The organism is Hymenobacter psychrotolerans DSM 18569, from assembly GCF_900142395.1.
Lineage (GTDB): Bacteria > Bacteroidota > Bacteroidia > Cytophagales > Hymenobacteraceae > Hymenobacter > Hymenobacter psychrotolerans.
In genome coordinates this window covers 56123-111778 of record NZ_FRAS01000003.1, presented here as the reverse complement: position 1 = coordinate 111778, position 55656 = coordinate 56123, and the positions used below count along the sequence as shown (strand labels likewise).

The window sequence follows — 55656 nt, the reverse complement described above, 5'->3', positions numbered from 1 at the left end:
TCATCGGCGCGCAGAGCGGCGTTGTCGTGGCGCAGCAGCTCCGAGACGCGCTGGCGCACGGCCCGCCACGCCGGCCGGCCCAAGGCAATAAACTGGTTGAGCGAGCGGCGCCGGAACACCTTGGGCATCTTCGGGCCCAGCTCCAGATCCTCAAAAAAGCCGAACTGCGACACGGCGTACAAATCCAGCACGTACTCGCCAATGGCTACGCCCAGCCGTGGGCCCCGCTCCTCCGTCTCGAACACGCCAAACGGCAGGTTCTGAATGGGAAAGTCGCTGCCGGGGGCAATATCAATCCAGGAGTGCAGGGCGGGGTCATTGGGGTTAGCCATTCGGGGTGGAAGGTTGATGGTAGAAGCGGCAAAGGTAGCGGCAGCGGGCGGAATGCGGGTAAACGAGGCAGAATACTACAAAGCCACTATCTTGCGGCTGTACCTCCCGCCACGTATTGCCGCAACCGGTTCGGAAGAATATGTATTAACTATGGTGTTAATGGCAATCAATGCTTCTGGAAAACAGGTGGTATAAGTTAAATCTTAATAAGTGTAATAAAAATGCAGGTGTTTTTTGGGGTTGTAACAAAATATTTTTCCGAGAGGGGATTTGGATTTATTGTTAATCCTTTTCCTATTGGTTATGGCAAGGAAGTGTTTTTTCATATCGTGAAAATTGATAAATCAAATAAGGAAGTTTATGATAAGTTATTAAATTATGATAAAAATAGAAGTATATGCTTTTGGTGTGAATTAGAAATGACGGCAAAAGGGATGCAATTAAAACAAGTTATAAAGCCTGAAGATGCGTTTAAACTTGAAAAAGATAATATAATTAAATATATCAATTCAATATATTTAATGTATTTAGATATAGATGCATTAATTTCGTTTTGGTTGGGTGAATTTGCGGTTGGCCTTGTTGGTACGAAGGGAAAAGCGGAGCTAGAACAGGAGAGAAAATTTCTAATACAAAATAGAAATGATGAAATTGAGCTATTATGGTTGGAATCTCAAATGTTAAAAAAAGTTGAAGAGGAGGAGTTAGAGAAAGAGAGGGCGAAAAATGAAGAAGAAAGGCTACGAAACAAAGTAAGCGAAGAGCAGCGAAGTATTGTCGAAGAGGAAGAATTTGAGCAGCTTGTAGCTGAAATGAATGTTATGGGGTTCACAATGAGTCACCAAGTTTCAAGTTATATAGTGAACAATAGATTGGGTGATAAATATAAGCATATATCGGGTGTATTGGAAATGGAGAATCAGGGCGTGTTATGGAAATTCAATGGTGGATTTCCTCCGAAAATATATGCAAAATTGTGTGAAAGACTACAGCTTGTAAACAAGAAAACAGCATCTAGGGTAATTGGATTTACTTCATTTAATGATTTAAAGTGATGTTAATATGTGTTCGGTTATCTGTCTGTATATATTATTGGTTTTAATTAGGTATATTACATAGTGGTAGTATAACCAAATGATGGATGTGTTACACAGTGTTACAACGCAAACGCAAAGCCACAAAACCCACAGCGCCCCGCCCCAACCGGAAAACCGGCAGGAGCGGGGCACTGCTGTGTGTAACCTCAGAAACTTAGAACTGCGGGGTAGGTACCGGGGCGGGCGACTGGGGGTGGCCGGTCTGGCCAGCAGGTTGCTCCGACATAGGCGTGAGGTTGATGGCCTCCACGGCCCGGATTTCGGGTACCGCCTTCTTCACCGATTCCTCTACACCCGCTTTCAGCGTCATCGGCGACATGGGGCAGGTGCCGCAGGCACCGAGTAGCTCCAATTGGAGCACCATGTCGTCGGAAATGCCCAGCACGCGCACGTTGCCGCCATCGGCAGCCAGATACGGCCGGATGGTGTCCAGGGCCTGCTCAATGCGGGGCAGAAGCGGATGATCTTCTACAGCAGCGGAATGCGTCATGAAAGAATAAGTAACGCTGAAGGTATTGATTTGGCGGTGCTGCCACGGCAGACCGTATGCGAAGGTACTGCTTTTGGCAGGGATACACGAAACACGAATCGTTTCGGGAAAGTTGCCGGCGGCAGCGCCGAGCTTGCGGTTGCGCTCAGATACTGCTGCCGGCTACTGCCTTACGGCTGCATCTGCACTACCTGGGTGCGCGGTGCCACGGCGTTACGGATGCTGACCTGGCGGGCCAGCTCCTCAGCCAGCTGCCCGAAGACGGCAGCGGCCGGCGTGTTTTCCTGCAGAATAACCGGGGTGCCCAGGTCGCCGTTTTCGCGGATGCTTTGTACCAGCGGAATCTGGCCCAGCAGCGGCACCTGGTGCTTTTCGGCCAGGCCCACGCCGCCACCTTCGCCGAAGATGAAGTACTTGTTGTCGGGTAGCTCAGCCGGCGTAAACCAGGCCATGTTCTCCACGATGCCCAGCACCGGCACGTTGATCTGGGGCAGCTTGAACATCTGCAAACCTTTCTCCGCATCGGCCAGGGCTACTTTCTGGGGCGTGGTCACGATGAGCGAGCCGGTGACGGGCACCGTCTGCACCATGGTCAGGTGAATGTCGGAGGTTCCGGGAGGCATGTCGAGGAGCAGGTAGTCCAGCTCGCCCCAGTCCACTTCCGTGATGAACTGCTTGAGCGCCGACGACGCCATGGGGCCGCGCCACACAATAGCCGACTCGGCCGGGGCCAGGAAGCCGATGCTCATCAGCTTCACGCCGTGCGCTTCCACCGGCTGAATCAGGTTTTTGCCGTCGGGTCCCTGGAATACGTGCGGGCGGGCGTCCATCACGCCGAACATCAGCGGCATGCTGGGACCCGAAATATCGGCGTCCACGAGGCCTACTTTGGCACCGGTCTGGGCTAGGGCAATGGCCAGGTTGGCCGTCACGGTGCTTTTGCCCACGCCGCCTTTGCCCGAGGCAATGGCAATGATGTTCTTGACGCCGGGCAGAAGGTCGCGGTTCTGGCGCATGGTAGTCACGCGCGAGGTCATGACAATCACAACCTCCGCATCCTTATCTACCATGGTATGAATGGCCCGCTCGCAGGCATCGTGGATGAGCTGCTTGAGCGGACAGGCGGGCGTGGTGAGCACGACCGTAAATGACACGCGGTTGCCGTCAATTGCCACATCCTCAATCATGTTGAGCGTGACGAGGTCTTTGCCCAGGTCGGGCTCTTCCACGTAGCTCAGGGCCTTGAGAACGGCTTCTTTGGTGATGGTTGCCATAGGATAGTCAGTCGGGAAAATGCGGATGCAATCCGCAAAGATAACCCGGAAACCGGGGCGACGGTTGGCCCCGCCGGGAATCTGGCACAAAGCAGGGGAATACGCCTCGTAGGCACGGTGGCATACGGAGCAGTGCCCTTGTAAAAGGGCGAACAGCGGGCCTGCTGTTCGCCTGGAGCAGGTTACGGCCCGGGCGGGCGGCTCATTGGGGCGGGCAGGTACCTGGCAAAGGAATTTTCCGCGGCTTCATACAACCAATCGGCCACCGGACCTCTCTACCCGGAAGTTTGCCGCCGGGCTGTTGCCTCAACAGTGCGGAGCGCTATTTTGCAGCCTTCATCCTGGTTTTCCTATCACTGCTTATGTTCGTTTCTGCTCACTTACGAAGCTGCCTGTCGCGCAGGGCGGGTGCCCTACTGCTTACGGCCTCGGCGTTTTCGGCGGCGCTGGCCCAGGCACCGGCCGACACCACCTTTCAGCGTCTGCTGAAGAAAAACCAGCTCACTCTTACCCAAACCGGCCCCCAACTCAGCGGCGCGGGCTGGGACAAGCTGCAGCAGGATATTCAGAAAAGTACGCTGGTACTCATCGGCGAAGACCACGGCATGGCTCAGATTCCGGCCTTTGCGCAAGCTGTGGCGCAGGTGCTGAAACCCAAGGTGTACATAGCCGAAATCGACCGGTATCAGGCCCGCGACCTGAGCCGCCTGGCCGCGCAACCGGGCCTGCCCAGCGCGTTTCTGCAGCAGTATCCCATGGATCTGTCGTTTTATAGCTGGGCCGAGGAGTTTGAGCTGGCTCGCTTTCTGCGCAGCCAGAACACGGCGCTGGTGGGCATCGAGCAGCTGGGCTTTGCGGCAACCGGGCGCACGCTGGCGCTGATGGCCGAGCAAACCAGAAACCGGCAGACGCAGGCCTTCCTGCGCCAGCAGTCCGCCGCCATCCAGGCCCACGACCGGGCCGCGCTGGTGGCGGGCAACTACGGCAGCGTCACGATTACTACCATGCGCGCCTCGTTGCTCGACAGCCTGCGCGCCCTGACCCGCACCGAGCGGCCCGAAGTACGCCAGCTGCTGCAGGACCTGGAGGCCAGCGTAAACATCTTCAAAACCAATGCGGCCGGCAAGCCCGGCGGCCACTAGACGCGCATCAACCTGATGAAGCGCAACCTGCTGCAGGAACTGGCGCCGTACCAGCAGGCCGGGCAGCCGCTGCCGCCCATGTTGTTTAAGTTCGGGGCTTACCACGTGGGGCGGGGCCGCAGCATCTGGGGCGACATCTACGACGTGGGCAACGTGGCCGTGAACCTGGCCGACGCCCACGACCAGAAAACGCTGCACATCTTCGTGATAGGCAAGCAGGGCACTAAAGTAACCGGCCAGAACCCGGTGGATTTCAGCAAAAACGCCACCAGCTACTCCGCCGCTGATGAGGCCATGCTGAAGCCCTTTATGGCCGCCACGCCCGCCGGCCACGCCTGGCAGGTGTTTGATGTGCGGCCGCTGCGGCGGGCCATGCTCTACCGCGGCATGCCCGTGCCCGAACAGGAGCTGCAGGCCACCATTCTGGGCTACGACTACATCGTCATCATCCCCGAAACCACCGCCAGCCGAAATTTTTAACCCCCGTAAAGTAAAGCCCGTCATGCGGAGCCTGCCGAAGCAGCTGTACCGCTTCGTTGAAATGCTAGTGGTTAGTCAGCAGTAGAGCTACTTCGACAAGCTCCGTATGACGCGGGCTAACTGCTTGGGCAGTTGTTCCCGCGCTACCACAGAAACTTCGCCACACTTCCTGCCTACCTTTGCCGGCAGTATGGCCCGCATTCCCAAAGAACTAGTTGATCAGATAATTCACCACGCCGACATTGTGGAGGTGGTGGGCGACTTCGTGAGTCTGAAGCGCAAAGGCCAGAATATGTGGGCCTGCTGCCCGTTTCACCACGAAAAGTCGCCGAGCTTCTCGGTGGCGCCGGCCAAGGGGCTGTATAAGTGCTTTGGCTGCGGCAAGGCGGGCGGGGTGGTGCAGTTCATCATGGACATTGAGGGCACCAGCTATGTGGAGGCCCTGAAGTACCTGGCCAAAAAGTACGGCATCGAGGTCCAGGAAGAGGAAAAAACGCCGGAGCAGCAGCTCGCCCAAAACGAAAAGGATTCCCAGTTCATCGTGTCGAACTGGGCCAAGGACCACTACCACCGCCTGCTGCTGAGCACCGACGAGGGCCAGAGCATCGGGCTGAGCTACCTGCGCCAGCGCGGCCTCAACCAGGCCACCATCAAGACCTTCGAGCTGGGCTACTCGCTGGATCAGTGGGACGATCTGCTGAAATCAGCCACGGCAGCGGGCTACGAGCAGAAGTACCTGGAAAAAACCGGCCTCATCATCCGGCGCGAAGACGACCAGGGCCAGGACACCGGCCGCCGCTACGACCGGTTCCGGGGCCGCGTGATGTTCCCGATTCATAACGTGTCGGGCCGCGTGATTGGGTTTGGGGCGCGCACGCTCAAGCCCAACGACAAAACGGCCAAGTACCTGAACTCGCCGGAGTCGGAAATCTACCACAAGTCGGATGTGCTGTACGGGCTCTACCAGGGCCGGCAGGCTATCCGGACGGAGGAGCTGTGCTATTTGGTAGAAGGCTACCTCGATGTGCTTAGCCTGCACCAGGGCGACATCAGGAACGTGGTGGCTTCGTCGGGGACTTCGCTCACCGACGGGCAGATCCGTCTCATCAAGCGCTACACCGACAACGTAACGGTGCTCTACGATGGCGACGCGGCCGGCATCCGGGCCTCGCTGCGCGGCATCGATATGCTGCTGGAAGGCGGCCTGAACGTGCGCGTGGTACTGTTTCCGGACGGCGACGACCCCGACAGCTACATCCGCAAAGTCGGCGACCAGAAGTTCAAGGAGCATCTGGAAGGTGCCAGCCAGGACTTCATTCAGTTCAAAACCGAGCTGGTAAGCCGCGAAGCCGCCCAGGACCCGGTCAAGAAGGCCGAAGCCATCCGGGAAGTGCTGCAAAGCATTGCCAAAGTGCCCGACCCGATTAAGCGGCAGGTGTTTCTGCAGCAGACTTCGCAGGCCTTCGGGATTGATGAGCAGGTGCTTATCACGGAGTACAACAAGCTGGTTCGCAACGCTTCCGGCAAGGCGGCCGGCGGCAACAGCGGCGGTGGGAGCGGAGGCGGCACCTCGGCGGGCAGCAGCAACGTAAGCAGCGGCAGCGCCGGCGCAAGCCCCACGACGCGCCCGGCCCCGCGGCCCATGAGCCCCGAAGAGGAGGCCGAAGCCCTGATGTACGGGGCTTCGCCGGAAGACCTGATGGGCGGGGGCGGCGACCTGCAAACCCTCACCCGCGAAGACCTGGAGCCCGTGCCCGACGTGCTGGAGCAGTGCGAGCGGGAAGTGGTGCGGCTGCTGCTGCTGTACTCGGCGCAGCCGCTGGCCCCGGAAGTGGCCGTGGCGCAGTATCTGTTGCAGCAGCTGGATGATACGCCCTTTAAAACCGGTATCTACGCCGACCTGCTGCACCTGTGCCGGCAGGAGCTGGAGCAGGGCCGCTGGCCCGAAGTGCGCACCCTCATCCAGCACACCCGCTCCGATATCCGGAGCATGGTGGCGGAGCTGGCCACGGAAAAGTACGAGCTGAGCCCCAACTGGACCACCCACCAGATTCATGTGCCCCGGGAGCTGGACCTGCTGCAAACCGCCTGCGACAACGCCATTCTGCGCCTCAACAAGGTGAATGTGGAGCGCGAGCTGGCCGTCCGGCTGGAGGCGCTGCGCCACCCCCTCGACGATGATACCATGATGGAACACCTGCAAACCATCCGGCTGCTCAAGCAGATGGACAACCAGCTGGCCAGTCTGCTAGGCACGGTCATCCCTCGCGGCGCATAACCGGCTTGTTTTTGGCGGTTTGTTTGTGATTTTTGACTTATAAAACCCGAACTGCCCGACTGCCGCCCTACGCCCAACCGACTACCCAATTCCCCTTCAGTGCACATTCTGCAAATCTGTCCGCGCGTACCGTATCCGCCCACTGATGGCGGGGCCATTGCCATGTACGACGTGGCGGCGGGCCTCGTGCGGGCCGGCCACCGCGTCACGGTGCTGGCCCTCAACACGCCCAAGCACCACCAGCCCGCCACCGCCCTCGACCATCTGGGTCCCAACCTGCGTCTGGTAGCCGTAGATGTGGACACGCGGCTCTCCCCAGTGAAGGCGCTGCGTAATTTGGTGAACAGCAGCCTTCCTTACAACGTGGAGCGGTTTGTGAGCGAAGAAGCCGCCGCCCAGCTTACCGAGATTCTGCGCACGCAGGCTATTGATGTGGTACAGATGGAAGGCTCGTTCGTGGCCTGGTACGTGGATGTGGTGCGGCGTGTGGCTCCCAGGGTGCCGGTGGTGCTGCGGGCGCACAACGTGGAATACACCATCTGGCAGATGCTGGCCAGTCGCGAAAGAAACCCGCTGAAGCGCTTCTACCTGCGCCATCTGGCCGGCCGTGTGCAGCAGTTCGAGCACGACTACCTGCCGCGCTTCGATGCCGTAGCGGCCATCACGGAGCCCGACCAGCAGCGCCTGCGCCACATGGGCTGCAAAGAGCCGGTGGTGTTTGTGCCGGCCGGCGTGAACCTGGAGCGTTTCCAGCCCGATCCGGCTATCCGGCCCAAGCCCCGCACGCTGTTCATGATTGGCTCCTTCGACTGGCTGCCGAATCAGGAAGGGCTCGACTGGTTTCTGGCCGAAGTATGGCCGAAGTCGCACGCGCTGTATCCGGAGCTGGAGCTGCATCTGGCCGGCAAGCAGATGCCGGCCCGGTTCCGGGAGCTGCGGCAGCCCGGCATCACGGTGCACGGGTTCGTGGAGTCGGCGGCGGCCTTTATGCAGCAATACGATATCATGCTGGTGCCGCTGCTGAGCGGGGGCGGCATGCGCATCAAGATTATTGAGGGCATGGCCCTGGGCAAGTGTATCCTGAGCACCTCGCTCGGCGCCGAAGGCATCCATGTGCGCGACGGCCACGACATTGTGCTACGCGACGAGCCCGCCGCCTGGCTGGAAGTGCTGGGCCGCTACCACCAGGGCCATCTGCCCACCGCCCTCATCGGCCAGGAAGCCGCCCACACCATCCGCCGCCTCTACGACAACCGCCGCATCGTGGAAAGCCTGCTGGACCTGTATACCATCCTGACGCCCGTACGCGTATGACACTGACCGCGGCCCTTGCGGCCGGCGTCCTCTGGGGCAGTCTGCTGCTGGTGGCCCACACTTACGTGCTGTTTCCGCTGCTGCTGGCCCGGCTGGCCCGGTCGCGCCGCCAGAACCAGCAGGTGTTTGCGCCCGATGCCCCGGACCTGCCCGCCGTGGATATTCTGCTGGCCGTCTACAATGAGGAGCAGGTGATGGAGGAGAAAATCCGCTCCACTTTCGCCACCAGCTACCCGCTCCACAAGCTCACCTTCTACATCGGCTCCGACAACTCCCAGGACCGCACCAACGCGCTGGTAGCACGGCTGGCCGCCGAACACCCGCAGCTACAGTTTCGCCCGTTCGGGCAGCGGACCGGCAAGCCCGGCGTAATTGAGGCGCTGGCCCGCGAGGCTACCGCGCCGGTGCTGGTGCTCACAGATGCCAATGTGTTTTTCGCCCCCGATACGCTGTATCAGCTGGTGAAGCACTTTCGCAATCCGGCCATCGGGCAGGTGGGCGGCAACATCCTCAACCCTGACCACCGGCAGGAAGGCATATCGGGCCAGGAGAAGGCGTATCTGGAGCGCGAAAACCTCATCAAGTACCAAGAAGGCGTGGTGTGGGGCGCCATGATTGGCGCTTTCGGGGGCTGTTTCGCGGTGCGCCGCGCCTGCTACCATCCGGCCCCGGCTTCGTTTTTGGTCGATGACTTCTTTATTTCCATGGCCGTGCTGCAGGATGGTTACCAGGCCATCAACGAGCTGGACGCCGTGTGCTACGAGGATGTGTCGGATAGGCTGCCGGAGGAGTTCCGGCGCAAGGCGCGCATCTCGGCTGGCAACTTCCAGAACCTACTGGCTTTCCGGCGCCTGCTGTGGCCACCATGGCGCGGCGTGAGTTTTGCGTTCTGGTCGCATAAGGTGCTGCGCTGGCTTACGCCGCTGCTGCTGCTGCTCATGATGCTGGCCAACATAGTGCTGGTGCTGGCCGGAGGCGGCTGGTTCTACCAGCTGATGCTGGCCGGGCAAATAGGCGTGCCGCTGCTGCTGCTGCTCGATGCCGGTCTGCGCCGCCGGGGAACCCACTCACGGCTGCTGCGCTTTATCACGCATTTCTACAGCATGAATGCCGCGCTGCTGCTGGGACTGTGGCGTTTCCTGCGGGGTGTGCGCACCACCGTCTGGGAGCCCACGCAGCGGTTTCAGCAGAGCCGGTAGCGGCAGCGGCTGTTGTGGCAGCTTACATTACTGGGGCACTCAAGCGCATTATCGGTTATAGCAACTAAGCTCTTCTTGTACGATGACCTCCAACCTCCGAATTGCCATTCTGGGCTGCGGCAACATGGGAATGGCTTTTGCCAAATCCTTCCTGCACTATAACCTGGTAGAACGTGCTGATTTGCTACTGATTAGCCGTGGTGAAGCGCAGCGCCAGCAGTTGGCCGCCGCCTACCCGGGCCTGCCCGCAGGGCTGCTCAATACCCGCATCCGAACCTATGATGTAGTGATGCTGGCCGTGAAGCCACAGGATTTCAGTCAGATAGCTACTGGGCTACGTGCCCTGCTGGGAGCGGAGCAAGTGGTGGTTTCTATTATGGCGGGTATCCCGATAGCGCGGCTGCAGCGGGAGCTGGCTCACCAGCAGGTGATGCGCGCTATGCCCAACACACCGGCACTACTGGGCATGGGCATTACGGGGTTTTCGGCGGCGGTGGAAGTAGAGCGCACGCGCCTGCACCAGGTAGAAAACCTGCTGAATGCTACCGGACGCTCCATTTTTCTGGAAGACGAAAGCCTGCTGGATGCCGTAACGGCTGTGAGTGGCAGCGGCCCGGCTTATTTCTACTACATCGTGCAGGCCATGATGCAGGCCGGTAAGGAGTTAGGCTTCACCGACTCAGTAGCGGGTCTACTCGTGAAGCAAACCATGCTGGGCGCCTATCATCTGCTCAATTCCTCCGACAAAACTCCCGACGAGCTGATTGCCGCTGTAGCCTCTAAGGGTGGCACCACGGAAGCCGCTCTGCGCGAGTTTGGGGCTGGCGGCCTGGCCGAAACTCTCAAGGCCGGCATCAAGGCGGCCCAGCAGCGTGCCACCGAACTGGCCCAAGAATAAGCACGACAGAAGAAACGCCTAGCGGCCCCTGCCGCAAACTTGGAAACGGAGCCCTGCGCCAATCTGCCGTTGCGTAACTTCGCGGCACTGTTGCTGGTTGTAGCAGCAGCTTCGCGCCGGTTCCCGCCGGAACACTCAACTCCGCGAAGTCCCATTCATCTGTTTTAATCCGCTATGCTGGATTCAATTGAAGAGGCCATTGCCGATATCCGCGCCGGCAAGGTAGTGGTGGTCGTGGACGACGAAGACCGTGAAAACGAAGGCGACTTCATCTGCGCCGCCCGGTGCGCCACGCCCGAAGTCATCAACTTTATGGCCACGCACGGCCGCGGGCTGGTATGCGCGCCACTCATCGAGGACCGTTGCGAAGCGCTGGGTCTGGAGCTGATGGTGGGCCGCAACACGGCCCTGCACGCCACGCCGTTCACCGTCAGCATCGATTTGCTGAAAAACGGCGTAACCACCGGCATTTCGGCTTCCGACCGCAGCAAAACCATTCTGGCCCTCATCGACCCCGACACCAAGCCGGAGGAGCTGGGCAAGCCAGGCCACATTTTCCCGCTCAAAGCCCGCAAGGAAGGCGTACTGCGCCGCGCCGGCCACACCGAAGCCGCCATCGACCTGTCGCGCCTCGCGGGGTTCGAGCCGGCTGGGGTGCTGGTTGAGATTCTCAGGGAAGACGGCGAAATGGCCCGCCTGCCGGAGCTGCGCGAAATTGCCACGAAATGGGGCCTGAAGCTGATTTCGGTGCAGGACCTCATCAAATACCGTCTCGAAAAGGAAAGCCTCATCACCCGGGATATTTCGGTGCAGATGCCCACCCAGTGGGGTGATTTTGAGTTGTTTGCCTACACGCAGCGCACCAATGGCGCCCAGCACCTGGCCCTGGTAAAAGGCGACATCAGCGGATCTGAGCCGGTGCTGGCCCGCGTGCACAGCTCCTGCGTTACGGGCGACATTTTCGGGAGCTGCCGCTGCGACTGTGGCCCGCAGCTGCACCGCGCCATGGCGCAGATTGAGCGTGAAGGTCGCGGCGTTATCGTGTACATGAACCAGGAAGGCCGCGGCATTGGGCTGCTCAACAAGCTGCGTGCCTACAAGCTGCAGGAGCAGGGCCGCGACACCGTGGAAGCCAACCTGGAGCTGGGCTTTGGCATGGATGAGCGCGACTACGGCGTGGGCGCGCAGATTTTGCGCGACCTGGGCGTTTCGAAGATGCGCCTGCTCACCAACAACCCCCGCAAGCGCACCGGACTCATCGGCTACGGCCTCGAAATCGTGGACACCGTGCCCATCGAAATTGAGCCCAACCGGCACAACGAAACCTACCTGACCACCAAGCGCGACAAGCTGGGCCACACCATTCTGAGCAAAGACCGGGGCCCGCATCCGGCCCAGGCCGCTGCCGAAATGCTGCCCACACCGTAGCGCCGGCCGCACTGCCAACATCCTCAAGGAATGCCCGCCCCCAGCTTTGGGGGCGGGCATTTTGATGTTCCAGGATGCAGTAAGGCCGGTTTTGGCAGCAGTTGTCGTCTGAACGGGAAATGCAGCAGCGTGGCCGCTCAACTGCCTGAACTCAGCGGCTTTTTTCCAGGTTTGCGCATAGCAGGCCCTTAAGTTGGCCGGCCACAACGCACAGAAGCCGCTTTGCCGCCACTTTTGGTTACTTTTCCCTCGCTATGATTTCAATCCGCTTTCTGTTCCCGGCTTTTCTGGCGGCCCAGCTGCTGTCTGTTTCTGTAGCCAACGGCCAAAGCAAGCGCCCGTTGGTGCAGGAGTTTGCCGGCAGCACCATTCTGCTCACCAGCGGCGACACGCTGCGTGGCCCCGTGACGCTGCGCCGCGACCAGGATGTGCTGCTTATGGCCCAGCCCGACGGCACTATTACCACCCTGTCGGCCGTGTCCATCAATAGTTTTGCGGTGAAAGGGGAGGAAGTAGACAGCCGCCGCGGCAGCGGCTACTACGACAATTTCTACGACGCCCGCAACGGATACTTCTACGGCAACCCCATGTACGGCATGCCCCGCCAGCGGCCGGAAACCGAAGACCGGAACCGGGTGCGGGTGTTTCGCACGTTCCGCTGGAACCGCGGCAACGACTACAGCGACTTTAAGTCGCCGGCGTTTTTTGAGCAGCTCAGCAACGGCCCCCGGATGCTGCTGCGCCGCGAGTCTTTGGTGGAGCGCACCATGAACACCGGCCCGTATGGCTACGGCTACGGGGCCGGGCGCTACCTCAGCACCTACACGCAGGTGAAAGACGATTTCTATCTGGCCACGCCGGCCGGCGATATTATCCCGCTCCGCAACCCCAAAAAGGATTTGCTGGCCGTGTTTCAGGGCCAGTCGCGGCAGATTGAGCAATACGTCCGCGACAACAAGCTCAGTTTCACGGTGGCGCGGGAGCTGGCCTTCATCGTGAACTACGCCAACTCCCTGGTGAAGCAGTAAGCCGCAGTGGTGGAGTAGTGGGGTGGTGGATTCAGTATGCGCTAATCCGCCACCCCACCACCCCACTACTCCACCTACAAGTCCCGGCTGCGCAGCAGCAGGTAGCTCAGGGCCCAGAACAGGGCCATGTAAGCCAGCGCCAATGGCAGCGCCTGAGTGGGCAGTAGGGCCAGCGAAGGGCCGGCTACCGTGTCCAGCAGCTCCTGGCCAGGCATGGGGGTGAGGCTGTTGAATATTTTGGCGGGCAGGTAGCGGTCCAACTCATCGGGCAGCGAAAGGCGCAGCAGCGGCTCGGCCACCCACAGATACAGCAGAAACACCAGAATGGCGGCCCCGCTGCGGCGTACCAGCACGGCTACCAGTGCTGCCAGCGCCAGCAGCCCCAGCACCTGCGCGCCGTAGAACAGCACGGCCGGCAAGCCGGCTGCCGCTTGGTCAACGGTAGCCGCGGCGCGCGTCAGGCCAAAGTAGAACCCCACGCCCAGCACCACCAGCATCCCAAAACCGGCCAGCACCCCCGATGCGGCCAGCTTCCCCTGCACCAGCTCGCCCACGGAAGCTCCATCAATAACCTGCTGGCGAAAAGTGCGGAACTGAAATTCGTCGGTAATCAGAATGATGAGCAGTACGCCCAGCAGCATGGTGAAGTAGCTGGCTACGTAGGCCAGCTTGCTCCACAGCGCCGGAAACACATACAACGACTGCCCCAGCTGCTGCCCGTTCAAGGTTACGTTGCCGCCGGCTCCCACAAACAGCATGAGCAGCACCGCATACGCCAGCAGAATAATCCAGACGGTGCGATAAGGCAGGATCTTACGGAGTTCAGGACGGAAAAGCATGTACTTGAATCGAGGAGAAAAAGGGTAGGAAGGTTGCTCAGCAACCAGGGAGACTTTGGGGTTCCGGGTGCCTGGCGCTGGCTACTTGGTGAGCTCCAGGAACTGCGCTTCTAGGCTGCGGTGGCGGATTTCGAGGCCAGCCAGCACCAGGCCCTGCTCAAACAGCGCCCGGTTCACATCGGCGGGGCCGTGGCTGGCGGCAAGGGCCGCACTGAGGATGCCGCCGGTTTCTGCGCGCACATCCGTCACCCAGGGCAACACGGTGAGAGCCTGCTGTACCAGCGCGGCCGGAGTGTCGGGAGCCGGCCGGAGCAGCACCCGGTCGGCGGTGGCCAGAATGTTGCCGACCGGCCCGGCGGCCCGCAGCTCGCCGCGCTGCAGCACGGCTACGTGCGTGCACACTTTCTCAATCTCATCCAGCAGGTGGCTGGCCAGGATGATGGTTTTGCCCTCGGCGGCGAGGCGCTGCACCAGGCTGCGCACCTCGGCAATGCCCTGCGGGTCGAGGCCGTTGGTGGGCTCATCGAGCACCAGCACTTCGGGGTTGCCGAGCAGGGTAGAGGCCAGGGCCAGCCGCTGTTTCATGCCCAGCGAAAAGCCCCGAAATGCGTCGTGCTGGCGCGTGCCCAGCCCCACACTGTCCAGTGCCTGATCTACGCTGCGCGGGTCGGCCTGCTTGATGTCGGCGGCCAGCAGCAGGTTCTGGCGGGCCGAGAGGTAGGGGAAAAAGTTGGGCGTTTCGAGCAGCGCCCCGATGCGGCGGCGGTTGGCGGCCGTCGGTTCCTGCCCAAACCAGCGCACCGTGCCACCCGAAGCCCGCAACACGCCCAGCGCAATGCCCAGCGTAGTGGTTTTGCCGCTGCCATTGGGGCCCAGCAGGCCATATACGCTGCCCGGTTCCACCTGCAGCGTCAGGCCCTTGAGCGCCGTGGTGCCACCGTAGGTTTTGGAAAGATTATCGAGTTCGAGAATAGCCATGCGGGCAAGCTAGGGAAGGAAAAGGAGGCTGCAATATCAGCATGTCATTTCAGCACTTTAGAACGTCATTCCGAGCGGAGCGCAGCGGAGTCGAGTCGAGGAATCTCGCGTGCTACGGTTGGGGTAGTAATTATTACCACACTAGCGAGATTCCTCGGCTGCGGCTCCGCCTTCGCTCGGAATGACGGTCTACTACTCGGGATGACGTTCTGCGAGCCTTACTCCACCGTCGGCAGAGCGCCGCCCAGCCAGCGGGCCACGGGGTAGCGCAGGTGGGTCTGCTCGTAGTGCGGCGACTGGCGGTAGATCCAGTCGAGCTGGGCCGCGCCGCTGGCCGCGAAGGCCGGGTTCTGCTGCTTCAGCTTCTCCAGCCGCTCCCGCAACGCCGGGTCCTGGCGGAGCAGGGTGGCGGCCACATCCTCAAACACATAATCGGAGAAGTACTCCTTCTGCTGCAGAATACCGTCGAAAAAGCCCCAGGCAAAAAACGAGTCGGTGGCCTGCGGCTCCAGCGTTTCGATGAGGTAGCGGGCCGCGGGCTGGTCGAGCAGCGCTACGTAGTCGCCCTGGCGGAAGGCCAGCGGCTGCTGGGTGGGGCGCAGCTCCACAGCGCTGTGCAGGTAATGGCCTTCGTAGGGCCGCTGGCCGGTTTTGTAGTCCTGGATGTAGTAGACTTCAGCGGTGAGCGTGGTGTCGCGGCGCAGGCGGCGCAGCTGCACGCCCGACAGGCGCAGGCGGTCCACAACTTCGCCCCAGGCCTGCGGAATAAGGTAGGCCACCGGCCGCTGCACCTGCACGGTGGGCCGGAACGTGTTGTAATAGGGTATCTGCCGCGAGAAAGGCGCCTTCCGGTCGTAGTAGAGGCGGGGCTGGCCGCTCACGTCGCTGGGTTTCAGGCGGCCTTCGTAGCCCAGAAACGCGGTTTTTTCGGCGGCGGTAGTATCCAGCTTCCAGGCCAGCGGGAAGGTGGTCTGGGTCTGGAGCTGCTGCTGCGCCTCGGTGCGGGCCTGGGCCAGCGCGTCTTTCTGCTGCCCCACGGCCTGCACCAGCAGCTCCAGAAAGTCGTACTGCGCCTTCACGCGGGGCGCATAGGCCTTCAGCATATGCGTTTCCGTCACGAAGCCGATGGTATTGAACAGCGTGGTGTAGCCGGTGGAGTAGCGGGGCGTTTCCAGGAAGCCCCTGAGCCCGCGCGCATCGGGCGTGCGGCCCTCGAAGTCCACGTAGGGCGTCATTGGGGTGTTGCGCTTGGCCATACCGCTATACAAAGCCGGCAGCAGCTGGCGCTGCATGTACTGGCTCAGGGCCGGATGCAGCTTGTCCTTCTGCGTAGCAATCAGCGTCATGACGTGTTGGTAGTCGGCGCCGTTGGAGGTGTGCGTGTCCACGAACACATCGGGCTGCCAGCGCTGAAACAGCTGCGCAAACGAGCGGGCATTGCGCGAATCCTGCTTGATGTAGTCCCGGTTCAGGTCGAGGTTGCGGGGGTTGCCGCGGAAGCCATACGATTCGGGGCCGTTCTGGTTGGTGCGGGTCGTGGAGTTGCGGTTCAGCGAGCCATCCACGTTATACACCGGAATAATGACCAGTGTAACGTGCGTGAGCTGCTGCCGGAGCTTTTTCTGCTGCACATAGTCGCGGGCCAGCATCATGGCGGCGTCAATGCCTTCCGGCTCGCCGGGATGAATGCCGTTCTGGATGAACACCACGCGGCGGCCCTTGGCCCGCACCGAGGCCGGGTCGGCGTCGCCATCGAGGCTGACCACTACTTCATGCAGCGGCAGGCCGTTGTCGGAGAAGCCGGCCGCGCGCATCGTTATTTCGGGGTAGGCCGCATCCAGCTGCTGATAGTAGCGGATGCACTCGGCGTAGGTGGTCGTGGTGTTGCCGTTGCCTCGCTCGTAGGGCGTGCGCCAGTCGGTTTTGGGGGGCGCGGAAGTCAGCAGCAGGGTGGAAAGCAGGAAAGAAAGCATGCGGCAAAGGAAGGAAAACCAAACGGCTTCCCGGCTATGCCGCTACCGGCCCCGCCAAAACCCGCGCCGCCTAATACAACCGCCGCAGCGTACGGGTCGGAAACAGCATCTGGTCGAGGCTGTAGCGGCCGGGACCGGTGAAGAGCAGCCCCAGAAACAGAAAAGCCGCTTCCAACGCGTGCGAATACGCCCCGAAAGCGTCGCCGCTGCTGATATGCATCACCGTAGCCATTACCATCGTGCCCAGCAGCAGGGCGCAGGCAATCCGGAAAAACAACCCCAGCGCCAGCAGCTGCCCGCCCACGGCTTCGGCCACGGCCGCCATGAATCCCCAAAACACCGGCGCGAAATCCAGGCCCACTACCTTCATTGCCCCGCCCACCTGTGCCCACATTTCGGGGCCGCCTGTCAGCTTCGGATACCCATGAATCGTGAACATGACCCCGATACCAACACGCAGCAGCAACAAACCCAAATCGTGGGTACGGTAGCGGTTTTCAAACAGAACCATAACGAAAAGCAGAAGGCCGGGATAGAGGGTAGGGCAGCGCCCCGGCTCCCGGAGCGGCTTGCGTTGCCAAAGTACAATATTTACCAAGCACTACAAGCCCTATCCTGCCTTTCTACTGGTAAAGTAATACCCCTGTGATGCGCGCGGCCGGCGGAATATCGGCCGAACTCATCTCGGCCGGATGCTTGTCCGGCAAGGAGTTCGGGTCAATCACCCAGGCTATTTTTACTTCGCCCGAAACCGCCGCAAAACCGGCCGGCGTGTCGCGCACCTTGGTCAGGCCCAGGTTCTGGCGCGCCGCCCCAAACGGCGAACCCACCCCAATGCCCTCGGCCGTGCGGTATTGCGGATCATAGATGCGAATGCGCCGCAGCCGGTAGCCACTGGCCGCATCCCCGATGAGGTGCAGCACGCTGGGCGGCGCACTGGGCTGCTGGGCATCGCGCAGCTCGTAGGCGGGCAGCTCCCGGCCCTTGTCCAGGTAGGTAGTAGGGCGGAGCAAACCCGGCGAAATCAGCCGCTTGATCTGGTCTTCGCGCATGCCCAGGCGCAGACGCCCCGCCTGGCCCGGACTAATCAGATGCAGCGAGTCGGGCAGGCGCGCCCCGGCCGAGGTGGCCGCGCCCGGCTGCGCCGCCACAGACGTAGAACCCGGCTCCAGCGTGGCCGGATCGGTGGCCCCGGCGGCGGGCACGAAGGGCGGCCCGGCCGGGTCGGTAGCCTGCCGCGACTCACAGGCCCCCAGGCCCGCCGACAGCACAGCCGAAGCCAGCGCCGTAATCAAAAAAGAAAAACAAGTTGCCATAGCCTGCATACGCTCCCCGCAAAGCACTTGTTGAGCTGTTCTGGCCGCCCGGGCAGCGCCCAGTGCGGCGCGCGGGCCCACCGCCGCCGCCCGGGCTGCGTACCTTTACCTTCCTTTCCGTTCACTACATCGTTTTTGCCCGTGACTGCCCCCGACCCAAAGCCCCTGATTCTGATTTCCAACGACGACGGCATCACCGCGCCCGGCATTGCCGCGCTGGTACGCGTTATGCGCCGCATCGGCGAGGTAGTGGTAGTGGCGCCCAACTCCCCGCAGTCGGGCATGGGCCACGCCATCACCATCGGCACCTCCCTGCGCCTCGACCCCAGCACCATTTTCGAGGGCATTGAGGCCTATGAGTGCAGCGGCACCCCCGCCGACTGCGTGAAACTCGCCAAGCACCACGTCCTGAAAGACCGTCAGCCCGATTTAGTGGTTTCGGGCATCAATCATGGCTCCAATTCGTCGGTGAATGTGCTGTATTCCGGCACCATGTCGGCCGCCATTGAGGCGGCTATCGAAGGGCTGCCCGCCATCGGCTTCTCGCTCTGCGAATACGGCCACAACGCCCATTTCGAGCACACCGAAGCCTGGATTGAGCACATTGTGCGGCAGGCGCTGCAACACGGCATCCCGGCCGGCACCGCCCTGAACGTGAACATCCCCAAAAAGTCCGACGAGCCGATTGCCGGTATCCGGGTGTGCCGCCAGGCCCGCGCCCGCTGGCAGGAAGAGTTCGACCTGCGCCACGACCCGCACAACCGTCCTTACTACTGGCTGATCGGGGAGTTCGTGAACCTCGACCAGGGCACCGACACCGACGAATGGGCCCTCGCCAACAATTTCATCTCGCTCGTGCCCTGTCAGTTTGATTTGACGGCGCATCATGCCATCAGCGGCCTGAATGCAAGCTGGCACTTAGGCCCCAGCTTCCCCACCGAAGAGAAGCCGGCCCCGCACGTAGGCAGCGCCACCCCCGCCCCCGGCGAATCGGCCGAAGGCCTGGGCTAACACACCCACAAGCCAGCCACAGCCCGCCTGATCTAGCGTCAGGCGGGCTGTTTCGTGTAGAACGCACCCTGTTATTCCGCCGGTCCGACGCCACCAGGCGTCCGACCGGTCTGCTTCATGCTGACACCCGTGCGGCCAGAACCCGGCCCAACCGCTCACAAGCACGCAGGCGTGCAGTTGGCACCGGTCGGACGCCTGGTGGCGTCGGACCGGAACCAGTTCTAGCAGCCTTCATACTGCTTCTACCACTCTTCTCACCGCTTCTAGCACCTTTCACATCGGTTCTAGCAGTTCTCACACCGCTTCTAGCACCTTTCACATCGGTTCTAGCAGTTCTCACACCGCTTCTAGCACCTTTCACACCTCTTCTAGCACTCTTCACATCGGTTCTAGCAGTTCTCACACCTCTTCTAGCAGTCTTCACACCGCTTCTAGCACTTTTCACACCGCTGCGACGCGTGGTAGAAGCGTAGAGGGGCGTGGCCGGGGCGGGTGGCTCAGGCGTCGGCAGGAGTGGAGCGGGCCGGCCCGAACTCCAGCACGAAGCAGCTGCCCTTGCCGATTTCCGAGGTGGCCGTGAGTGTGGCTTCGTGGAAGGCCGCAATGGTGCGGGCAATGGGCAGGCCCAGCCCGTAGCCCTCTGGGGCCGCCGCCCCGCCCGCATGAAACCGCCGAAACCGGTCGAAGAGGTGGGGCAGGTGCTCGGGCGCGATGCCGGGGCCGGTATCGGCCACGCGGAGGCGGTAGCCGCCCCCGGGCAGGGGCTGGCCGCTCACGACGATGTCGCCGCCCGGGCGGTTGTATTTGATGGCGTTGCTGAGCAGGTTGAGCAGCAGCGTGAAAAGCAGCGAGTGGTTGGCGCGGGTCACCAGGTAGTCGGGGGCCAGCTGCATGCGCAGGTGCAGCTCACGCTGGGCCAGCCGGTCGTCGAGCTCGTTCAGCACCTCGGCCAGCACCGCCAGCAGGCTCACGGTTTCCTCGCGCAAAAACTGCTCGTTTTCGATGTTGGCGATGAGCAGCAGCGTGCGCACGGTGTTGCGCAGGCGGTAGAGCGTCTTCTGCGACTCCACAATCTGGAGCGAGTGGGCGTGGCTGAGGTCGGGGTCCTGGAGCAGGTTTTCGAACCGGGATTGTAGGATGCTCACCGGCGTCAGGAGCTCGTGTGACACGTTGCTCATAAACTCGCGCTCCTTCTCAAAGGCCGACTGCATCTGGTGCATCATTTCGTTGAGGCTGTCGTCGAGGCGGCGGAAATCAGTGGTAGACGTGGGAATGGGGGCGAAGGGGAAAGCCGAGGGGTGGCGCACGTTGCGCAGCTTGCGCGTAATCAGCTCGCCCAGGGGCCGGAGCAGAAAGCGGGCAAAAGCCGCATCGGTGAGAATGGTCAGCAGCGCGCCCACTACCAGCACCCACAGCGCCAGCCGCCGCAGCGTGGCTTCCAGCAGTTCCACCGTCGCCAAGGACGACCCGATTTCGAGGTGATAGGGCCGTTGCTGCGCCTGGAAGTGGTAGCTCAGAATCCGGAAGTCTTCGGTGGCCTGCTCCAGCTGCCGGGGCTCATTGAAGAGCGTTTCGCGGGGCAAGACTCGGGGCGGGCCGGGGTCGGGGGTGAGCGTAATGAACTCCTGCCGCAGAATGTTGTAGTCGGCGTAGGCCTGGTTTTGCTCCTGCCGGATAAAGGCCGCCAACCCGTCGCGGGCAATCAGGTCCAGCACTTGCTGCTTTTTCTCGTGCAGGCGCTGGTCGGTGTGGTCGACGGCTATGCGGCTCACCACCGGCGGAATCACGACGACGCCCAGCAGCACCAGCAGCAGCTTGGAAAGGGCATTGAACAGGGCCAGCTTGGTTTCTAAGCGCATGCCTCGGGGGGAGAGTAACTGAGTAGCGGAGTAACTGAGTAAAAGCAGGTGTGGAGGTATAGCGTAGCGGAGTGAAGATGGTATCTTCCCTGCGGGTTATACTGTAATGATGCATGATGGATATAGACGATAAGGCGGCGCGGAACGAGGCGTTTCGGAACCGGACCAAGGTGGCGGCCCTGCGCATTATTCAGGTAGTAGAACAGCTGCCGCGCACCCCGGCCGCCGATGTGCTGGGTAAACAAATTCTGCGCTCGGCTACCTCCGTTGCCGCTAACTACCGGGCCGCTTGCCGTGGCCGCTCCGCCGCCGAGTTCTTTGCCAAGCTCAGTATCTGCGTGGAAGAAGCCGACGAAACTCAACTGTGGCTGGAGCTGCTCGGCGACGCAAACCTGGTGCCCAAAGCCCGGCTGTCGGCCCTGGAACTGGAATACGCCCAAATCACCGCCATTCTCACCAAAGCCCGAAAAACAGCCTCGGGAGAGTAGCGGAGTAACTGAGTAGGTTGGGGAGGATGGGGGGCAAGTAGCAGCTTTACTCAGTTACTCCGCTACTCCGCTACTCTCTACTCAGTTACTCGATAGCCAATGCCGCGCACGGTTTCCAGGAAGTCGGCGGGGGCGAAGAGGGTGAGTTTTTTGCGGATGTTCTTGATGTGGACGTCGATGTAGTTGGAGTCGGAGTCGTCTTCGAGGATGTTGCCCCACAGATGCTCGCCCAGCTGCAGGCGCGTGAGCACGCGGTTTTTGTGGAGCACGAGGTAGTGCAGCAAGTCGAACTCCTTTTTGGTGAGCGGCACTTCCTGCTCGCCGTGGCGCAGCACGCGGCTCGTCACGTCCATCTGAAAGCCACTTCCAAAGCTGATTTCCTGGCGCTTCAGCCCAAACTTGCGCCGCGTAATGGCCTGCATCCGGCTCTGCAGCTCCAGCAGCGAAAAAGGTTTGGGCAGGTAGTCGTCGGCGCCCAGGTCGAGGCCTTTGATTCGGTCGTGCAGGTCGCCGCGGGCCGTCAGGATGATGAAGGAAGCCTCCTGCCGATCGTTCTGGTGGCTTTCGCGCAGCAGATTCAGGCCGTCGCCGTCGGGCAGGCCCAGGTCCAGCAGCACAAAATCGTAGCTGTTGACAAAGAGCTTTTCCGAGGCTTCGGCAAACGTGAAGGCCGAATCGACGAGATACTGGGAGTGCAGCAGAAACTGCCGGATTTCCTGCTGCAGGCTTTTTTCGTCTTCAACAATCAGAACGTGCATGAGAAAAGGCTTGATGAGGCTGCAACATACGCGCTGCCGCCGTGAAGAACGTATGAAGCCGCTCCTTTGGCTGCGGCGCCGCCCGGCATGAGGCGCCGGACGCCTATCTTTCGCGCCGAAACCGGCCGGTAGTGGCCGGCCGGCCATTGTTTAAGCACTTGCCCTATGACTTTCGCTGTTCTGCGTCGTTCTGCTTTTTTGTTTCTGCTGCCGGGAGTATGGCTGCTGGCCGGCAGCTGCAGCCAACCGGCCCAGCGGGCAGGCCTGGGGCAAACGGTTGTATACGTAGTGCGCCACGGCGAAAAAGACCTCACGCCCGGCCTCACCGACCCGCCCCTGACCCCGGCCGGACAGCAGCGGGCCATAGCATTGCGCACCAAAATTCTGGCTCAGGCGCGGCCTACGGTTATTTTCAGCACCGCCACCACGCGCACCCGCGCCACCGTGCAGCCCCTCGCCGATGAGCGCAAGCTGCCCCTGCAGACCTACGACGCCAAGCAGCCGGCCGCGCTGGCCGCCCGTATCCGCCGCGACTACCAGGGGCAGACGGCGGTGGTAGTGGGGCACTCCAATACCATTCTGGAAGCCGTGGAAGCGCTAGGCGCCAAGCGCCCGGTAGCTACCGTGCCGGATGAGCAGTATGGCTACCTGTTCCGGGTGACGCTCCCGCAGGATTCCACGCAGGCGGCCACCGTCGAGACGCAGATGTACTAAGCCCGGCCGGCGGCGCTCTGCTGCAACCTGCCGCTTTTTTCGGCTACTTTACCCGGCCGCCGCTCCTGCAAAAGGGCTTGCGGCTCGTTTTCTCCCTGATTCTTCCTTATGCGCACTTCTTTCCGCTCTCTGGCGCTGGCCGGCCTGCTACTAGCCGGCGCCGGCTCTGCCACCGCTCAGTCTACGGCTGCTTCCGCGACCAAAACCGACTCGCTCAACATCCGCAAAATCTATGATGAGGCGCTGCTGCGGGGCCGGAGCTACGAGGCGCTACGCGACCTGTGCACCCGCATCGGGGGGCGCCTGAGTGGCTCGCCGCAGGCAGAGCAGGCCGTGCAGTGGGGCAAGATGGAAATGGAAAAGATGGGCCTGGACCGGGTGTATCTGCAGGAAGTGATGGTGCCGCACTGGGTGCGGGGCGCGCAGGAAAAGGCCCGCGCTACCGGCGCCAAAGGCCGTGGCATCGACTTCAACGTGTGCGCGCTCGGAGGCTCAGTGGGCACCAAAGGCAAGCTGAAAGCGCAGGTAGTAGAAGTGAAAAGCATGGCCGAACTGGCGGCGCTACCCGCTGAGAAAGTGCGCGGCAAGTTCGTGTTCTTCAACCGGCCTATGAACCCGACCTACATGGAAACCGGCCATGCCTACGGCGAGGCTGGCGACCAGCGCCGCATTGGGGCAGTGGAGGCGGCCAAGCGCGGGGCCATCGGTGCTTTGGTGCGCAGCCTCACCCTCGCCCACGACGACTTCCCGCACACGGGCACCATGCGCTACGAAGACGGCGTGGCGCAGGTGCCGGCCGCGGCCCTCAGCACCAACGGCGCCGACCAGCTCAGCCAGCTCCTGAAAGCCGACCCCGACCTGAACTTCGAGCTGGAAATGGCCTGCCAGACCCTGCCTGAAGCGAAGAGCTACAACGTCATCGGCGAAATCAAGGGCTCGAAATACCCCGATGAAATCATTACGGTGGGCGGCCACCTCGACTCCTGGGACCTGGGCCAGGGCGCCCACGACGACGGCACCGGCTGCGTGCAAAGCATGGAAGTGCTGCGCCTGCTGAAAGCCACCGGCCTCAAACCGGAGCGCACCGTGCGGGCCGTGCTCTTCATGAATGAGGAAAACGGCGTGCGGGGCGGCAACAAGTACGCCGAAGTAGCCAAGGCGTCGCAGGAGAAGCATCTGGCGGCTATGGAGTCGGATGGGGGAGGCTTTACGCCGCGCGGCTTCAATCTGGAGGCTGATGCGGCCACCGTGCGCAAGGTGCAGCGCTGGCAGCCCTTGCTGCGCCCCTACGGTAGCGCTGAGTTCAACCCGGGCCATTCCGGCACCGACATTGGCCCGCTGAAAGGCCAAGCCAAGCTCCTCATCGGCTTCGACTGCGACTCGCAACGCTACTTCGACATCCACCACACCGCTGCCGATACCTTCGATAAGGTAAACCGCCGGGAACTGGAGCTGGGTGGTGCCAGCATGGCCGCATTGGTGTATCTGCTGAGCAAGTATGGGTTGTAGGCTGGTGATTCTAGCTTCCTAAGCGAATGAATCTTTACCTCGTGGCGCTGCTGCCGCCGGAGCCGGTGCGGCAGCAGGTCTGGGAACTGAAACAGGAGGTGCACCACCGCACCGGCAGCCGCAACGCCGTCCGGCTGCCGCCGCATATCACGCTGGTGCCGCCCACGCGCCAGCCGGCAGCATTTGCCGCCGAAGCCGGGGTTGTACTGCGGGATTTCGCGGCGACGCAGCCGCCGTTTTCCGTTGGGTTGCAGGATTTCAACTGGTTCGGGAACCGCACGTTGTTTGTGGAGGTGGTGCAGACGGAGGCGCTCCAGGCTTTTCACACAGAACTGACAGCGTGGTGCGCCCGGCAGTTACCAGCCGTGCCCCGGGAGGCGCGGCCCTTCCGGCCCCACATGACCCTGGCCACCCGCGACCTGCCCGCCGCTCAGGTACCGGAGTTACGCCAGGACTTTGCCGCCCGCCGCTACGAGGCCACATTTGCCGTGACGGCCTTTGAGCTGTTCCGCCACGATGGACAGCGTTGGGTGGGAATAGAGACGTTTCATCTCGTTGGGTAGCTATAAAAAAGCGGCTGCCTCCTCAGGAAGCAGCCGCTTTTTTATGGAAAACTATTGATCAGGCCGAAGGGCTAGTTGGCTTCCAGAATCTGGAAAAGCTCATCAAGCTTGGGCGTGAGGATGATTTCGGTGCGGCGGTTCAGGGCCTTGTTGGCGGGCGAGTCGTTTTGAGCGACGGGTACATACATAGCTCGGCCCGAGGGCGTCACCTGGCCCGCCGGCAAGCCCGCTTCGGTCAGGATACGCGTGATTTCGGTGGCGCGCAGCACGCTCAGGTCCCAGTTGTCTTTGGCGCCGCTCACCACACCTTTCAGCGGTACGTTGTCGGTGTGGCCTTCCACCAGCACGTTCACGTCCTGGTTGCCTTTCAGGGCCGTGGCCAGCTTTTTCAGCGCGTCCTGGCCTTTGGGGTCTACTTTCGTGGAGCCCGACTTGAACAGCAGCTGCTCCGACAGCGACACATAAACTTTGCCGTTTTTCACGTTTACCTGCAGGTCCTGGGCATTGAAGCCCAGCAGCGCGTCGCCTACTTTCTGGCGCAGGGCCTTCACGGCGGCATCTTTCTGCTCCAGAATCCGCTGCATTTCGGCAATGCGCTGTTCTTTGGAGCGCAGGTCGGCGGAGAGGGCCGAGTTGGCCTGCTGCGCGCCGCTGAGGTTGTCGTTGAGCTGATTTACCTGCTGGCTCTTGTTGAGCAGGCTGGAGCGCATGGCCTCTTCGTTGCGGGATTTTTCCTGCTCCAGGGCCGTTTTCTGGGCCTGAAGCTGGTCGCGGGAAGAAGTGAGGGCGGAATTTTGCTGCTGCAGGGCCGCAATTTCTTTGGCGTTGCAGCCGCCAAGCAGCAGCGAGCCAACACCACATAACATGACCAATGAAGCACGCATGGGGAACCTATTCATGAGCATAAAGCGGAAAAGTGAAACGTAGCGCGGAGAGTGCGCTGTCGGGCTTCAAACGGACGGGCCAGGGCCGGAGTTGCCATTCGGAGCAGACTGTCGGGTTTCTGGCTATCTTGCCCTTCTCCCCAGGCTGCCGGGCAGAAGTAGTCTGCTGCGCCTGGCAGGCTACCCGCTATTTACGTACTACCTCTCCCAGGCCCGGGCCGCTGCTCACGTAACCGGAAGCCGGCCCGCTCCACGAGTTGTTCTTATCTATTGCTCTCCTTTGCCCGCTATTTCCGTGCTGCGTCGGTTTCCTGTTTTCCTGTTTTTGCTGCTGAGCTGGCCCGCTCTAAGTCAGGCTGCTATTCCGCCGCCGGCTGCGGCCCGCTACTGGGTAGAGCTGCGCGACAAAAAGGGCGTCCGGTTTGATGCCGGCACGTATTTCGTGCCGGCTGCGCAAGTCCGGCGCCTGCGCCAGCACCTGCCCGCCGCCGACAGTACCGACTTTCCTGTGCGCCCCGACTATCTGTGCGCCGTGCGCCTGCATTCCGATTCGGTTTTGCTGGTCAGCCGCTGGTTTAATGCCGTAGCCTGCCGCGCCACGCCGGCCCAGGCCGCAGAGCTGGCGCAGTTGCCCGGTGTGCGCCGCGTGCTGCCCCTTCCCGAAACGCCGCTGCTGCCTGCAGCCCGGCCTGCTGCTTCGGCGTGGAAAGGAGAGGGGCGCAAAACCATCAGTGCCGCCGACCGGCTGCTGGCCCGCCGCCAGGTGCGCACGCTGGGTGCCGACGAATTCCGTAAAGCTGCCCTGGACGGCAAAGGCCTGCGCATCGCCGTATTCGATGTGGGCTTCAACGGGGCCGACCAGCATCCGGCCTTTCAGGAACTGTTTGCCCGCAAGCAGATAGTGGCCACCTACGACTTTGCCCGCCGCAGTGCGCACGTGTTTCACGGCGGCAGCCACGGCACGGAGGTGCTGGCCTGCCTGGCTGGCCGCATGCCCGACGGCACGCCGCTGGGGCTGGCTACCGGCGCCGAGTTTCTGCTGGCCCGCACCGAACGGATGCACCGCGAGATATACGCCGAAGAACTGGACTGGCTGGCCGCCGTGGAGTGGGCCGACCGCAACGGTGCCGACATCATCAATTCCTCGCTGGGCTACACGGCCCGCCGCTACTTTCCGGAAGAAATGAACGGGCGCCTGAGCCTAGTGGCCCGCGCCGCCAATTTGGCCGCCCGCAAAGGGATATTGGTCGTAAACGCCGCCGGCAACGATGGCGACAATGAGGACTGGCGCACCGTAGGCACCCCTGCCGACGCCGATTCTGTGCTGGCCGTCGGGGGCATCGATCCGGAAACCGGCCTGCACCTCAACTTCAGCGCCTATGGTCCCACCGCCGACCGCCGCCTCAAGCCCAACGTGTCGGCCTTCGGTACCGTGCTGACGGCTGCGCCCGGCGGCTATTCCCACGTCGATGGTACGTCCTTCGCCAGCCCGCTGGTGGCGGGGTTTGCAGCTTGCGTGTGGCAGCACGAGCGCAGCCTCACGGCCATGCAGCTGTTTGAGAAGATGCAGCAATCTGCGTCTCTTTACCCATACTACGACTACGCCCACGGCTACGGCCTGCCGCAGGCCGGTTTCTTTCTGGCAAACAAGGCTCCTGAGCAGCTTCCCAAGCTGGATTTTGTGGTAGAAGACAGCCTGCTGGCCGTGAATATCCGGCCTGAGGCCAGCCGCCCGGTTGTGCGCGCCCTGCCTTTCTACGCCGACTCCGCCGTCAGCTTTCCTGATGCCAGGCGGGTGCCGCGGGTAGGACGCGAAGAGCCCCGACCAGCCACCCAGGGCCAGGCGGTAGCGCCGGACTCCGGGCCCCCGGCCTTGCCGGCTGCCAATTACCTGTACTGGCACGTGGCGGATGCGCGAGGCGTGCTGCGCCGCTACGAGGTGGTGGAGGTCAGCCAGCGGGCCATACTGCGCATTCCGCGCCGCACCCTCCGTCCCGGCGACGTGGTGCGGGTTTTCTATCTGGGCACCACGCACAGCTACCCTGTTTTATGAGGCGCTTTCTTTATTCATTGAGCCTGCTGCTGGGAGCGGGGCTGCTGGGGCCGGCCGAGGGGCTGGCACAGCGGGTTCTGCTGCAGTCGGCTGTGGGCCAGGACACGGTATACGGCCAGTTCGGGCCGAATCGTACGTTTTTCAACCATCTCTATGTGGGGTATCTGCCGGTGGTGGGGCGGGCCGCCGGAGCCGGGGCCAAGCTGCGCTACGGCAGTTCGGCCGAGTTTATGGTGGGGGTGCGCAATAAGTTCCGGCTGAGTGAGCCGCTCAGTACCGGCTTCGACCTGCGCTTCGTGCGGCTAACCTATGATCTGGCGCAGGAGGCTGGCAAAGTGCTGCCGACGCCGGAACTGCACCACCGCGAGTCGCTGGCTATGTCGCAGCTGCAGCTGGAGGCTTTCGTGCGCCTGAATGTGGGCCAGCGCGGCAACGCCATCGGGCGCTACCTCGACCTGACCGGCTGGGGCGGCTGGGCCCTGAGCACCGCGCACCGCTTCGAAGACCGGCCGAGCACTGGCCCTAAAAAGGTGCACCTCACCGAAAACGGGTTGCCGTATCTGCGCCGCTGGCCTTATGGGATAGGCGCGCGCCTGGGGTCGAGCCGCTACGCTGCCGTAGCCCGCTACCGCCTTTCCGATACGTTTACTTCGGCTGCCAGCCAGCTGTATCCGGAGCTGCCCCGCTGGACGGTAGGCGTGGAGCTGAGCTGGCTCTGAAACGAGGCACAGAAAGCTGGCGGAATGGCTTTTCTGCCACCTGAACAGCTGGTCTGGCCGGCCGTTTTGCAGAGGCGTGGGGCGCTGTTCGAAAAAGAAAAAAGTAAACAACCCCAACCCTGTGCTAATTTTTTGGTAGATGGAGGGAGAGCCGTAGCTTTGACCAAAATTAGCTCTGCGGCTTTTCTGTTCCTCTCCGATGTCGGGAGGTTTTGTGTATAGCCGAACTGACTTGACAATGGTTGCTCACCACCGAATGAAAAAAATTCTCCTGGCCGCTGCCTGTACCGGGCTACTGTTCCAGACTACCTCCTGCCTGAATACCGAGAAGGAAATGGGTACTTCCCGCAATCCGGACCGGCCCTTCACGCCCACGCCGGAAGGTGCCCGGGGCCGCGTAACCGAGCGTACCATTCTGCGGACGGTGAATGCAACCCACTACTTCTCCAACACGAAAGCCAAAGACAACTTCATTCTGCAGCTGCAGGGGACCAAAATCCTCAGCTCACGGGCCCGGCTCATCATCCTGAGCAGCACCGGCGACACCCTGCGCAAAGAAGTAATGCCTGCTACGGCGCTCCTCGATGAGCGCGAAGCCGACCCGCAGGCTACCACCGCCCGCGACAAGGAAATTGCCATTCTGCAGGGGATGAACGCCTTCTTCCGCGAAGACCGTTTCACGCAGCCAGCCGTGCCGCGCAATGCCACCCAGCCCGCCGAAGTAGACGCGCAGGCGTGGCAGGCAGTGAAAGCCGACCCCAAAGCCGTAGGCTTCGACTACATAACCAATGGCAAGGAGCGCCGCCTGGCCTACGCCAAAAAGCTGCAGAAAGCTGTGATTGTGGCTGAATAGCAGCTACTCGCAACAGAATGCCTTCTACACGAAAAAGCCCCGCACGAACCGTGCGGGGCTTTTTTCTTTCCGTAGATAAATGGGTTGTTGCAGAACGCGAAAACGTGGCATGGTTTCCCAGAGAAAATCGTGCCGCGCTGTTTTCCAATCACCGTGGTAAACATAAGGGTGGGTACATGAGCGTCAGGTGAAGAGGCGCCGAAGCTTGCCTCAGGACCCAACGGCCGGGGCCAGCCACCCCAGCTGGCCCGCCGCGCTGCGCACCAGCCGGTACGTGCCAAATTCGCCCAGTACCGCCACCAGGCTGCGGGCCGGCAGCAACTCAAACGACGAGGCGCCGGTCTGCGGTAGCGTGTAGAGCGGGGTGGCGGCGGTTAGTGCCAGCCGCTGCAACGGTGCGGCGGCTGGCACCACGGCGCGGGCTGGCACGTAGCCTAGCTGCCCGTTGGGGTGTTGCACGCGGTACCAGGTATGCTGGCTGCCCAGCACCAGCAGCGGCGTATGGCGGCCCGCACCAGCCACCGCGGCCGCCTTGGCCCCCGGACTGCATTTGAGTTCAGTGTGCTTGTCCTGCACCCGCACCCACTGGCCCAGCCGCTCAGGCGCAGTACGTGGCGCCGTCGGAGCCGTGTCGGGCCGGCGCACAAACGGGAAAGGGTCGACGGCACCACGGCCGCTGCGGTACACGCCAAAATGCAGGTGCGGCGGCGTGGAGCGGGCGTTGCCGGTATTGCCCACCAGCCCCAGCGTATCGCCGATGCGCACCTGCTGGCCGGGCTGCACCAGCTGCTTGTCGAGGTGGGCGTAGTAGAGGTGCTGGCCCTGCTCGGTGTCCATCAGCCACACTACGCGGCCCCCGAGCGGCGTTTCGTTTACGCGGGTGATGTAGCCGTTGGCCGCTGCCACGGCCGGTGTGCCGCGTTTGGCAAAGATGTCGATGCCTTCGTGGCGGCGGGCACCTCCGTCGCGGTCCATGCCCCAGAAGCTGCCCACGGCTACATCATTTTTACCGTGTACCGGAAAGCTCAGGCTGGGGGCCCGCTGGATGCGCAGCGTGAAACGACCCGTACGCAGCAGCTCCGGCTGCACCCGCAGCAGATGCTGCCGGTCGTCGGCGGCCACGTAGCTGAACGATAGGGCCGTAGTATCAGCCGAAGCCAGCGGGCGTGGGGCGCGGCGTTCCGGATCCAGCTCAAACGCGTCCAGAAACACCCGGGCATCGGTGCCTTTGCCAAGGGTGAGACTGATACGGACGGTTTCGCCGGCCCGTACCTGGTAGCGGAAAGAAGCGGCTGCTGCCCGCTCAGCCGCGAAATAGCCCGTTTCTTCAAAGGGAAGCGTTACGAGCAGAGAGTCGCGCAGTGCTTGGTCGGCGGCGGCCAGCCAGTCGCGGCCCAGCGCCGTTTGGTCGAGGCCGGTTTGGCGTAGCTGGCGGGCGTAGGCTTCATGTGGAGTCGATTTCTGAAATATACCCTGCAGCGTTTGCTGTTTGCCGCAGGCGGTGAGAAGCAGGAACAGGAGAAGGTATAGAGGGGCGCGGAGGCGAAGGGGCATAAGCGAATATTTCCTTCTCAACGCCCCAGGGGCCCGGGTAGTTCGCGGCCGCGGCCAGCAGGCAGAAGTAAGGCTGGGCCGCTGCTGATATAACCCGCCTGCCGCCATACTACCGAGCCAGTGGCCGAAACTGGCCGCCGGGTGCCGGGGTTTCCTGGGCAATAAACCCTTCGCCAGCCACCCGGTTGTGCCGGAGGTACGGGGCAGCCGGTTTGGGCTGGTGCGGCCTTAAGCCGGTGCGTCTGGCCGAATGGAGTTATGGCGCCGGCTTCTACCTTTACAGTGTTCCCACCACCTTTTCCTTCGGCTATGAAGCTCATCGACTGCCCCCGCGACGCCATGCAGGGCTGGCCTACGTTCATCCCCACTGCTCAGAAAATAGCTTACCTCAACACGCTCCTGCGCGTCGGGTTCGATACGCTGGACTTCGGCTCGTTCGTGTCGGCGAAGGCCATTCCGCAGCTGGCCGACACGGCCGAGGCGCTGGCCGGGCTGGATCTGGCGCAGTCGCACACGCGGCTGCTGGCTATTGTGGCCAACCTGCGCGGGGCCGAAACGGCCGCTCAGCACCCCCAGATTCGCTACATCGGCTTCCCGCTGTCAGTGTCCGAAACGTTTCAGCTGCGCAACACCAACAAAACCATTGCGGAGGCCCTGATTGACGTAACGCGCATTCAGGAGCTGTGCGCCCGCACTGGGCAGCAGCAGGTGGTGTACCTGAGCATGGGCTTCGGCAACCCCTACAACGACCCCTGGAGCCCTGATATTCTGGGCGAATTCACGCAGCAGCTCGATGAGTTGGGCGTGCGTATCGTGGCCCTGTCGGACACCATCGGGGCCTCCACGCCCGCCACCATTGCGCCGCCTTTCCGGGAGCTGACGGCCGCCTTCCCGCACATCGAGTTTGGGGCCCACCTGCACACCACGCCGGCCAGCTGGCGCGAGAAGGTGCAGGCCGCCTACCAGGCCGGTTGCCGCCGCTTCGATGGGGCGCTGGGTGGCTACGGCGGCTGCCCTATGGCCGCCGACCAGCTTACCGGCAACATGCCCACCGAGCGGCTTATCGAATTTTCTGCTGAAAAAGGTGAGCAGCTGGGCCTAAACCCGGAAGCACTGGCCGAAGCCATGCACCTGAATCAGCAGATATTTGCGGGTGGGCACTAATGCCGGAGCAGGGGCGTCCGGTTCCTGCACACCGGCAGCTGCGGACGACAATCAAGTCGTACTTTCGTGGCTCCGCCGCCTGACTCTTGCCACACGCCATGCCAACTGCCGTCGATATATTCATTCCCTGCTTCGTAGACCAGCTTTTTCCGCAAACCGCCATGAACATGGTGAAGGTGCTGGAAGCCGTGGGCTGCGAAGTGCACTACAACAACAACCAGACCTGCTGCGGGCAGCCCGCCTACAACGCCGGCTATAAGGCCGAGAGCCGCGAAGTGGCCTGCAAGTTTCTTGACGACTTCCCCAACGAGCCGGGGCGCTACATCGTGAGCCCCTCAGCCTCGTGTGTGGGCATGGTGCGCAACTCCTACGCCGAGCTGTTCGACGGCAGCCCGGAGCAGGGCCGCTACCACGGCACGCAGCGCCGCATCTTCGAGCTGACCGAGTTCCTGGTGGATGTGCTGGGCGTGACATCCATTCCGCAGGCCCGCCTCTCCGGCACCTACACCTACCACGACTCCTGCTCGGCGCTGCGGGAGTGCGGCATCAAGGAAGCCCCGCGCCGCCTGCTGGATGCTGTACCGGGCCTGGAGCGCCTGGAAATGGCCGAAAACGAAACCTGCTGCGGCTTCGGCGGCACGTTTGCGGTAAAGTTCGAGGCTATTTCGGTGGCTATGGCCGAGCAGAAGGTGGAACACGCCCTGGCCACCGGCGCCAACTACATCGTCAGCACCGATACCAGCTGCCTGATGCACCTCGACGCCTACATCCGCCGCGAAAAAAAGCCCATCCAGACCCTGCACGTCGCCGACGTGCTGGCTAGTGGGTGGTAGCTTGGGTTGTGCTTAACCAATTGATTTAAAAACCCTAACGAAACATGAACGAGCTTTGCTCGTCATCTAAAGTCTACGGTTACTATTGGGGCCTTTTAGGGTTGCTACTTGTCCCATTACTGTATCTGGTGATATGGAGGGTATGGCAACCAAGTATATAGAAGAGCCTAGCTGTTATAGCTGGGCTCTTCTATATACTTGGTTGCCAAAGCATAAACTTGCTATATGTTTGTGGGTGGGCTACTCAGACAGCAGTATCAATTAGGTTGGTGCGATACATAATATCTGAGCGGAGCACATATTTAACTCCCTGTAATACCTCACTGCCTTCGTGGTAGAGACTATGCTGGAAAAGCAGCGCCATACCTTGCTTTGGCTGTATACGAAGGTCTTTGAAAGCCGTGTCGCCACCCTGAAAATTATCGTTGAGGTAAATCATAAAGGTGAAATAGCTGGCCTCAGAACTGTTTCGAATAAAGCTTTCATCGTAATGGCCGCGAAACTGGTGGCCACGTTGGTAACGATAGAAACGAAATAATTCGTTGAGGCCGATGGCCGTGCTGTTGCCGAAGTGCGCTGGTGTAAATGGCTGAATTTTATGCCACAGAGTTTCTGCCAGCGCCTCATTGTTGTAAAACGCCCGGCTGTTATTGCGTACATCCGTGCGGACGCGGCTCCCTCCGGCGGTATTCACTTTCGCCAACTCATAGCCAATATTTTCGCTGAGAACAATGTTGTCCAAGCATTCCTTACGAGTAAGGAAGTCCTCAACTATAAAGATAGATTCTGCTAACTGGTGATACTTCATACATGGCAAGCGTGTAGTTTGTGCTTCAAATCATCGGAGGCGGCCACCAGCGGCAGGCGCACTTCGCCGGAGCACACGCCCAGAGCCTGCAGCGCGGCTTTCACGCCCACGGGGTTGCTTTCCTCATACATCAGCGGGTTCAGGTCCACGAACTTGAACAGCAGCTTGGAGGCTTCCTGAAACTTGCCATCTAGGGCGTGGCGTACCATGTTGGAGAAGGGGCGGGGGAAGGCGTTGGCCAGCACCGAAATAACGCCCACGGCCCCGAAGCTCACCAGCGAAGTCGTCATCATGTCGTCGCCGGAGATGAGCAGGAAGTCGGCGGGCTTGGCGGCGGCTATCTGCTGGCACTGCTCCAGGTTGCCGCTGGCCTCCTTGATACCGATGACGTTGGGGTGCTGGGCCAAGTGCAGCGTAGTAGCCGCCGTGAGGTTGGAAGCCGTGCGGCCGGGCACGTTGTACAGAATAATCGGCACCGGCGAGGCATCGGCCAGCCGCTCGTAGTGGGCAATGATACCGCGCTGGCTGGGCTTGTTGTAGTAGGGGCTGGCCGATAGAATGGCCGTAATGCCGCTCAGGTCGGTGTTGCGGATGGTGGCTTCGGTGCCGACGGTGTCGTTGCCGCCGATGCCGTACACCAGCGGCACGCGGCCGGCCACATGCTCCTTCACCACGCGCAGAATCTCCGCCTTTTCCGCCGGCGTGATGGTCGGCGACTCGGCCGTGGTGCCGTTGATGACGAGGTATTCCACCCCGCCGTCAAGTACGAAATCGAGGAGGCGGCGCAGGGCGGCGTAGTCTACGGCGTGGCCGGAAGCGGAAGTAAAGGGCGTTACGAGGGCGACGCCGGTGCCACGGAGTTTGTCCATGCGGGGAATTAGCTGTTGCTTTGTGAGATGGAAGGCCAGAGTGCCGGTTTACGGCCGCCCGGGCAGACTACTTCGACAAAAATACAGCATTTCCTTTGCGGCCCGGCCGTGTTTTCCTTTTTCATGAAGCGTACCTACTCCACGCTGCTTGCCGCAGCAACCCTGGCCTCGGCCCTCGTCCTGCCTTCCTGCAATGATTCCAAGTCGGCCGTAACGGCTGAGGCCGGCTCGCCCACCAGCGAAGCCATGAGCGGCACGGCCGCCACGGCTGCCGCCGAAGATTCAGCTGCTGCGGCGGGCGCCACTGCCCCCAGCCCCGGCAGCATTCCGGCCGGCAGCATTGCCGATGCCGCCACCATCACGGCCCGCCCGCAGGTACCGATTCTGTGCTACCACCAGATCCGGGACTGGCGCGCCAAGGACTCGAAAGGCGCCAAAGACTATATCGTGCCGGTAGACGCGTTCAAAAAGCAGATGCAGATGCTGGCCGACTCCGGCTACCACACCATCCTGCCCGACCAGCTGTACGCCTACCTCACCACCGGCGCCAAGCTGCCCAGCAAGCCCGTAATGCTGACCTTCGACGACACCGACCTCGACCAGTTCACGGTGGCCAAGCCCGAGATGGACAAACATGGTTTCAAGGGCGTATTCTTCGTGATGACCGTGAGCCTGGGCCGGCCGCGCTACATGAGCAAGGCGCAGGTCAAGCAACTCTCGGACGAAGGCCACGTTATCGGCTCGCACACCTGGGACCACCACAACGTGAAGAAGTATCAGGGCGAGGACTGGGTGACGCAGATCGAGAAGCCTACCAAAACGCTGCAGGAAATTACCGGCAAGGACATCAAGTACTTCGCGTATCCCTTCGGCCTCTGGAACCCCGAGGCCATTCCGGAGCTGAAGAAGCGTGGTATGGTGGCCGCCTTCGTGCTGGCTGAGAAGCGCGACCCGCAGGACCCGCTGTTCACTATTCGCCGCATTATTGCCAGCGGCTACTGGAGCGCCCGTACGCTGCACAACAGCATGGTAAACAGCTTCTAACAGGGCTTTAGAGTAAGTAATAGTTGCAGGGGTTCCAGCCCTTCAGTGGAAGCCCATACCCAAAGCACAACAACGCCCCGCCTGACTACTCGGGCGGGGCGTTGTTGTGCTTTGGCGGTAGCAGGCGAAGCTTATTCGGCTTTCAGTCCGGCCGCTTTCAGGTCCTTGAAGGCCCCGGCATTTACAAGATTGCCGAAGCCGAGCTGCCGCATCAGCGTCATGCTCTGGCCGCTGCGGTTGCCGGAAGCGCAGTACAGCACGTAGGTTTTGCTTTTATCAAGCTGGCGCACCTGCTCGCTGAAGCCGGGGGCGCGGAAGTCGAGGTTGCGGGCTCCTTTCAGGTGGCCGGTGGCAAATTCTTCAGGTGTGCGCACATCCAGCATTACCACGTTAGGCTTCCGGACCAGCTCCGCCGCTACGGCCGGCGCCACGGCCTGAGGGGCTGTTTGGGCCTGCGTGGGCTGGGAGCTGAGCAGGGCGGCGAAGGAGGCGAGCAGCAAAAAACGGGTCATGGTGCAGAAATAAAGTAGTGGGGCAACTGCCTCTTAAAACAAGGAGCTTTGCTGGCCGGGGCTGGCGGATGAGGGCGAAGGTGCTGCTGGCGTAACAGCAGCGGCCGGCAGTAGTTCCGTGGTGACGGCCATATCCGCCTCGGAAGGGCCGGTGGCTTCCAGCTCCGATGGGAGCATAGCCAGCAGGTCAGTTTCAGAAATGATGGGCACTTTCAGCTCGGTGGCTTTTTCGCGCTTGGCCGGGCCCATCTTGTCGCCGGCCACCAGGTAGCTGAGCTTCTTGCTGATGCTGCCCGTGACTTTGCCGCCGTGGGCCTGAATCAGGGCCTGCAGCTCGTCGCGGGAGTGCTGCTCAAACACGCCCGACAGCACAAAGGTCTGGCCTTCGAGGCGGCTGCTCATAGCTTTGGGGGCCTCGCCGGTCAGGGCCAGCTGCACACCGGCCGTGCGCAGCCGCTCAATCATGGCGCGGTTGTCGGGTTCCTGAAACCACGCCGCCGCCGACTCCGCAATAACGCCGCCCACTTCCGGCACGGCCGCCAGCTCGGTGGCGGTGGCCGCCATCAGCGCATCCATGGTGCGGTAGTGGTTGGCCAGTTTTTCAGCCACCGTTTCGCCTACGTACCGGATGCCGAGCCCGAACAGCACCCGGTCGAAGGGCACCTGCTTGCTCTGCTCCAGTCCGGCCAGCAGCCGCTGCACCGATTTCTCGCCCATGCGGTCCAACTGGGCCAGCTCTTCGGCTTTGGCCGGCAGCTCGTAGAGGCTGGCGGCGTCCGTCACCAGGCCCAGGTCGAAGAACCGGCCTACCGTTTCGGCCCCGAGCCCATCAATATTGAGCGCCTTGCGCGACACGTAGTGCTCCAGCTTGGCCTTGCGCTGCGGCGGGCAGCCGCGCTCATTGGGGCAGCGGAAATGGGCTTCGCCTTCGGGCCGGATGAGGGGGGTGCCACAGGCCGGGCACTCGGTAGGGTAGCGGATAGGCTCACTGCCACCGGGGCGGGCCGTGAAGTCGACGCCCGTGATTTTAGGAATGATTTCACCGCCTTTTTCCACGAACACCATGTCGCCGAGGCGCAGGTCGAGGGCGGCAATCTGGTTGGCGTTGTGCACCGACGCCCGCTTTACCACGGTGCCGGCCAGCGGTACCGGATCCAGCAGCGCCACGGGCGTAACGGCACCGGTGCGGCCCACCTGGTACTGAATTGCGTTCAGGCGGGTGCGGGCGGCTTCGGCCGGGTACTTGTAGGCAATGGCCCAGCGCGGGCTCTTGGACGTGTAGCCCAGCAGCTCCTGCTGCCGGAAATCGTCCACCTTAATCACAATGCCATCGGTGGCTACCGGCAGCGTGAAGCGCTTTTTATCCCACTCGTGCACGAAGTCGAGCACCTCGGCAATGGAGCCGCACAGCCGCCACGTGTCCGACACGGGCAGGCCCCAGGCGCTGAGAGCAGCCAGCGAGGCGCTGTGCGTAGGGAAAATGCTGCGGCCCGGCATCAGGAACGAATAGGCGTAGAAACGCAGGCGCCGGGCCGCTACGAGGGCGGAGTCCTGGAGCTTGAGGGCGCCGCTGGCCGCGTTGCGCGGGTTGGCCAGCAGGGCTTCCCCGTTGGCTTCGCGCTCCTGGTTGAGCTCGGAAAACACGGGCAGCGGCATGAAAATCTCGCCGCGCACCTCAAATTCGGGTGGCTGCGGCGAGCCTGCGCGCAGGTGCAGCGGCAGATTCTTGATGGTGCGCACGTTGCTGGTTACCACGTCGCCGCGCGTACCGTCGCCGCGCGTGACGCCCTGCGTGAGCTGGCCGTTTTCGTAGGTCAGGCTCATGGCCACACCGTCAAACTTCAGCTCGCACACATAGGCATAGTCGGCGCCCTCCAGGCCTTTGCGGACCCGCTCGTCGAACTCGCGCAGGTCGGCTTCGGAATAGGTGTTGCCGAGGCTGAGCATGGGGTAGCGGTGCGCGGCAGTCGGGAACTGCTTGGTGATGGTGCCGCCCACCCGTTGGGTAGGCGAGTTGGGGTGCGCCAGCTCGGGGTACTGCTTTTCCAGCTGCGCCAGCTCGGCCAGCAGCTGGTCGAACTCCTGATCCGGAATTTCGCTGATGTCGCGCTGGTAGTACTGGTAGTTGAGGTGGTGCAGCCGCTCGGTGAGGGCCGTAATACGCTGCTGAATATCGGAGGTCATGGGGAGCGAAGATGGAGCCGGACAGGAAGTAACAATACGCGCCAACGGCTCCGCAAGCTACTACGCAGGGGTGGTTTCTTATAACGGGCCCGCGCCTCCCACAAAAAAAGCCCTGCCGGTAGGCAAGGCTTTCTTACAAGAGTGGCGGGTAAGCCCGGCGCTAAAGTTTCTCGGCGACAAGGATGCCGTCGGCTTCGAAGTTGAGCTGCTCCTCCGGCTTGGTAATGGCGGCTATTTCCTTTTCTGACTTGCCGGCGTCTTTGGCGTAGTGCTGCAAATCCGAAACGGGCACTTCCTCGCGGTGGGCCCAGCCGTTTATCACCACCGTTCTGCCGGCAATGTCTTTGGGCACGAAGAACGCATAGTCCTTGAAGCGCACCCGCATTTCCTGGCCTTCGGGCGTTTTCATCGTCAGCCAGCAGCCTTTCGCCTGGCACACGGCATCTGCCTGCCCGATGAGCTTGACCTGCACCGAATCCTGGGTGCCGAGCACCTGCTTGAGCTCCGACAGCGGCTTGGCGCCAGCTGAGCTTACGGCCGCGCCGTAGGTTTTGCCGGTGAGAGCCGTGGGCGTTTCGCTGGCCGGCGGCTGCGTCGTGGCCGACTCGGTGGCAGGAGAAGATTGGCAGGCGGCCAGTGACAGCAGGGCCGAAGCGAAGAAAACGCGCTGAAAAGACATGAAAAGGTGGGTGAGGCCTGAAAAATGTTTTGGCCCGGAATCTACGATTTTTTCGTCTTGTATTTCACTTTCTGCATAGACGACGGTGGCTCCGTATTGCGAATGGTAAGCTCCTGTACCTGGCTGAGCTTGCCGCTTTTCGTATACTGCTCGGTCCGGACAATGCCTACGCCGGGGGCGTAGAAGTCTACTTGCTTAGAGGTGTTGCGCATGGCCATGTCGGGGCGAGGCACGGTGGCTTCCTCCCGCACCGATTCTACCTTATAGCAGGCAAACGTGCCGGCCGGGGTAGTGAGAGGCGTGGGCCCGCTCACTACGCGCCGCTTGCGCAGCGTGGTGCTGACGGTGGCAATATCCACCACCGAGCTGCTGACGTTCACCGTAACGCCACCGTCCGGCAGCTCTGTGCCCACCGTCGGCTGGTCGGGCCAGGCCACGGGCACGGGGGTGTACACTATTTTCCGGTCGCGGAAGGAGCGCATGGCATCGTGGTTGAGGTAGGCCATGCCATCCGTGAAGCTGGTGTCGCGGCGGGCCCGAAAGGTGAGGTCCTGCAGGCGGATCAGCACGTTTTTACGGTCATAGAGGCCACTTTTCAGCAGGGCCGTCTGCTCCGGGACCATCTGTTTCTTACTTTCTTCCCGCTCGCCCTGCTGCAGGTGCACCACCCGCTGGTTTATCTCGCCCACGGTCTTGCCCTTGGCGTCCAGCAGGCGGTAGCCGAGCTGCATTTTGTCGGTGAGGCCGAAAAGCTGGTTGGTTGCCGCCTGGGCCGGCGTGGCAGGCGGCACAGACGAGTTGGTTTGGGCATAGCCGGCAACCAGCACCAGAGCCAGGGCCGGAGTCAGCACAGAAGAGTAGGAGAGGAAAAGAGGCATGAGCAAGGATGTGAGCAAAAAAGAGGGCACTCGGCCAACATACGCAGGCCGGCTTATTTGGATTAGCACCGCTGAGCTTGCATAGGCAAATTCATTGCCAGGCTGGGCCGCCCCCAAGCCGCCGGCCAGGGCGGCTAATTCGCCGGGACACGTAACTTGCGCGCTTCGCCTCCGTTTTCACTTCTTCACCAGTACCTGCGAAATTATGCCTGACTCTTCCCAAGCCACTTCCTGGGCCGAAACCGCCGCCTCGCTGCTCTCCAAGCTTTCGGGCGGCGTAGAACTGGCCCTGACCTTCGACCAGATGGAGCTGCAGATGCCTTCCTCGCAAAGCACCGGGGGCCCGGCTCCCACGTTTCGCCTGAACGGCTCCCTGCGCATCCGCACCCGCGGCGAAAACCCGCCAGCTTCCCCGGCTGCCGCGCTGCCGTCCACAACTCCCTCCTCCCTTGGCTAGCGGCCTCGACATCGAGGCGCAGCTGGTAGTTACGATTGATGGCGACGATATTCAGGTGGCCGCTTCGGGGGGATATCTTATCCTGAACGTGCCCAGCCAGCGCGTGCTCGACAAGCTCACCAGCGGCCCGCCGAAAGACCCGAATGCGCCCCCCAAGCCCAAAGGCCCCGACCCGCTGCAGCAACTCAACGACTTGGCGCTGCGGCTGGGGCTGGTGCTCGACCTGCGGGTGGGCGGCAAAACCTACGTCACGTTCGGGGTGGGCCGCAGCCCCAAGATCACGCTCAATGCGGTGCTGGGCAAGCTGGGGTCCTTTTTCCGCAGCCGTTAAACGGCCACAAGCGTCAGAAGCCGTTTTTCTGCCCCGGTGGAAGAACGGCTTTTATGCTGCAAAAAAGCCCGGAATCCTGCTCGTCGGAGCGGGGTGGTTTTGCGTATCTTGCTCAGTGGCCCTGGTGCCGGCCAGTGGAAGCTGCGCGGAACCAAAGCCTTCCGGATTGGTTTGCACAAGACCGTCGCCTACTTCCGCTGCCGCCCATGAATTCCGACAAAGAACATAAAGACAAGGTCGGGGCTAACCGGCCCGCTTCCGCCTTCCAGCGTATGGAGCGGGTGCCGCCGCTGCTCATGATGCTGTACCTGGGCCTGTCGGGGGTGGTGGTACTGTTTCTGTTTCTGCTGGGCGCCTACGCCTACACGCGCCACGCCGCCGACGCGCCCACCGGGCTACAGTCGTTCCCGAAGTTTTTCTCCATCAGCACCATTGTGCTGCTGTTGAGCAGCTACGTGCTCAATCAGGTGCCACGCCTATACAGCAATGACGACCTGGCCGGCATGGGGCGGTGCCTGAGTGCCGTGTTGCTGCTGGGGAGCATCTTTGCCGGGCTGCAGGTGCTGGGCTGGCGCGAGCTGCAGCTGCACGGCGTGCCGTTTGGGGGCCGGGCCAGCGGCACTTTTCTCTACCTGATTTCGGCCCTGCACGTGGTGCACCTGCTGGGCGGGATGCTGTTTCTGCTGGTGCTGCTGGTACGCACCCTGCACGCCTCCCGCGACGCCGTACGGACGCTGGTGTTCATCCGCAACCCCTACCGCCGCCTGCAGCTTCGGATGCTCAGCATTTACTGGCACTTTATTGATGTGCTCTGGCTCGTGCTGTTCGTGGTGTTCGTATTTCTGTATTAGAAAGGCAGCGGCCCGATACGCACAACGCCCCGGCTCCTGAACAGGGGCCGGGGCGTTGCGTTGGTGGTAGGCTGGAGCAGTGGGCAAAGTAGTGCTTTTCGGCTCGCGCTGTACTGAGGCGGGCTTCGCTGGCCTACCTTTCCAGCGTGATGGGGCCTTTGTACTTGCGGCCATCCGTGAATTCGATGAGGTAGAAATACACGCCCGCCGGCTGCTGCCCGCCGTTCCAGCGGAAGTTGCGGAGCTTGCTCTCGTATACCTGGTTGCCCCAGCGCGAGAAAACCTTGATGCCGGCAAAGCGGGAGTCGCAGAAATCAGGCGGCAGATTCGGGATGGTGAAGAACTCGTTGCGCTGGTTGGGGTCGTTGTTGGGAGTGAAGATGTTGGGCGGCGTGAAGGCCAGCGTATCCGGATTAATCAGCTCGAAGCGCACGACCCGGGTCTGGGGCTCCGGCCGGCAGGTGGTTTCCTGCAGCTGAAACGTTACTTCCAGCGCCCCTTCGGGCAGCTTGAGCCCGGCGCAGTTGGCTTCCCAGCGGAACAGCGCAGAAGCTGTGCCGGAGCCATTGGTCGCCCGGAAGCTCATACCGGCCGCCGCCAGCTCGAAGCCGTTGCCGGTGGCAGATAGCACGAGCGGGTTGTTGTCGGCATCGGTGCCCGTGAAGGTGGCCTCGTATACTCCGCCCACTACCCGCCGGATCCGGATTGGGGGTTCGGTGGGGGCGGGTGTCGGCGGCAGGTTGCTGCTCAGTACCGGCGGCGAGTTGCTGTACTCTATCTGAATGGGTACGCGCAGGCGGACTGTCTGCGCTTCGGCGCAAAGCGTGGAGCTGACGAGAAAATCCAGCTCGTACAGCGGCCGGCCTACCGCCCGGCAGTCTACCCGCCAGGAAACGCGGCCCCGAATCTGGTTGCCGCTGACGCCCGGCGTAAACGTGATGCCCTGATCTGTCGGTGTAAAGCCCACCCCGGTCATGGTCAGCGTGAGCGGGTCGTTGTCAGCGTCAGCCCCTGTCACATCAAACGTTATCAGTTCCCCGACCCGGGCCCGTAGCGGCTGCACGGCGGTAGTGGTGATGGTAGGCGGGGAGTTTGGGTCCGGAATTGCCGTGAAAGCCACCCGCACGGTGTCGCGCTTGGGTAGGCTGCAGCCGTCGTCGGCCACGATTACGTCCAGCAGGTACACCTGGCCCTTGGAGTCGAAGCAGGCCGGAAAGCACAGCTGCGACACCAGCGTATCGGGGGCGCCGGGCGTCTTCACCATGCCCTGCGTGAGCGTGAAGGACGGCAGCAGCGTGGCCGGAAAGTTGACGGGCCGCACCGACAACGACAGGCGCGACGGCGAATCGGCATCGGTGAAGCGCAGCGAGATGCAGCGGCTGAAACCGGGCCGCAGCCGCAGCGTGTCGCGGCCGGGCAGGTAGCTGCGGCTGGTGCCGGGCAGCTGCACGTTCATCACCGGGGCCGTGTTGCGCGGGCACGACACCACTTTGAGTTGAAAGTCGCGGCGCGTTTCGCCAATCTTGACCCCATCCCGAAATTCCGAGCATTTAATACCGAACACAAACAGCCCAACATCGGTCGGGCGCACTTCCAGCCGGCCCGTGAGTGAGTTGATGCTCAGGGTGGGCGCCCCCGGAATCTGGTTCTGCTCGCTCAGGCCAGCCAGCCAGCGGACTTCCGGGTAGGGCTGCGGGCGGGCCTCCGTGGGTTTCGGTACGCCGGTAGTGGAGTAGCCGTTGAAGGGGGTGGCCAGCTCGTACACTAGCGAGTCGCCGTCGGAATCCAGGCCCCCGAAGTCATAGTAAAACAACTCACCCAGGCAGGCATAGTCGCTAAGCGGCGGGAAGATGCGCGGAGTAGAGTCGCGGAAGGGCAGGCCGTTGCGCACCACCGGCGGAAACTCCAGGTAGAACGTCTGGCCCGCATCGGCCGGCGACACGATGTTGTTGATACCGTTGTTGCGGCAGCAGCGCTCCACGGCCGCATAGTAGCCGGCGCCATTGCTGTAGATGCTGGCCGGCAGCTCTACCCGCGCCGCATACACAATGCGGCGCGTTACCAGCTCGGCCCGGGTGCAGGCCGGATTGGTATAATTAACCAGGGTGTTGGTGGTCAGCGGCAGCGAGAGGTTCAGCATGCGGCGGTTCGAGCCTTTTTCGAAAATGCTGACCGTTAGGTCGTTGTCGAGGGCGCCGGGGTTGCCGTTTACCGCATCAAAATACAGATTGAGCGTAAACTGGTAGCTGTTGCCCTGCAGGTACTGCAGGTCCATTTCGCCGCCTACGAGGTGGGTGGCGCGGGCCGCGGATGAGAGGCCCAGCACCAGTGCCAGGGCGAGGAATAGGGGTGCCCAGCGGCCGGGTATCCGCGTAGGGAGAAGGGTAGAAACGGGCATAAGGCAAGCAGATAAATACAGGTCAGATTTACTCCCGAAATATACAACCCGGACGGGGCAACCCGGTTCTGCTTCTACAACGGTTTGTGCAGAGCGCTGCGTATCTTGTGCAGCAGCTTTTACTGCCCGCGTTTCCGCTCTCCTTTTCCGTTTTTCTCATCTATATGCAACATTTCTACTCCCTGCTGGCGGGCTTGCTGCTGGCATCTTCCGGGCTGCAGGCTCAGGTACCTGCCACGCGCCCGGCGCCGCTCAGCCTCCCGCACGACGGGGCCGCCAGCTGCGTGCGCGCTCACACCCAGACCGGCCAGCGCGGCCCCGCCACCACGGTGCGGCACCGCCAGAAAATGGACCGCTACGATGTGAAGTACTACAAGCTCGATATTGCCCTCGAAAACAACTCGCGCAACGTGCGGGGCAATGTGCGCATGGTAGCCAGCAGCCTGGTCCAGCCGCTCGACTCGGTGGCGTTTGAGCTGTACCAGACCTTCACCATCGACTCAGTGGTAGTGAACGGGCGCCGCTCGCCGGGCCTGCGCCGGGCCGGCTCCGATGTGACGGCGGCGCTCCCGCAAAGCGTGCCGGCCAGCACGCAGTTCAGCACGGTAGTGTACTACCGTGGCACGGCGCCCAACGGCAACACGGCCGCCATCGGCAATGCCCTGAACACCCAGTCGTCGGTGCGCATCAATGGCGTCAGCTACCCCTACAACGTCACCTGGAGCCTGTCCGAGCCGTTTTCGGCGCATGAGTGGTGGCCCTGCAAGCAGGTGCTCACCGACAAAGCCGACTCACTGGATGTGTGGGTGACTACCACCAGCACCAACAAAGTGGGCTCGAACGGCGTGCTGGAGCGCGTGACGCCTCTGGCCGGCGGCAAGAGCCGCTACGAGTGGAAGCACCGCGCCAAACCCATCGACTACTACTTAGTGTCGGTGGCCGTGGCACCGTATGTGGAGTATGTCAACTACGCCAACCCAGTCGGCGGGCCCCGCATTCCTATCGTCAACTACGTCTACAACCAGACGGCGCTGAACTTCTTTCAAACCGAAATAGACCGGACGCCCGGCTTTATTGAGCACTTCTCCAGTCTGGTGGGGCTTTATCCGTTTGCCAGCGAGAAATACGGCCACAGCATGGCTCCCATTGGGGGCGGCATGGAGCACCAGACCATGACCACGCAGGACGGCTTCAATTTCACGCTCACGGCGCACGAGCTGTTTCACCAGTGGTTCGGCGACAATGTAACCTGCGCCTCGTGGGAAGATATCTGGCTGAATGAGAGCTTTGCCTCCTACGGCGAGTATCTGGCCCTCACGCGCTTCGCCACGCCCTCCGATGCTATTCAGTGGCTCGATGATGCGCAGTTCTATGCCAAAAACCGCTACGTTTCGGGCCAGTGGGTGCCCGCACCCGGCGGCAGCCTGCGCGTGCCCGATACCACCAACGTGGGGCGCATCTTCGACTATAACTTGAGCTACAAGAAGGGCGCGACAGTGGTGCACATGCTGCGCTACCTGCTCAACGACGATACCAAATTCTTCCGGGCCCTGCGCACCTACCAGAGCACCTACAGCGGCCGCACGGCCCGTACCCGCGACCTGCAGGCGGTTTTTGAGGCGGAAGCCGGCCGTTCCCTGCAGTATTTCTTCGACCAGTGGTACCGTGGCCAGGGCTATCCTACGTTCAACGTGCGCTGGAACCAGGTAGGGCAGAACTTCTACCTCCGCACCACCGAAACCGTATCCATGCCATCCGTCACGCCGTTTTTCGATACGGACGTGAGCTATACCCTCGAATTTACGGATGGCACCACGCAGGTAGTACGGCTGCGGCAGGGGCAGCCTGTGTCGTCGTTTGTGGTGCCGGTGAGCAAGACGGTAGCCTTCGTGGATGTGGATGTCGACAACTGGCTGCTCAAGGGCACCGGCACCATAGTGCGCGACAACCTGCTGATTCTGGGCACGGAGGCTGCGGCCCGTGCGTCCCGCCTCACCGTGTACCCGAACCCGTGCCGCGAAACGCTGCGCCTCCAGGACCTTACCTCCCGCGCTACGGCCGAAGTAACGGATGCCACCGGCCGGGTGCTGCTGCGCCAGGCCGTGGAGCCGCTGCGTGCGCAGCTTGACACGCGCGGCCTGGCCGCCGGCCTCTATCATCTGCGCCTGACCTCTGCCAGCGGCGCGGTGTCCTTGGCCCGCTTCGTACGGGAATAGGCAGGCTTTTCGTTAAGCGCCCTCCAGCAAAAAGCCCCTGACGATACCAGTCGTCAGGGGCTTTTTGCTGCATGATAATGGTAACGAGGCTAAGGGTACAATCAGCCTTTGGCGTAGCGCGGAATGAGGGCCTGCACGTGGGCGGGGGCGGGGGGCAGGTCCAGGACTGCGGCCAGCAATTCCTCGAAAGAATGGGGCGGCGTAAAGATGGCGTCGTGGTAGGGGTTGCTGAAGAAGCGGATAAAGCCCGGCTGCCCATTCACCCGCACCAGGTCCAGCACCACGTTGCCGTAGCGCTGGTTGCAGCGGCCGGTTGCCGTGCAGTCGTTGGGCCGAGGCTTAAGCAGGTGCTTGTCAATGGTTTCCGTGTATTGCTCGTGGTGGAGCGTGCGCTGGTCGGAGGTGGAGAGGTTGTAACCCAGCGCCAGCACCCGGTCGCGCAGCAAATCGAAGAAGTGCCGGAAGTTGCCGGGCCCGATGCTGGGGTCGTACAGCATGACCACGCCCCGGCGGCCGGGCTCATCGAGCAGCTGCGCCCGTAGTCCCTGGCCCTGAATGCCGGCCTTGGAGAAATGATAGGCCTTGAAGTAAGGCCCGGCCCAGTTTAGATATACCTGTTGCTCAACCCAGCGCGCATGCGCCTGCTCCTCCGCCGCCGTACGCCGCAGAGGCTGCCATTCTGCCGCCTGGGAGGGAGAGTGGGAAGAAAGAAACCGTTTCAAAAAGGATAGCAAGGTGGAAAGTCTGTATGGGGAGAGAACACTGCCTACGGCAAATGGTTTAGCGCCACAGGCTAAACCGCTGCCGCCGGCCCGGGTGTAAGCCGGGAAAAAACAAAAGGCAAGCCCCGCGAAAGGCTTGCCTCAAAAAGAAAAAAGTGTGCCGGTTTCTACTTTACCCGGCTCCAGTAGTGAGAGCGGCCAATGAGAGAAAACCCGATGTAGCCCTTCACCTCCAGCTTGTCTTTGCCGGCGGCGGCCACATAGCAGGAATACGTGCGGCCATTTTCCGGGTCGTAGAGCGAGCCGTCTTCCCACCGGTCGTTTTGCGGGTTGTAGCGCAGATTCTGGAGCACGGTCAGGTTTTGCAGCGGCTGGCTGCGTTTGGCCGGGTCGGGGTGGTGCTCGTCGAGGAGGGGTTTGCCGTTGGCATCGGCGGGCGTGCGCAGCCACACCAGCCGCCCGCACAGCTGCTCGCCGCAGCGGTAGAGCTCAATATGCGTGTCGCCGGTATCATCGGCCCAGATGCCCAGTGGTAGTGGAGTTTGCGCCGAAGCCGGCACCAGGGCCTGTAGGCACAGCAACAAAGGCAGTAGCAGGTATTTCAAAGCGAAGGGTAGCTATTCAGTCTGGGGCAACGATGGGCCGCAAGCCGGCCGCAATAGAGGGAAGATAACAAAAAGCGACGCCCCCGCGGTTGCGGAAGCGTCGCCAAGTATACGCCTGAAAAGCGAATCAAGCTTATTTAACCCGGGTCCAGGTCTGCGATTTGCCAATCATGGAGAAGCCGATGTAGCCTTTCACTTCCATGGTATTGGCATTGATCATCTTCATGTAGCACGAGTAGGTTTTGCCGCTTTCCGGGTCGTAGATCTTGCCGTCGTCCCACTTGTTGGCGTCGTCGTACTCAAAGCCCTGCATGAACACCAGGCCCAGGCGCGGGCGGGTGCGCAGCTTGGGGTCGGGGTTTTGCGAGTCGGTTTTGGGCTTGCCGGTGGCCGGGTCGTTGGGCACGGCCAGCGTCACGATTTTGCCGCACAGCTTGTTGCCGCACTTATAAATCTCGAAGGTGGCCTTCTTTTCTTCGTTCTGCCAGATGCCCAGCGGAGAGAGAGTCTGAGCCGAGGCCAGGCCCACGATACCCAGCAGGAAGGTGAGGGAGAGGAACAGGAATTTTTTCATGGTGTGAAGAGAGAGGTAAAAGATTGGTGGGAAAAGATAGGAGAAAACTCCTGAATGTCAGCAAACCTCAACCAATGGCCCGCTGGCCGGCGATGTGCAAGTTTGAGGCCAAGCGCGCCAGCCTGAAATGAATGAAAAAACAAACCGGCTGATGGTCAGTGTGGTGGCTGCTAATATGGGGCTAGGGGCTAAAAAAAGCGGTTTTTATTTTGAACCATCCCGCAGGCTTTTAACTTTACCAACCGTAGTGAGTGCTACAGCCCCGCCCAAGCAGCCCTAAGGTATTGGGAGACGCGGCCGGGGTTATGTCGAACGTAAAGAAAGGAGGTACAAAATGTCTAGTAGTCCCAAACAAATCCTGCCAAGCCTGTCGAATGTAGTCCGCTTCACCGCCGGACGCGCTTAACAAAAGGTTTCGCGCGGAATCCGCTTCCATTTGAGCAATTCCCGCATTACGGCAAGGTCTTACCTGATAAGGAGATGCCGGGTCTGCACCCCAGACTCGTCGCTTGGTAAGATTTGAAGGATTAGATGCCCGGCCCGCCCAGCAGCCTCATTCAGGAGGATCTGCATAGGCGGCCGGGCATCGCTCTTTTATAGAGTAGCGGAGTAATCGTTCTGAAATACAGCACAATTACTCCGTTACTCCGCTACTCAGTTACTCTCTACAGCACCCGGCGCACCTGCATGAAGCGCCGCGCATAGTCGGTGCCTTCTACCTGGCTGATTTTCACGCCGGATTCGCGGCGAGCTGAAGAAGAGTGGATAAAACGCAGCGGCTCACCCGGCCCGGAAATGACGATGCCGGCGTGGCCAGGCGTGGTAGAGGTAGCGGCCGTACCCGTGAATACTACAATATCGCCGCGGCGGGCCTGCTCGCGCGCTATGGGGCGGCCCACGCTAATAAGCAGAGCCGTAGAGTGCGGCACCGGCAGGTTGAAGTTGCTGAACACGTACTGCACGAAACCGGAGCAGTCGAAGCCGGTGGCGGGGGTGTTGCCGGCGTAGCAGTAGTTGGTGCCCAGCTGCCGCATCGCAAAGGTGACCACACTATCGGCGCGGGGAGTAGGGCGGGTGCTGGTAACCCAGGCCGTGCGCTGCACCGGCAGCGGCTCCTCCGCGGTAGAGACGGCGCGCTCTGCCGGGCGGCTCGGCCACAAGAACACGCCTAGTAATAAGGCGGCCAAGGCAATAAAGGCTATCCAGACAAAGCGCATAGAAGGAGGCAACCCGGAAAGCGGCGGGCTGTTGCCTCCCTAACGGCGGAGCTACGGCCCGGGTTCCGGCCTGCCAGCAGGTGGTGGGGCCCGCCGGAAACCAGGGAACAGCCCGCGCGACTTTGCCGGCCGGCTTGCAGCCCTGCTGGTTTTTACCCGTTCTTTGCCCTGGCCTGCAAGGCGGCACTTCGGTGGCAACCGGCAGGCTTCTCTCTTCTCACCTAATTCCCTTTTCATGACCCATTCCCGTACCCGCCTGCTTGTGGCGGCGGTGCTGGTGCTGCTGCTGAGCCAGTTCAGCGCGGCGCTGGCGGCTCCGGTGCTGCGCTACACGCTGGCTATGCCGGCTCCGCAGACGCACTATTTCGAAGTCGAAACCTCGCTCAGCGGCTTCAGTAAGCAGTACACCGACCTGAAAATGCCGGTGTGGGCGCCGGGCTCGTATCTGGTGCGGGAGTTTTCGCGGCACGTAGAAGGCTTCACGGCCCAGGCCGGGAGCGAGGCCCTGCGAGTAGAGAAAACCGCCAAAAACACCTGGCGCGTCTACCACCCCAAAAACAAGGACTTTACAGTGCGCTACCGCGTGTACGCCTACGAGCTGAGCGTGCGTACCAGCTTCCTGGATGCCGCTCACGGCTACGTAAACGGCACCAGCGTCTTCATGTACCCCGCCGAAAACCAGGCGCTGCCCAGCACGCTGGAAGTAAAGCCCGCGCCGGGCTGGACGCAGGTGAGCACCAGCCTCAAGCCGGCCGGCGGCCAGTTCACCTTCCGTTCTTCCAGCTACGATGAGCTGGCCGATTCGCCTATCGAAATCGGGACGCACAAGGTGCTGAGCTTTGAGGCGGCCGGCACGCCGCACACCATTGCCATGTTCGGGCAGGGCGTAAAGTACGACGAAGCCAAGCTCCTCACCGACATTAAAAAGGTGTGCGAGGAAGCGCACCGCGTGGTAGGCAAAAATCCGCTGGACCGCTACCTGTTCATCATCCACAACATCGACCGGGGCACGGGCGGGCTGGAGCACCTGTTCTCCACCACGCTGTCGGTGTCGCGCAATGCCTACAGCACCGAGGGCGGCTACAAGGGCTTCCTGGGGCTGGTGGCGCACGAATATTTTCACCTCTGGAACGTGAAGCGCATCCGCCCGGTGGCGCTGGGGCCCTTCAACTACGACCAGGAAAACTACACCCGCATGCTGTGGGTGAGCGAAGGCGGCACCGAGTATTTCTCGAACCTGATTGTGCAGCGCGCTGGTTTCGTGACGCCGGACGGCTATCTGGCCGACCTGAGCAACGGCATCGGGCGGGTAGAAAACACACCCGGCAACAAGCAGCAGTCGGCCGCCGAAAGCAGCTACGACGCCTGGATCAAGTACTACCGCCCCAACGAAAACTCGGCTAACACCGGCATCAGCTACTACGATAAGGGCGAGTTGATCGGGGCCGTGCTGGACCTGATGGTCATCAACGAAACGAAAGGCCAGAAAAGCCTCGACGACGTGATGCGCTACCTCTACGACGAATACTACACGAAAAAGCAGCGCGGCTTCACGGACGAGGAGTACCAGGCGGCCGTGGCCAAAGTGGCTGGCCGCCGCTTCGATGAGTTCTTCCGCCGCCACGTCTACGGCACCGAAACGCTGCCCTACGAAACAGCATTCGGGTACGCGGGCCTCACGCTGAAAGCTACGCCGGTAGCCGAAGGCGCGGCGCTGGGCGCCACCGTAAGCAGCGCCGGCGGCCGCAACGTAGTAACGAGCACCGCACGCGGCGGCAGCGCCTGGCAGGGCGGCCTGAACGTGAACGACGAAATCCTGGCCCTCGATGGCGCCCGCCTCACCGGCGACCTGAATCAGGCGCTGGCCGGCCGGGCTACTGGCTCGGAGGTGCAACTGCTGGTATCGCGCGACGGGCAGGTGCAGGAGCTGCGGTTTCCGCTGCTGGCTGGCACGGCCCAGCGCTACCGCATCGAGCGGGTAGCCAGCCCCACGGCCGCCCAGCAGGCGGTGCTGGCCAAGTGGCTGCCGGTGCGCTAAGCTGTTGGTGATTTTCGATAAAGAAAAAGCCCCCGTCCGGATTCCGGACGGGGGCTTTTTGATGTTACAGGCTGGCCCTTTTGAGCAGGTGCTCTGGCCATGCTCCATCAAGGCCATGTGGCTACAGGGCTGCGGCCGCACGCAGTTCAGGGGGCTAAGCAGAATGGGCTACTTGCTTAGCAGCCTGCGCGGGGAGCAACTCGTTGGGGGCAGGATGCCCGGAGAGCCAGCAGCCCAGGGTTTCGATAGAAGTAGTGGCAATGCTGCTCAGAGCGTCGCGGGTGAGGAAGCCCTGATGGCCCGTCACGAGCACATTGGGGTGGGCCAGGAGTTGTTCCAGCAGCTCATCCTGTAGCGGCTGCTGCGAATGGTCATTGAAGAACAGGCCCTTCTCGAATTCGTACACATCAAGGCCCAGGTAGCCCAGCTGCCCCGAGTCCAGCGCGGCCAGAGCCGCAGCGGTGTCCAGCAGGGCGCCGCGGCCAGTGTTGATGAGCATAGCCCCGTGCTTGAGCTTGGCCAGCTGTCCGGCACCCAGCATATGGCGGGTAGCGGGCGTGAGCGGCGCATGAATCGACACAACATCAGAAAGCGCACAGAGCGTATCCAGCGGCACGTATTCGAGGTCGTAGCGCCGGGTGAGTTCCGCGTCAGGCTGCACGTCGTAGCCGAGCAGGCGGCAGCCGAAGCCGTGCAGGAGCCGCGCCAGCGTGCCCCCGATGGTGCCGCAGCCAATGATGCCTACCGTTTTGCCGTGCAGGTCGAAGCCCACGAGGTTATCCAACCGGAAATCGGCGCGGCGGATCTGGGCATCGGCCTGGCGCAGGTGGCGGTTGAGGGCCAGCATCAGGGCCAGGGCGTGCTCGGCAATGGCGAAGGGCGAGTAGTGGGGCACGGTAGCCACGCGCAGCCCCAGGCGGTGGGCCGTGGGCAAATCTACGTTGTCGTGGCCGGTAGAGCGCACCAGCAGGTAGCGCACGCCCAGCGTCCAGAGCCGCTCCAGCACCGGCGCCGAAGCGTCGTCGTTGACGAAAACGGCCACGGCCATGCTACCGGCGGCCTGCCTGGCTGTTTCCAGATTCAGCGCTTTATCGATGAACTGCAAGGTATACTGCTCTTGTGCAGCCTCCAGAAGGTAAGGGCGCTCAAAAGGATAGGAGCTGAAAACGGTGATATTCATGGCAACAGGAAAAACTGGGTGCACTTCAAATGAATCGATTTTGCCGGGCAAATGGGGCCCTGCTATGGCGTTACAAGGTTACGCTGTTGCCCGGCCCGGCCGCTTGATGAAGGTCATACGGATAAGGTGATTTTTCGCAGGCTGTCATCCTGAAACCTCCCGCACTGTGCCTGCAGTGGCGCCCCCCTAATCAACCAAAAGCCCATCCGTAAACACGGATGGGCTTTTGGTTGATTAGGGGGGCTGGCCGCCTATTTCTTGTTCTTGTTTCTCATGCGGCGCCAGCCATAGGCAGCACCGGCGGCCAGCAGCAGCGAGGCGCCGCCATCAATAGGCACGGCGGTGGGCTGCTGCGGGTCCTGTGGCTCGGGGCCGCCGGAGCCCGGGCCTTGGGCCAGCGCAGCGGAAGTAGTGAGGAAAAACAGAAAAGCGGCGGTAACGGGGATAAGAACCTTTTTCATGGCGAGTCGAGTAAGGGTGCAGAGAAAAAGCGGCAGGCTAGTTAATCACCACCTGCTTGGTGATGGTAGCAGCGCCTGCCTTTACACGCAGCGTATACACGCCCAGCGCCAGGCCCTGCACCGTCATGGTGGTCTGGGCACCGGCGGCCGGCAAAGCCAGCGTCAGTTCCCGTACGGGCTGCCCCAGCACGTTGTAAAGTACGGCGGTAGCCTGGGTGGCACCGCTAACGGCGGGCACCAGCAGCGTGAAGCTGTTGTGGGCCGGGTTCGGATAGACGCTTACGCTGGCGGCCGTGAAGCCGTTTTTGGTAGCCAGGGCCCGCTGCGGGCTGAAGTGCAGTGAGAAGCGGCCCGTAATGAGGGCGGTGTTGCCGGCCGAGAAGCTGTAGCTCGGCTGCTGCTGCAGATTCACCCGCTGACCGGTCAGGGCATCCTGCAGATATACATCGGTAGTGCCCAGGTTAAGCAGGGAAGTGGCATGCAGCGAATACAAGCCCGTTGCGGGGATACCTACGCTTAAAGGAACGATGGTTGCAGCCGTGAGCAGCGGCAGACCATTCACGGCCAGATTGGTGCCGGCGGCTACCGAGGCCAGGTTGAGGCCCGTAGTGTTGGGTAGTTTCTCGGCGTCGTAGTGGTCATCAATACCGGCAGTTGCTCCGGCTTCGAAGTACACATAAGCCGGCTCGTGCGTGCCCTGAGCCGACACCAGGTCCAGCTGAACGGCGGGCCGGGTTTCGGCTGTAGTGCGGTTGAAGGTTGCCTCTTCGGAGGTTTCCGAGCGCCAGGCATCCACGAAGTTGAATGACGCTACGGGCTGGCTAACACGCAGGAAGAAGCCCTGCATAGAGCCTATCCGGAGCTGGTGCGGGTGGCGTTTGTGGTGCCGGCCCGCATCGAGCCAGGCGGCGACGTACTAGCGCTGGGTGATACGCTGTGGCTGGACCTAGACGCTTCGGACTCGGTGCTGTTTGAGCCGGTGTACGACGCGGGACGGCAGCGGCACCGGGCGCGGGTGGGCATGGTAGCGCGGGAATGGGGAGGCTTGGTTGTGAGATAAGCGGTTGTGAGGCATTGCTGGGCTTTCAGGGCCGGCGTTTGGGTAGGGTCGCCAGAACGTGCTGATAGGTATCCTTGTCGAAGGGCAAGAATTCCACGGCTTGGCCGTCGCGGGTACGCACGAGGCCGGTGAGGGAGTGAAAGGGCAGGGAAATCCGGTCCAGCGTGTTGTCAGCAACCCGAAACGTGTCGGCCAGTAGCTGCACGTGGCGGGCCAAGCTAGTTTGCTCGGCTTTGGAAAGGTCGCGCAGGAGTCCGGAGGTGACGACTGTGACAGTGGGCGCCCAGGCCGTACCGGCGAGGTAGCGTAGCTCAGCATGAGCACAGCCCAGGCACCCAACAGCCGGAATAACGACATACCAGTGCTCACCCGAGGAAGGAATCGTATGGCTGAACGTATCGTGCAGGTAGGTAGCGAAAAGCTGGTTGGGCATGGGGGAAGTAGCGCTGGCTGCAGGAACCGGACTGCTTTCGGTAGCTGGGGTGCCTGTGGGAGAGGAGCAGCTGCTGCTGCTAATTACGCCAGCGATACACATCAGAAACGATAGTGGAAAGAAATAGCGCATTAGGAGGAAGGAGCTTGAAGAGGCTGGTAAGTGAAAAGCAGAAAGCTAAGCTGCTGCGGATTATAGCCGGCATGTTCGGGGCGATGGTTGCCGATGAGCACGCCGCGGCGCGTGACCAGAATCAGGTCCGGGTCGTAGGTCGGAGCAAACGGCACTTCGCCTACCACGTTCAACCCGGCATCCAGAATCAACAGACTCCAGGGTATATCGGCGTAGGAGGGGCGCACGGGCTGGTTGAGGGCAGCGGGAAGGCCGTGGCGGTACACGCGCAGATAGCGGCGGCGGTACGGATCAGAGAGTAGCGGGCCGTATTCGGGCTCCGTGAGCTTGTAGCCAATCAGATCCTGATGGTTTTTCAACGAGGAAAAGGGTAGGCCCCGGGCCGGCCGGTGGTAGCGGCTGGGGGCGTCTGTTACCTGCTTATGGCCGGAAAGCGCGTAGCGGTATATCTGGCTGAAGGAGCCGTAGGTGAAAAGGTAGTCGCCCTCGGGCGTAACGCAGCTTTGCGGAGCCACAATGTTGAAGTTGTTCTTCGCGCTCAGAAAACCGGGAAATTCGCCGGTGAAGTTGTTGGCAAAAAGCGTGTCGCGCACGTCCAGCACCAGACCGGTCTTGTAGGTGAGCAGCCGGTGAAACGCCATCGTATCGGCCGTGATGTTGCCGACATCGTCGGGTCCGGCGTGCAGGTAGAGCCGGGACCCTTTGGTATAAACAGGCTGGAAGCCGGTGGTAATGAAGTAGGGGGTGCGCCCATAGATGGGGGCGCGGGGCTGCCACTGCTGCCGCACCTGGCCCTGGGCGTTGGTCAGGCAGATACTGTGCACGCCGCCATCCACGAACACCAGCGAATCAGGGGCGAAAACGCCCATTGCCTCCAGGGGATAAGGTGTGTGGTGAAACAGGTGCGCGAGGCTGGTTCGCTGAAGCGCGAAAACGGAATCCGCCGGAGGAGCCGCTGCCAGCCGGGTATGCAGCAGC

54 protein-coding genes (2 of these 54 only partly in view) are annotated in these 55656 nt (G+C 61.9%); 26 read left to right on the top strand and 28 right to left on the bottom strand.

Features of this window, described 5'->3' with window-relative positions; all coding sequences use genetic code 11:
* A protein-coding gene (fahA, locus tag BUE15_RS04910) for a fumarylacetoacetase (RefSeq protein WP_170865191.1) crosses the window boundary here: on the bottom strand, positions 1–332 show its start. The gene continues 952 nt to the left of window position 1, outside the view; the window shows 332 of its 1284 coding nt (coding positions 1–332); its start codon is at positions 330–332; its stop codon lies off the left edge, out of view.
* Between the two features lie 330 nt (positions 333–662).
* On the opposite strand from fahA, the gene BUE15_RS21275 reads away from it, so the two are divergent.
* Positions 663–1388, top strand: coding sequence for a hypothetical protein (locus BUE15_RS21275; protein WP_139252133.1), 726 nt, complete (start codon positions 663–665; stop codon positions 1386–1388).
* Between the two features lie 196 nt (positions 1389–1584).
* Here BUE15_RS21275 and BUE15_RS04900 read toward each other — a convergent pair whose 3' ends face one another.
* On the bottom strand, positions 1585–1920 hold the full coding sequence (locus tag BUE15_RS04900) for a NifU family protein (protein WP_073281710.1): 336 nt from the start codon (positions 1918–1920) through the stop codon (positions 1585–1587).
* 170 nt (positions 1921–2090) lie between these two features.
* A complete protein-coding gene (locus BUE15_RS04895; RefSeq protein ID WP_073281708.1) occupies positions 2091–3194 on the bottom strand; it encodes an Mrp/NBP35 family ATP-binding protein in 1104 nt (367 codons plus the stop codon).
* A 362-nt stretch (positions 3195–3556) separates the two neighbouring features.
* On the opposite strand from BUE15_RS04895, the gene BUE15_RS04890 reads away from it, so the two are divergent.
* The 8 genes from BUE15_RS04890 to BUE15_RS04855 all read left to right on the top strand — a co-directional run bounded on the left by BUE15_RS04890 (position 3557) and on the right by BUE15_RS04855 (position 12961).
* Positions 3557–4336, top strand: a complete 780-nt coding sequence (locus tag BUE15_RS04890) for a hypothetical protein (RefSeq protein ID WP_073281706.1) — start codon at positions 3557–3559, stop codon at positions 4334–4336.
* Between the two features lie 15 nt (positions 4337–4351).
* The gene (locus BUE15_RS04885; RefSeq protein ID WP_073281704.1) at positions 4352–4816 is read left to right on the top strand and encodes a hypothetical protein; all 465 of its coding nucleotides are present in this window, start codon (positions 4352–4354) and stop codon (positions 4814–4816) included.
* 190 nt (positions 4817–5006) lie between these two features.
* Positions 5007–7094: a DNA primase gene (gene dnaG / locus BUE15_RS04880; protein ID WP_073281702.1), complete on the top strand. Its 2088-nt coding sequence runs from the start codon at positions 5007–5009 to the stop codon at positions 7092–7094.
* A 99-nt stretch (positions 7095–7193) separates the two neighbouring features.
* Positions 7194–8408 (top strand): glycosyltransferase family 4 protein, encoded by a 1215-nt coding sequence (locus BUE15_RS04875; protein WP_073281700.1) that lies wholly within the window; start codon positions 7194–7196, stop codon positions 8406–8408.
* Positions 8405–9607 (top strand): glycosyltransferase, encoded by a 1203-nt coding sequence (locus BUE15_RS04870; RefSeq protein ID WP_073281699.1) that lies wholly within the window; start codon positions 8405–8407, stop codon positions 9605–9607. Before BUE15_RS04875 ends, BUE15_RS04870 begins: the two co-directional genes overlap by 4 nt.
* 82 nt (positions 9608–9689) lie before the next feature.
* On the top strand, positions 9690–10505 hold the full coding sequence (gene proC, locus BUE15_RS04865) for a pyrroline-5-carboxylate reductase (RefSeq protein WP_073281697.1): 816 nt from the start codon (positions 9690–9692) through the stop codon (positions 10503–10505).
* Between the two features lie 174 nt (positions 10506–10679).
* Positions 10680–11933 (top strand): bifunctional 3,4-dihydroxy-2-butanone-4-phosphate synthase/GTP cyclohydrolase II, encoded by a 1254-nt coding sequence (locus BUE15_RS04860; protein ID WP_073281695.1) that lies wholly within the window; start codon positions 10680–10682, stop codon positions 11931–11933.
* A gap of 254 nt (positions 11934–12187) precedes the next feature.
* On the top strand, positions 12188–12961 hold the full coding sequence (locus BUE15_RS04855) for a hypothetical protein (RefSeq protein ID WP_073281693.1): 774 nt from the start codon (positions 12188–12190) through the stop codon (positions 12959–12961).
* Positions 12962–13035: 74 nt separating this feature from the next.
* Here the strand turns inward: BUE15_RS04855 and BUE15_RS04850 are convergent, their stop codons facing one another.
* The 5 genes from BUE15_RS04850 to BUE15_RS22265 form a co-directional block, all read right to left on the bottom strand.
* Positions 13036–13800: a hypothetical protein gene (locus BUE15_RS04850; protein ID WP_073281691.1), complete on the bottom strand. Its 765-nt coding sequence runs from the start codon at positions 13798–13800 to the stop codon at positions 13036–13038.
* Positions 13801–13881: 81 nt separating this feature from the next.
* On the bottom strand, positions 13882–14778 hold the full coding sequence (locus tag BUE15_RS04845; RefSeq protein ID WP_073281689.1) for an ABC transporter ATP-binding protein: 897 nt from the start codon (positions 14776–14778) through the stop codon (positions 13882–13884).
* Between the two features lie 218 nt (positions 14779–14996).
* Complete coding sequence (locus BUE15_RS04840; protein ID WP_073281687.1) at positions 14997–16751, bottom strand: M14 family zinc carboxypeptidase; 1755 nt, start codon at positions 16749–16751, stop codon at positions 14997–14999.
* 70 nt (positions 16752–16821) lie between these two features.
* Positions 16822–17262, bottom strand: coding sequence for a DoxX family protein (locus tag BUE15_RS04835; protein WP_073281685.1), 441 nt, complete (start codon positions 17260–17262; stop codon positions 16822–16824).
* 112 nt (positions 17263–17374) lie between these two features.
* Positions 17375–18046 (bottom strand): hypothetical protein, encoded by a 672-nt coding sequence (locus tag BUE15_RS22265; protein ID WP_073281683.1) that lies wholly within the window; start codon positions 18044–18046, stop codon positions 17375–17377.
* Positions 18047–18202: 156 nt separating this feature from the next.
* Between BUE15_RS22265 and surE the strand changes: the two genes are divergently transcribed.
* A complete protein-coding gene (surE, locus tag BUE15_RS04825) occupies positions 18203–19078 on the top strand; it encodes a 5'/3'-nucleotidase SurE (protein WP_073281681.1) in 876 nt (291 codons plus the stop codon).
* Positions 19079–19575: 497 nt separating this feature from the next.
* On the opposite strand, the gene BUE15_RS04820 is transcribed toward surE, so the two are convergent.
* Positions 19576–20937: a sensor histidine kinase gene (locus tag BUE15_RS04820; RefSeq protein WP_073281679.1), complete on the bottom strand. Its 1362-nt coding sequence runs from the start codon at positions 20935–20937 to the stop codon at positions 19576–19578.
* Positions 20938–21050: 113 nt separating this feature from the next.
* Here BUE15_RS04820 and BUE15_RS04815 point away from each other — a divergent pair, with 113 nt between their 5' ends.
* Positions 21051–21425 carry a four helix bundle protein gene (locus BUE15_RS04815; RefSeq protein ID WP_244535877.1) on the top strand — a complete coding sequence of 125 codons (375 nt, stop codon included), beginning with the start codon at positions 21051–21053 and terminating at the stop codon, positions 21423–21425.
* 77 nt (positions 21426–21502) lie between these two features.
* Here BUE15_RS04815 and BUE15_RS04810 read toward each other — a convergent pair whose 3' ends face one another.
* The gene (locus BUE15_RS04810; protein ID WP_073281677.1) at positions 21503–22183 is read right to left on the bottom strand and encodes a response regulator transcription factor; all 681 of its coding nucleotides are present in this window, start codon (positions 22181–22183) and stop codon (positions 21503–21505) included.
* Between the two features lie 165 nt (positions 22184–22348).
* Here BUE15_RS04810 and BUE15_RS04805 point away from each other — a divergent pair, with 165 nt between their 5' ends.
* From BUE15_RS04805 to BUE15_RS04795, 3 genes are all read left to right on the top strand, one after another.
* Positions 22349–22897 (top strand): histidine phosphatase family protein, encoded by a 549-nt coding sequence (locus tag BUE15_RS04805; protein ID WP_073281675.1) that lies wholly within the window; start codon positions 22349–22351, stop codon positions 22895–22897.
* 144 nt (positions 22898–23041) lie between these two features.
* Positions 23042–24406, top strand: coding sequence for a M20/M25/M40 family metallo-hydrolase (locus BUE15_RS04800; protein ID WP_396276093.1), 1365 nt, complete (start codon positions 23042–23044; stop codon positions 24404–24406).
* Between the two features lie 26 nt (positions 24407–24432).
* Complete coding sequence (locus BUE15_RS04795; protein ID WP_073281671.1) at positions 24433–24969, top strand: 2'-5' RNA ligase family protein; 537 nt, start codon at positions 24433–24435, stop codon at positions 24967–24969.
* Positions 24970–25040: 71 nt separating this feature from the next.
* Here the strand turns inward: BUE15_RS04795 and BUE15_RS04790 are convergent, their stop codons facing one another.
* A complete protein-coding gene (locus BUE15_RS04790) occupies positions 25041–25868 on the bottom strand; it encodes an OmpA/MotB family protein (RefSeq protein WP_073281934.1) in 828 nt (275 codons plus the stop codon).
* 265 nt (positions 25869–26133) lie between these two features.
* Between BUE15_RS04790 and BUE15_RS04785 the strand changes: the two genes are divergently transcribed.
* From BUE15_RS04785 to BUE15_RS04775, 3 genes are all read left to right on the top strand, one after another.
* Entirely contained in the window at positions 26134–27906 is a 1773-nt protein-coding gene (locus BUE15_RS04785) for a S8 family serine peptidase (protein ID WP_073281669.1), read from the top strand.
* A complete protein-coding gene (locus tag BUE15_RS04780) occupies positions 27903–28625 on the top strand; it encodes a hypothetical protein (protein ID WP_139252132.1) in 723 nt (240 codons plus the stop codon). The genes BUE15_RS04785 and BUE15_RS04780 overlap by 4 nt, the downstream gene beginning before the upstream one ends.
* A gap of 256 nt (positions 28626–28881) precedes the next feature.
* On the top strand, positions 28882–29478 hold the full coding sequence (locus BUE15_RS04775) for a hypothetical protein (RefSeq protein WP_073281665.1): 597 nt from the start codon (positions 28882–28884) through the stop codon (positions 29476–29478).
* Between the two features lie 210 nt (positions 29479–29688).
* Here the strand turns inward: BUE15_RS04775 and BUE15_RS04770 are convergent, their stop codons facing one another.
* Positions 29689–31032, bottom strand: coding sequence for a M23 family metallopeptidase (locus tag BUE15_RS04770; protein WP_073281663.1), 1344 nt, complete (start codon positions 31030–31032; stop codon positions 29689–29691).
* A 309-nt stretch (positions 31033–31341) separates the two neighbouring features.
* Between BUE15_RS04770 and BUE15_RS04765 the strand changes: the two genes are divergently transcribed.
* Both BUE15_RS04765 and BUE15_RS04760 read left to right on the top strand, forming a co-directional pair.
* A complete protein-coding gene (locus BUE15_RS04765; protein WP_073281661.1) occupies positions 31342–32196 on the top strand; it encodes a hydroxymethylglutaryl-CoA lyase in 855 nt (284 codons plus the stop codon).
* A gap of 98 nt (positions 32197–32294) precedes the next feature.
* On the top strand, positions 32295–33029 hold the full coding sequence (locus BUE15_RS04760) for a (Fe-S)-binding protein (RefSeq protein WP_073281659.1): 735 nt from the start codon (positions 32295–32297) through the stop codon (positions 33027–33029).
* A gap of 244 nt (positions 33030–33273) precedes the next feature.
* Here the strand turns inward: BUE15_RS04760 and BUE15_RS04755 are convergent, their stop codons facing one another.
* Positions 33274–33771 (bottom strand): 2OG-Fe(II) oxygenase, encoded by a 498-nt coding sequence (locus BUE15_RS04755; protein WP_244535876.1) that lies wholly within the window; start codon positions 33769–33771, stop codon positions 33274–33276.
* Positions 33772–33833: 62 nt separating this feature from the next.
* On the bottom strand, positions 33834–34706 hold the full coding sequence (gene dapA / locus BUE15_RS04750) for a 4-hydroxy-tetrahydrodipicolinate synthase (RefSeq protein ID WP_073281655.1): 873 nt from the start codon (positions 34704–34706) through the stop codon (positions 33834–33836).
* A gap of 123 nt (positions 34707–34829) precedes the next feature.
* Between dapA and BUE15_RS04745 the strand changes: the two genes are divergently transcribed.
* Complete coding sequence (locus tag BUE15_RS04745) at positions 34830–35750, top strand: polysaccharide deacetylase family protein (protein ID WP_073281654.1); 921 nt, start codon at positions 34830–34832, stop codon at positions 35748–35750.
* Positions 35751–35881: 131 nt separating this feature from the next.
* On the opposite strand, the gene BUE15_RS04740 is transcribed toward BUE15_RS04745, so the two are convergent.
* From BUE15_RS04740 to BUE15_RS04725, 4 genes are all read right to left on the bottom strand, one after another.
* Positions 35882–36262 carry a rhodanese-like domain-containing protein gene (locus tag BUE15_RS04740; RefSeq protein ID WP_073281652.1) on the bottom strand — a complete coding sequence of 127 codons (381 nt, stop codon included), beginning with the start codon at positions 36260–36262 and terminating at the stop codon, positions 35882–35884.
* Positions 36263–36295: 33 nt separating this feature from the next.
* A complete protein-coding gene (ligA, locus tag BUE15_RS04735) occupies positions 36296–38446 on the bottom strand; it encodes an NAD-dependent DNA ligase LigA (RefSeq protein WP_084548822.1) in 2151 nt (716 codons plus the stop codon).
* A gap of 160 nt (positions 38447–38606) precedes the next feature.
* On the bottom strand, positions 38607–39125 hold the full coding sequence (locus tag BUE15_RS04730; RefSeq protein WP_073281650.1) for a DUF4920 domain-containing protein: 519 nt from the start codon (positions 39123–39125) through the stop codon (positions 38607–38609).
* A 41-nt stretch (positions 39126–39166) separates the two neighbouring features.
* Positions 39167–40003, bottom strand: a complete 837-nt coding sequence (locus BUE15_RS04725) for a TapB family protein (protein ID WP_073281648.1) — start codon at positions 40001–40003, stop codon at positions 39167–39169.
* Positions 40004–40208: 205 nt separating this feature from the next.
* On the opposite strand from BUE15_RS04725, the gene BUE15_RS04720 reads away from it, so the two are divergent.
* The 3 genes from BUE15_RS04720 (at position 40209) to BUE15_RS04710 (ending at position 41642) form a co-directional block, all read left to right on the top strand.
* Positions 40209–40460, top strand: coding sequence for a hypothetical protein (locus tag BUE15_RS04720; protein ID WP_073281646.1), 252 nt, complete (start codon positions 40209–40211; stop codon positions 40458–40460).
* Positions 40453–40791 carry a hypothetical protein gene (locus BUE15_RS04715; protein ID WP_073281644.1) on the top strand — a complete coding sequence of 113 codons (339 nt, stop codon included), beginning with the start codon at positions 40453–40455 and terminating at the stop codon, positions 40789–40791. Before BUE15_RS04720 ends, BUE15_RS04715 begins: the two co-directional genes overlap by 8 nt.
* 206 nt (positions 40792–40997) lie before the next feature.
* Positions 40998–41642: a cytochrome c oxidase subunit 3 gene (locus BUE15_RS04710; protein ID WP_073281642.1), complete on the top strand. Its 645-nt coding sequence runs from the start codon at positions 40998–41000 to the stop codon at positions 41640–41642.
* 133 nt (positions 41643–41775) lie between these two features.
* Here the strand turns inward: BUE15_RS04710 and BUE15_RS04705 are convergent, their stop codons facing one another.
* Positions 41776–44040 (bottom strand): T9SS type B sorting domain-containing protein, encoded by a 2265-nt coding sequence (locus BUE15_RS04705; protein WP_073281640.1) that lies wholly within the window; start codon positions 44038–44040, stop codon positions 41776–41778.
* Positions 44041–44204: 164 nt separating this feature from the next.
* On the opposite strand from BUE15_RS04705, the gene BUE15_RS04700 reads away from it, so the two are divergent.
* Positions 44205–46256 (top strand): M1 family metallopeptidase, encoded by a 2052-nt coding sequence (locus BUE15_RS04700; RefSeq protein ID WP_139252131.1) that lies wholly within the window; start codon positions 44205–44207, stop codon positions 46254–46256.
* A gap of 101 nt (positions 46257–46357) precedes the next feature.
* On the opposite strand, the gene BUE15_RS04695 is transcribed toward BUE15_RS04700, so the two are convergent.
* From BUE15_RS04695 to BUE15_RS04680, 4 genes are all read right to left on the bottom strand, one after another.
* Complete coding sequence (locus BUE15_RS04695) at positions 46358–46978, bottom strand: hypothetical protein (RefSeq protein ID WP_073281635.1); 621 nt, start codon at positions 46976–46978, stop codon at positions 46358–46360.
* Between the two features lie 167 nt (positions 46979–47145).
* Positions 47146–47583 (bottom strand): DUF2147 domain-containing protein, encoded by a 438-nt coding sequence (locus tag BUE15_RS04690; protein ID WP_073281633.1) that lies wholly within the window; start codon positions 47581–47583, stop codon positions 47146–47148.
* Between the two features lie 133 nt (positions 47584–47716).
* Positions 47717–48157 carry a DUF2147 domain-containing protein gene (locus BUE15_RS04685; RefSeq protein ID WP_073281631.1) on the bottom strand — a complete coding sequence of 147 codons (441 nt, stop codon included), beginning with the start codon at positions 48155–48157 and terminating at the stop codon, positions 47717–47719.
* Between the two features lie 665 nt (positions 48158–48822).
* Positions 48823–49374, bottom strand: coding sequence for a C40 family peptidase (locus BUE15_RS04680; protein WP_073281629.1), 552 nt, complete (start codon positions 49372–49374; stop codon positions 48823–48825).
* Between the two features lie 235 nt (positions 49375–49609).
* Between BUE15_RS04680 and BUE15_RS04675 the strand changes: the two genes are divergently transcribed.
* Complete coding sequence (locus BUE15_RS04675) at positions 49610–51412, top strand: M61 family metallopeptidase (protein ID WP_073281627.1); 1803 nt, start codon at positions 49610–49612, stop codon at positions 51410–51412.
* Positions 51413–51566: 154 nt separating this feature from the next.
* On the opposite strand, the gene BUE15_RS04670 is transcribed toward BUE15_RS04675, so the two are convergent.
* From BUE15_RS04670 to BUE15_RS04660, 3 genes are all read right to left on the bottom strand, one after another.
* Complete coding sequence (locus BUE15_RS04670) at positions 51567–52592, bottom strand: NAD(P)-dependent oxidoreductase (RefSeq protein WP_073281625.1); 1026 nt, start codon at positions 52590–52592, stop codon at positions 51567–51569.
* A 251-nt stretch (positions 52593–52843) separates the two neighbouring features.
* Positions 52844–53053, bottom strand: coding sequence for a PID-CTERM protein-sorting domain-containing protein (locus BUE15_RS04665; RefSeq protein ID WP_073281623.1), 210 nt, complete (start codon positions 53051–53053; stop codon positions 52844–52846).
* A gap of 37 nt (positions 53054–53090) precedes the next feature.
* A complete protein-coding gene (locus BUE15_RS04660; RefSeq protein ID WP_073281621.1) occupies positions 53091–53900 on the bottom strand; it encodes a T9SS type A sorting domain-containing protein in 810 nt (269 codons plus the stop codon).
* 18 nt (positions 53901–53918) lie between these two features.
* Here BUE15_RS04660 and BUE15_RS04655 point away from each other — a divergent pair, with 18 nt between their 5' ends.
* Positions 53919–54113, top strand: a complete 195-nt coding sequence (locus tag BUE15_RS04655) for a hypothetical protein (protein ID WP_073281619.1) — start codon at positions 53919–53921, stop codon at positions 54111–54113.
* 25 nt (positions 54114–54138) lie between these two features.
* On the opposite strand, the gene BUE15_RS04650 is transcribed toward BUE15_RS04655, so the two are convergent.
* A complete protein-coding gene (locus BUE15_RS04650; RefSeq protein WP_073281616.1) occupies positions 54139–54546 on the bottom strand; it encodes a hypothetical protein in 408 nt (135 codons plus the stop codon).
* Positions 54547–54677: 131 nt separating this feature from the next.
* A protein-coding gene (locus BUE15_RS04645; RefSeq protein ID WP_073281614.1) for a DUF4221 family protein crosses the window boundary here: on the bottom strand, positions 54678–55656 show its 3' portion. 218 nt of this gene lie beyond the right edge of the window; only the last 979 of its 1197 coding nucleotides appear in the window; its start codon lies beyond the right edge, outside the window — the gene reads right to left on this strand; it ends in the stop codon at positions 54678–54680.

What these genes read in the sequence shown, in the direction of transcription:
- BUE15_RS04900 (WP_073281710.1), bottom strand. Translation starts at nt 1,920, where the DNA reads ATGACGCATTCCGCTGCTGTAGAAGATCATCCGCTTCTGCCCCGCATT.
- BUE15_RS04895 (WP_073281708.1), bottom strand. Translation starts at nt 3,194, where the DNA reads ATGGCAACCATCACCAAAGAAGCCGTTCTCAAGGCCCTGAGCTACGTG.
- BUE15_RS04890 (WP_073281706.1), top strand. Translation starts at nt 3,557, where the DNA reads ATGTTCGTTTCTGCTCACTTACGAAGCTGCCTGTCGCGCAGGGCGGGT.
- BUE15_RS04885 (WP_073281704.1), top strand. Translation starts at nt 4,352, where the DNA reads ATGAAGCGCAACCTGCTGCAGGAACTGGCGCCGTACCAGCAGGCCGGG.
- dnaG (WP_073281702.1), top strand. Translation starts at nt 5,007, where the DNA reads ATGGCCCGCATTCCCAAAGAACTAGTTGATCAGATAATTCACCACGCC.
- BUE15_RS04870 (WP_073281699.1), top strand. Translation starts at nt 8,405, where the DNA reads ATGACACTGACCGCGGCCCTTGCGGCCGGCGTCCTCTGGGGCAGTCTG.
- proC (WP_073281697.1), top strand. Translation starts at nt 9,690, where the DNA reads ATGACCTCCAACCTCCGAATTGCCATTCTGGGCTGCGGCAACATGGGA.
- BUE15_RS04860 (WP_073281695.1), top strand. Translation starts at nt 10,680, where the DNA reads ATGCTGGATTCAATTGAAGAGGCCATTGCCGATATCCGCGCCGGCAAG.
- BUE15_RS04855 (WP_073281693.1), top strand. Translation starts at nt 12,188, where the DNA reads ATGATTTCAATCCGCTTTCTGTTCCCGGCTTTTCTGGCGGCCCAGCTG.
- BUE15_RS04850 (WP_073281691.1), bottom strand. Translation starts at nt 13,800, where the DNA reads ATGCTTTTCCGTCCTGAACTCCGTAAGATCCTGCCTTATCGCACCGTC.
- BUE15_RS04845 (WP_073281689.1), bottom strand. Translation starts at nt 14,778, where the DNA reads ATGGCTATTCTCGAACTCGATAATCTTTCCAAAACCTACGGTGGCACC.
- BUE15_RS04840 (WP_073281687.1), bottom strand. Translation starts at nt 16,751, where the DNA reads ATGCTTTCTTTCCTGCTTTCCACCCTGCTGCTGACTTCCGCGCCCCCC.
- BUE15_RS04835 (WP_073281685.1), bottom strand. Translation starts at nt 17,262, where the DNA reads ATGGTTCTGTTTGAAAACCGCTACCGTACCCACGATTTGGGTTTGTTG.
- BUE15_RS04820 (WP_073281679.1), bottom strand. Translation starts at nt 20,937, where the DNA reads ATGCGCTTAGAAACCAAGCTGGCCCTGTTCAATGCCCTTTCCAAGCTG.
- BUE15_RS04815 (WP_244535877.1), top strand. Translation starts at nt 21,051, where the DNA reads ATGATGGATATAGACGATAAGGCGGCGCGGAACGAGGCGTTTCGGAAC.
- BUE15_RS04810 (WP_073281677.1), bottom strand. Translation starts at nt 22,183, where the DNA reads ATGCACGTTCTGATTGTTGAAGACGAAAAAAGCCTGCAGCAGGAAATC.
- BUE15_RS04805 (WP_073281675.1), top strand. Translation starts at nt 22,349, where the DNA reads ATGACTTTCGCTGTTCTGCGTCGTTCTGCTTTTTTGTTTCTGCTGCCG.
- BUE15_RS04795 (WP_073281671.1), top strand. Translation starts at nt 24,433, where the DNA reads ATGAATCTTTACCTCGTGGCGCTGCTGCCGCCGGAGCCGGTGCGGCAG.
- BUE15_RS04790 (WP_073281934.1), bottom strand. Translation starts at nt 25,868, where the DNA reads ATGAATAGGTTCCCCATGCGTGCTTCATTGGTCATGTTATGTGGTGTT.
- BUE15_RS04780 (WP_139252132.1), top strand. Translation starts at nt 27,903, where the DNA reads ATGAGGCGCTTTCTTTATTCATTGAGCCTGCTGCTGGGAGCGGGGCTG.
- BUE15_RS04775 (WP_073281665.1), top strand. Translation starts at nt 28,882, where the DNA reads ATGAAAAAAATTCTCCTGGCCGCTGCCTGTACCGGGCTACTGTTCCAG.
- BUE15_RS04770 (WP_073281663.1), bottom strand. Translation starts at nt 31,032, where the DNA reads ATGCCCCTTCGCCTCCGCGCCCCTCTATACCTTCTCCTGTTCCTGCTT.
- BUE15_RS04765 (WP_073281661.1), top strand. Translation starts at nt 31,342, where the DNA reads ATGAAGCTCATCGACTGCCCCCGCGACGCCATGCAGGGCTGGCCTACG.
- BUE15_RS04760 (WP_073281659.1), top strand. Translation starts at nt 32,295, where the DNA reads ATGCCAACTGCCGTCGATATATTCATTCCCTGCTTCGTAGACCAGCTT.
- dapA (WP_073281655.1), bottom strand. Translation starts at nt 34,706, where the DNA reads ATGGACAAACTCCGTGGCACCGGCGTCGCCCTCGTAACGCCCTTTACT.
- BUE15_RS04745 (WP_073281654.1), top strand. Translation starts at nt 34,830, where the DNA reads ATGAAGCGTACCTACTCCACGCTGCTTGCCGCAGCAACCCTGGCCTCG.
- BUE15_RS04740 (WP_073281652.1), bottom strand. Translation starts at nt 36,262, where the DNA reads ATGACCCGTTTTTTGCTGCTCGCCTCCTTCGCCGCCCTGCTCAGCTCC.
- ligA (WP_084548822.1), bottom strand. Translation starts at nt 38,446, where the DNA reads ATGACCTCCGATATTCAGCAGCGTATTACGGCCCTCACCGAGCGGCTG.
- BUE15_RS04730 (WP_073281650.1), bottom strand. Translation starts at nt 39,125, where the DNA reads ATGTCTTTTCAGCGCGTTTTCTTCGCTTCGGCCCTGCTGTCACTGGCC.
- BUE15_RS04725 (WP_073281648.1), bottom strand. Translation starts at nt 40,003, where the DNA reads ATGCCTCTTTTCCTCTCCTACTCTTCTGTGCTGACTCCGGCCCTGGCT.
- BUE15_RS04720 (WP_073281646.1), top strand. Translation starts at nt 40,209, where the DNA reads ATGCCTGACTCTTCCCAAGCCACTTCCTGGGCCGAAACCGCCGCCTCG.
- BUE15_RS04710 (WP_073281642.1), top strand. Translation starts at nt 40,998, where the DNA reads ATGAATTCCGACAAAGAACATAAAGACAAGGTCGGGGCTAACCGGCCC.
- BUE15_RS04705 (WP_073281640.1), bottom strand. Translation starts at nt 44,040, where the DNA reads ATGCCCGTTTCTACCCTTCTCCCTACGCGGATACCCGGCCGCTGGGCA.
- BUE15_RS04700 (WP_139252131.1), top strand. Translation starts at nt 44,205, where the DNA reads ATGCAACATTTCTACTCCCTGCTGGCGGGCTTGCTGCTGGCATCTTCC.
- BUE15_RS04685 (WP_073281631.1), bottom strand. Translation starts at nt 48,157, where the DNA reads ATGAAAAAATTCCTGTTCCTCTCCCTCACCTTCCTGCTGGGTATCGTG.
- BUE15_RS04680 (WP_073281629.1), bottom strand. Translation starts at nt 49,374, where the DNA reads ATGCGCTTTGTCTGGATAGCCTTTATTGCCTTGGCCGCCTTATTACTA.
- BUE15_RS04675 (WP_073281627.1), top strand. Translation starts at nt 49,610, where the DNA reads ATGACCCATTCCCGTACCCGCCTGCTTGTGGCGGCGGTGCTGGTGCTG.
- BUE15_RS04670 (WP_073281625.1), bottom strand. Translation starts at nt 52,592, where the DNA reads ATGAATATCACCGTTTTCAGCTCCTATCCTTTTGAGCGCCCTTACCTT.
- BUE15_RS04665 (WP_073281623.1), bottom strand. Translation starts at nt 53,053, where the DNA reads ATGAAAAAGGTTCTTATCCCCGTTACCGCCGCTTTTCTGTTTTTCCTC.
- BUE15_RS04660 (WP_073281621.1), bottom strand. Translation starts at nt 53,900, where the DNA reads ATGCAGGGCTTCTTCCTGCGTGTTAGCCAGCCCGTAGCGTCATTCAAC.
- BUE15_RS04650 (WP_073281616.1), bottom strand. Translation starts at nt 54,546, where the DNA reads ATGCCCAACCAGCTTTTCGCTACCTACCTGCACGATACGTTCAGCCAT.